The 57671-nt window shown below is 55.9% G+C and carries 54 protein-coding genes (2 of these 54 running past the window's edge); 12 read left to right on the plus strand and 42 right to left on the minus strand.

Annotated features, from left to right (window positions below; all coding sequences use genetic code 11):
• The 16 genes from G482_RS19190 to G482_RS19210 form a co-directional block, all read right to left on the minus strand.
• A protein-coding gene (locus G482_RS19190) for an SDR family NAD(P)-dependent oxidoreductase (RefSeq protein ID WP_051259117.1) crosses the window boundary here: on the minus strand, positions 1–589 show its 5' portion. 119 nt of this gene lie to the left of the window's left edge; only the first 589 of its 708 coding nucleotides appear in the window; it begins with the start codon at positions 587–589; its stop codon lies off the left edge, out of view.
• 86 nt (positions 590–675) lie between these two features.
• Positions 676–1878: an aspartate aminotransferase family protein gene (locus G482_RS0116160; protein ID WP_028450899.1), complete on the minus strand. Its 1203-nt coding sequence runs from the start codon at positions 1876–1878 to the stop codon at positions 676–678.
• Positions 1879–2185: 307 nt separating this feature from the next.
• A complete protein-coding gene (locus G482_RS19195; protein ID WP_051259118.1) occupies positions 2186–2602 on the minus strand; it encodes a hypothetical protein in 417 nt (138 codons plus the stop codon).
• Between the two features lie 25 nt (positions 2603–2627).
• Positions 2628–3272 carry a site-2 protease family protein gene (locus G482_RS0116170; RefSeq protein WP_028450900.1) on the minus strand — a complete coding sequence of 215 codons (645 nt, stop codon included), beginning with the start codon at positions 3270–3272 and terminating at the stop codon, positions 2628–2630.
• An 85-nt stretch (positions 3273–3357) separates the two neighbouring features.
• Positions 3358–3981: an L-threonylcarbamoyladenylate synthase gene (locus G482_RS0116175; RefSeq protein WP_028450901.1), complete on the minus strand. Its 624-nt coding sequence runs from the start codon at positions 3979–3981 to the stop codon at positions 3358–3360.
• A gap of 13 nt (positions 3982–3994) precedes the next feature.
• Entirely contained in the window at positions 3995–4861 is an 867-nt protein-coding gene (locus G482_RS19200; RefSeq protein ID WP_051259119.1) for a 3',5'-nucleoside bisphosphate phosphatase, read from the minus strand.
• Positions 4845–5153, minus strand: coding sequence for a SemiSWEET transporter (locus G482_RS19205; RefSeq protein ID WP_051259120.1), 309 nt, complete (start codon positions 5151–5153; stop codon positions 4845–4847). Before G482_RS19205 ends, G482_RS19200 begins: the two co-directional genes overlap by 17 nt.
• Positions 5150–6028, minus strand: a complete 879-nt coding sequence (cysM, locus tag G482_RS0116190) for a cysteine synthase CysM (protein WP_028450902.1) — start codon at positions 6026–6028, stop codon at positions 5150–5152. Before cysM ends, G482_RS19205 begins: the two co-directional genes overlap by 4 nt.
• A gap of 66 nt (positions 6029–6094) precedes the next feature.
• The gene (locus G482_RS0116195; RefSeq protein WP_028450903.1) at positions 6095–6361 is read right to left on the minus strand and encodes a hypothetical protein; all 267 of its coding nucleotides are present in this window, start codon (positions 6359–6361) and stop codon (positions 6095–6097) included.
• The gene (locus G482_RS0116200; protein ID WP_028450904.1) at positions 6354–6728 is read right to left on the minus strand and encodes a phage holin family protein; all 375 of its coding nucleotides are present in this window, start codon (positions 6726–6728) and stop codon (positions 6354–6356) included. Before G482_RS0116200 ends, G482_RS0116195 begins: the two co-directional genes overlap by 8 nt.
• Before the next feature lie 12 nt (positions 6729–6740).
• Positions 6741–7043, minus strand: coding sequence for an ElaB/YgaM/YqjD family protein (locus tag G482_RS0116205; RefSeq protein ID WP_028450905.1), 303 nt, complete (start codon positions 7041–7043; stop codon positions 6741–6743).
• 377 nt (positions 7044–7420) lie between these two features.
• Positions 7421–8296, minus strand: coding sequence for a UTP--glucose-1-phosphate uridylyltransferase GalU (galU, locus tag G482_RS0116210; protein WP_028450906.1), 876 nt, complete (start codon positions 8294–8296; stop codon positions 7421–7423).
• A gap of 287 nt (positions 8297–8583) precedes the next feature.
• Positions 8584–10671 (minus strand): NAD-dependent DNA ligase LigA, encoded by a 2088-nt coding sequence (gene ligA / locus G482_RS0116215; RefSeq protein ID WP_028450907.1) that lies wholly within the window; start codon positions 10669–10671, stop codon positions 8584–8586.
• A gap of 71 nt (positions 10672–10742) precedes the next feature.
• Entirely contained in the window at positions 10743–12110 is a 1368-nt protein-coding gene (locus tag G482_RS0116220) for a cell division protein ZipA C-terminal FtsZ-binding domain-containing protein (RefSeq protein ID WP_028450908.1), read from the minus strand.
• Between the two features lie 141 nt (positions 12111–12251).
• Positions 12252–13415, minus strand: coding sequence for an iron-sulfur cluster carrier protein ApbC (gene apbC / locus G482_RS0116225; RefSeq protein WP_084414796.1), 1164 nt, complete (start codon positions 13413–13415; stop codon positions 12252–12254).
• A gap of 71 nt (positions 13416–13486) precedes the next feature.
• Complete coding sequence (locus tag G482_RS19210) at positions 13487–15745, minus strand: patatin-like phospholipase family protein (RefSeq protein WP_051259121.1); 2259 nt, start codon at positions 15743–15745, stop codon at positions 13487–13489.
• A gap of 65 nt (positions 15746–15810) precedes the next feature.
• Between G482_RS19210 and G482_RS19895 the strand changes: the two genes are divergently transcribed.
• Positions 15811–16482 carry a glycerophosphodiester phosphodiesterase gene (locus G482_RS19895; RefSeq protein ID WP_028450910.1) on the plus strand — a complete coding sequence of 224 codons (672 nt, stop codon included), beginning with the start codon at positions 15811–15813 and terminating at the stop codon, positions 16480–16482.
• Positions 16483–16541: 59 nt separating this feature from the next.
• Here G482_RS19895 and dut read toward each other — a convergent pair whose 3' ends face one another.
• Positions 16542–16997, minus strand: a complete 456-nt coding sequence (gene dut, locus G482_RS0116240) for a dUTP diphosphatase (RefSeq protein WP_028450911.1) — start codon at positions 16995–16997, stop codon at positions 16542–16544.
• Between the two features lie 101 nt (positions 16998–17098).
• On the minus strand, positions 17099–18298 hold the full coding sequence (gene coaBC, locus G482_RS0116245; RefSeq protein WP_034619891.1) for a bifunctional phosphopantothenoylcysteine decarboxylase/phosphopantothenate--cysteine ligase CoaBC: 1200 nt from the start codon (positions 18296–18298) through the stop codon (positions 17099–17101).
• A gap of 53 nt (positions 18299–18351) precedes the next feature.
• On the opposite strand from coaBC, the gene radC reads away from it, so the two are divergent.
• The 4 genes from radC (at position 18352) to G482_RS0116265 (ending at position 23020) form a co-directional block, all read left to right on the plus strand.
• A complete protein-coding gene (radC, locus tag G482_RS0116250) occupies positions 18352–19026 on the plus strand; it encodes a RadC family protein (protein ID WP_028450913.1) in 675 nt (224 codons plus the stop codon).
• 61 nt (positions 19027–19087) lie between these two features.
• Complete coding sequence (locus G482_RS0116255) at positions 19088–20068, plus strand: SPM autocatalytic domain-containing protein (protein WP_028450914.1); 981 nt, start codon at positions 19088–19090, stop codon at positions 20066–20068.
• A 138-nt stretch (positions 20069–20206) separates the two neighbouring features.
• Complete coding sequence (locus tag G482_RS0116260) at positions 20207–21406, plus strand: branched-chain amino acid ABC transporter substrate-binding protein (RefSeq protein ID WP_028450915.1); 1200 nt, start codon at positions 20207–20209, stop codon at positions 21404–21406.
• 408 nt (positions 21407–21814) lie between these two features.
• Positions 21815–23020, plus strand: a complete 1206-nt coding sequence (locus G482_RS0116265; RefSeq protein WP_028450916.1) for a branched-chain amino acid ABC transporter substrate-binding protein — start codon at positions 21815–21817, stop codon at positions 23018–23020.
• 154 nt (positions 23021–23174) lie between these two features.
• On the opposite strand, the gene G482_RS20200 is transcribed toward G482_RS0116265, so the two are convergent.
• The 10 genes from G482_RS20200 to gyrA all read right to left on the minus strand — a co-directional run bounded on the left by G482_RS20200 (position 23175) and on the right by gyrA (position 31921).
• Complete coding sequence (locus G482_RS20200) at positions 23175–23345, minus strand: DUF3460 family protein (RefSeq protein WP_231550471.1); 171 nt, start codon at positions 23343–23345, stop codon at positions 23175–23177.
• A 132-nt stretch (positions 23346–23477) separates the two neighbouring features.
• The gene (gene hisC / locus G482_RS0116275) at positions 23478–24578 is read right to left on the minus strand and encodes a histidinol-phosphate transaminase (RefSeq protein ID WP_028450917.1); all 1101 of its coding nucleotides are present in this window, start codon (positions 24576–24578) and stop codon (positions 23478–23480) included.
• 36 nt (positions 24579–24614) lie between these two features.
• A complete protein-coding gene (locus G482_RS0116280) occupies positions 24615–25223 on the minus strand; it encodes a GNAT family N-acetyltransferase (protein WP_169721096.1) in 609 nt (202 codons plus the stop codon).
• The gene (locus G482_RS0116285; protein WP_028450919.1) at positions 25211–25792 is read right to left on the minus strand and encodes an LOG family protein; all 582 of its coding nucleotides are present in this window, start codon (positions 25790–25792) and stop codon (positions 25211–25213) included. Before G482_RS0116285 ends, G482_RS0116280 begins: the two co-directional genes overlap by 13 nt.
• Before the next feature lie 42 nt (positions 25793–25834).
• A complete protein-coding gene (gene pheA, locus G482_RS0116290; RefSeq protein ID WP_028450920.1) occupies positions 25835–26917 on the minus strand; it encodes a prephenate dehydratase in 1083 nt (360 codons plus the stop codon).
• Positions 26917–27123, minus strand: a complete 207-nt coding sequence (locus tag G482_RS0116295; protein WP_028450921.1) for a hypothetical protein — start codon at positions 27121–27123, stop codon at positions 26917–26919. Before G482_RS0116295 ends, pheA begins: the two co-directional genes overlap by 1 nt.
• A 19-nt stretch (positions 27124–27142) precedes the next feature.
• Complete coding sequence (gene serC, locus G482_RS0116300) at positions 27143–28228, minus strand: 3-phosphoserine/phosphohydroxythreonine transaminase (protein ID WP_028450922.1); 1086 nt, start codon at positions 28226–28228, stop codon at positions 27143–27145.
• 59 nt (positions 28229–28287) lie between these two features.
• Positions 28288–28689 carry a PaaI family thioesterase gene (locus G482_RS0116305; RefSeq protein ID WP_245575302.1) on the minus strand — a complete coding sequence of 134 codons (402 nt, stop codon included), beginning with the start codon at positions 28687–28689 and terminating at the stop codon, positions 28288–28290.
• 10 nt (positions 28690–28699) lie between these two features.
• Positions 28700–29158, minus strand: coding sequence for a PaaI family thioesterase (locus G482_RS0116310; protein WP_028450924.1), 459 nt, complete (start codon positions 29156–29158; stop codon positions 28700–28702).
• A gap of 42 nt (positions 29159–29200) precedes the next feature.
• A complete protein-coding gene (gene gyrA / locus G482_RS0116315) occupies positions 29201–31921 on the minus strand; it encodes a DNA gyrase subunit A (protein ID WP_028450925.1) in 2721 nt (906 codons plus the stop codon).
• Between the two features lie 427 nt (positions 31922–32348).
• Between gyrA and G482_RS0116320 the strand changes: the two genes are divergently transcribed.
• The 3 genes from G482_RS0116320 (at position 32349) to G482_RS0116330 (ending at position 35061) form a co-directional block, all read left to right on the plus strand.
• The gene (locus G482_RS0116320; RefSeq protein WP_028450926.1) at positions 32349–33047 is read left to right on the plus strand and encodes an OmpA family protein; all 699 of its coding nucleotides are present in this window, start codon (positions 32349–32351) and stop codon (positions 33045–33047) included.
• Positions 33048–33129: 82 nt separating this feature from the next.
• Entirely contained in the window at positions 33130–33738 is a 609-nt protein-coding gene (gene lolA, locus G482_RS0116325; RefSeq protein WP_028450927.1) for an outer membrane lipoprotein periplasmic chaperone LolA, read from the plus strand.
• A gap of 18 nt (positions 33739–33756) precedes the next feature.
• Positions 33757–35061, plus strand: coding sequence for a replication-associated recombination protein A (locus G482_RS0116330; RefSeq protein WP_028450928.1), 1305 nt, complete (start codon positions 33757–33759; stop codon positions 35059–35061).
• Positions 35062–35109: 48 nt separating this feature from the next.
• Here the strand turns inward: G482_RS0116330 and G482_RS0116335 are convergent, their stop codons facing one another.
• The 8 genes from G482_RS0116335 to G482_RS0116375 form a co-directional block, all read right to left on the minus strand.
• Positions 35110–37290, minus strand: a complete 2181-nt coding sequence (locus G482_RS0116335) for a primosomal protein N' (RefSeq protein WP_028450929.1) — start codon at positions 37288–37290, stop codon at positions 35110–35112.
• 402 nt (positions 37291–37692) lie between these two features.
• Entirely contained in the window at positions 37693–38757 is a 1065-nt protein-coding gene (gene hemE, locus G482_RS0116345; protein WP_028450930.1) for a uroporphyrinogen decarboxylase, read from the minus strand.
• Positions 38758–38828: 71 nt separating this feature from the next.
• Positions 38829–40553: an ABC transporter ATP-binding protein/permease gene (locus G482_RS0116350; RefSeq protein WP_051259123.1), complete on the minus strand. Its 1725-nt coding sequence runs from the start codon at positions 40551–40553 to the stop codon at positions 38829–38831.
• A gap of 21 nt (positions 40554–40574) precedes the next feature.
• Entirely contained in the window at positions 40575–40988 is a 414-nt protein-coding gene (locus tag G482_RS0116355) for a hypothetical protein (RefSeq protein WP_156905431.1), read from the minus strand.
• Between the two features lie 75 nt (positions 40989–41063).
• Positions 41064–42749: a glutamine--tRNA ligase/YqeY domain fusion protein gene (locus G482_RS0116360; protein WP_028450933.1), complete on the minus strand. Its 1686-nt coding sequence runs from the start codon at positions 42747–42749 to the stop codon at positions 41064–41066.
• 236 nt (positions 42750–42985) lie between these two features.
• Positions 42986–44218, minus strand: coding sequence for a uracil-xanthine permease family protein (locus G482_RS0116365; RefSeq protein ID WP_028450934.1), 1233 nt, complete (start codon positions 44216–44218; stop codon positions 42986–42988).
• 2 nt (positions 44219–44220) lie between these two features.
• Positions 44221–44856, minus strand: a complete 636-nt coding sequence (gene upp, locus G482_RS0116370; protein ID WP_028450935.1) for a uracil phosphoribosyltransferase — start codon at positions 44854–44856, stop codon at positions 44221–44223.
• A 407-nt stretch (positions 44857–45263) separates the two neighbouring features.
• Entirely contained in the window at positions 45264–46610 is a 1347-nt protein-coding gene (locus tag G482_RS0116375) for a hemolysin family protein (protein WP_245575303.1), read from the minus strand.
• 181 nt (positions 46611–46791) lie between these two features.
• On the opposite strand from G482_RS0116375, the gene G482_RS19220 reads away from it, so the two are divergent.
• Positions 46792–48231, plus strand: coding sequence for a hypothetical protein (locus G482_RS19220; protein WP_156905432.1), 1440 nt, complete (start codon positions 46792–46794; stop codon positions 48229–48231).
• 96 nt (positions 48232–48327) lie between these two features.
• Here the strand turns inward: G482_RS19220 and G482_RS0116385 are convergent, their stop codons facing one another.
• The 6 genes from G482_RS0116385 to G482_RS0116410 form a co-directional block, all read right to left on the minus strand.
• Positions 48328–49008, minus strand: a complete 681-nt coding sequence (locus G482_RS0116385; protein ID WP_028450938.1) for a Fe2+-dependent dioxygenase — start codon at positions 49006–49008, stop codon at positions 48328–48330.
• 146 nt (positions 49009–49154) lie between these two features.
• On the minus strand, positions 49155–51422 hold the full coding sequence (locus G482_RS0116390) for a TonB-dependent receptor (protein WP_084414777.1): 2268 nt from the start codon (positions 51420–51422) through the stop codon (positions 49155–49157).
• Between the two features lie 250 nt (positions 51423–51672).
• The gene (locus G482_RS0116395) at positions 51673–52104 is read right to left on the minus strand and encodes an ExbD/TolR family protein (protein WP_028450940.1); all 432 of its coding nucleotides are present in this window, start codon (positions 52102–52104) and stop codon (positions 51673–51675) included.
• Entirely contained in the window at positions 52091–52762 is a 672-nt protein-coding gene (locus G482_RS0116400) for a MotA/TolQ/ExbB proton channel family protein (protein WP_028450941.1), read from the minus strand. The genes G482_RS0116395 and G482_RS0116400 overlap by 14 nt, the downstream gene beginning before the upstream one ends.
• Before the next feature lie 11 nt (positions 52763–52773).
• Positions 52774–53466, minus strand: a complete 693-nt coding sequence (locus G482_RS0116405; RefSeq protein WP_084414798.1) for an energy transducer TonB — start codon at positions 53464–53466, stop codon at positions 52774–52776.
• 198 nt (positions 53467–53664) lie between these two features.
• Positions 53665–54561, minus strand: a complete 897-nt coding sequence (locus G482_RS0116410) for a LysR family transcriptional regulator ArgP (protein ID WP_028450943.1) — start codon at positions 54559–54561, stop codon at positions 53665–53667.
• A gap of 126 nt (positions 54562–54687) precedes the next feature.
• Between G482_RS0116410 and G482_RS0116415 the strand changes: the two genes are divergently transcribed.
• The 3 genes from G482_RS0116415 to G482_RS19225 all read left to right on the plus strand — a co-directional run.
• Positions 54688–55326: a LysE/ArgO family amino acid transporter gene (locus G482_RS0116415; protein WP_245575304.1), complete on the plus strand. Its 639-nt coding sequence runs from the start codon at positions 54688–54690 to the stop codon at positions 55324–55326.
• 1132 nt (positions 55327–56458) lie between these two features.
• The gene (locus G482_RS0116420) at positions 56459–56842 is read left to right on the plus strand and encodes a DUF6394 family protein (RefSeq protein ID WP_028450945.1); all 384 of its coding nucleotides are present in this window, start codon (positions 56459–56461) and stop codon (positions 56840–56842) included.
• A gap of 15 nt (positions 56843–56857) precedes the next feature.
• Positions 56858–57671 carry the 5' portion of an NAD-binding protein gene (locus G482_RS19225; protein ID WP_051259126.1) on the plus strand. Its footprint extends 959 nt past the window's final position, so only the first 814 of its 1773 coding nucleotides appear in the window; the start codon lies at positions 56858–56860; the stop codon falls past the right edge of the window.

Below are 57671 nucleotides of genomic sequence, written 5' to 3' on the forward strand. Positions count from 1 at the left end.
AACGGGGCAACTCGGTAAACTGGGCGGAATCTGCTGCGCGGATGGTGGCCTGCATCGCGGTATCCATCACGCCGGGGTCAATACTCACCACCCGAATTGGCTGCGGCTGGCTCGCCTGCTCCAGCGCCAGCACGCGCAAATAATGCTCTAACCCGGCCTTGCTAGCGCAATAGAGGCTCCAGCCGGCAATCGGCCGCAACGCTGCGCCCGATGAAATCTGCGCCACCACTTTACGCGCCGGATGGGTAGCAAATAGCCGCACAAAATGCTCGATCAGGCGAATGGCATTCACCAGATTGCAAGTTAACGCGGCCAGCAGCTCACCCTCCGCCATCTGCCCCACGCCGGCAATCGGCAAAATACTGGCCGCACTATTGATCAAGATGATTTCCTGCCACGGTTGTGTAGCCAGCTGGCTAAGCACATGGGTATAGCTCGCCAAGTCTTGCTGTGAAATATCCAGATAAACATGCCCCACCCCAGTACCTGAGCGAGAAAACTCAATCACCTGCCAGCCCGCCGCCGTATAGGCCTGCACTAAAGCCAAACCCAGCCCTTGCGAGCCACCCACAATCAAAACCAGCCGCATCCTGCTTTACCTCGCGTGTTTTATCTTTGCCAAAATCACGGCATAAAAAAACCCGCCCAAGGGCGGGTTGGATCGATTATCAGCGCTTAGCCAACCAGCTTAGCAATGGCAGCTTCAAAGCGGCTGAGTGCAGTGGCGATTTCTTCGTCGCTAATCACCAGCGAAGGCGCAAAGCGCACCACATTCGGGCCAGCCATCAATACCATCAGGCCTTCTTTCACTGCGGCATTCAAGACCTCTTTGGCGCGGTCTTTGTAGCCATCGGCCAACACGCAACCCAGCAAGAGGCCCATGCCGCGCACTTCTTTAAACAGCGGATATTTGGCGTTGATGGCTTCTACACCGGCTTTCAGCTGCTGGTGTTTGGTCTTCACGCCTTCCAGCACCGCGGGCGTATTGATTTCGGCCAACACTGCGCCCGCTACGGCGCAGGCCAGTGGGTTACCGCCATAGGTGGTGCCATGCGTGCCCGCCACCAGATGCTTGGCAATGTCGGCCGTAGTGAGCATCGCACCAATCGGGAAACCGCCACCCAAGCTCTTGGCGCTCGACAGAATATCCGGCACCACGCCGTATTCTTGATAGGCAAACAGTGAACCAGTGCGGCCCATGCCGGATTGCACTTCATCAAAAATCAGGAAGGCATTGTGCTGATTACACAGCTCGCGCACGCCTTGCAGGAAAGCCGGATCAGCCGGTAATACGCCGCCCTCGCCCTGAATCGGCTCCAAAATCACGCAAGCAGTGTCATCATCGATCAGCGCTTTGACGCTATCGAGATTGTTGTATTCAAAGTAAGCAATGCCTTCGGGTTTCGGGCCGAAACCATCGGAATACTTCGGCTGACCACCCACGGTTACGGTAAAAAACGTGCGACCGTGAAAGCTATTGAGCGCCGACAGGACTTTGTGTTTTTTCTCGCCAAAGCGCTCAATCGCCGCGCGCCGCGCCAGTTTCAGCGCCGCTTCATTGGCTTCAGCGCCCGAGTTACAGAAAAACACTTTTTCGGCAAAGGTGCTGGCCACCAATTGCTGCGCCAGCGCCAGCGCCGGCTCATTGGTGTACACGTTCGAGACGTGCCACAGCTTATTCGCCTGCTCGGTCAGCGCCTTAACCAGCACCGGATGGCAATGGCCGAGTGAATTCACCGCAATCCCGCCGGCCAGATCAAGATACTCGCGGCCAGCCTGATCCCACACGCGCGAACCCGCACCACGCACGGGCACAAATTCGGCAGGGGCGTAGTTGGGGACCATGTATTGGTCAAAATCGGAGCGGGACAGCGACATAATCAAGTTTCCTTTTCGAACGACGGTTGAACAGCATGCCGACACATGTTAACAGCATCAGGCAAAACACAAAGCGCTTTAGCAGCGCGTGGTGGTGAACTTACTGTTCACCCATAAAAACAATCATGGCGCAGATCGTGCTGCAAATGGTCGCAATCTGCGACCAGCTTACCACCCAGCCTGGCGGATAGAACGCGGAAAATGCGTGGCATTCGCGCTGTAATTCAGCTCATGAGCACCACCAATACAGCCATAGGTATATCGCCACACACAATGAATCAATTAGCTTAGCGAGCAATACCATAGCCTATTCTCGCGGCGACACATCGCGCACCTGTTGTTGGGCGGCGTCGCGTTCGGCCAAGAGCTCACGTTGTGAGCGCTGCCACGGCTTAATCCCAGCCGGGGGTATTTTATGCGAGCGGGCCAGCAACATCAGCAGGCCACACAAGATCAGCAAGAGCGGCACCTGCACATTGCGCGCCAGCTGCAAATATTGCTGCGCAAACGTGGTGACACCCCCGGCAATCAGCATCGGGCCCAGCACAATCGACGATTTATTCAGCCCTTCGAGCAACAGCACCGCCACGCCGGCGGTGATCAGACCAAGAATGATGATCCAGCTCACGCTGGGCAGCACATCCAGCCGATGCAACAACCACCCCGCGCCAATCACAATCAGCGCCAGCGGCCACAGAATACTGCCTGGTTTGCCTTGTGCCATACCCACCTCCGCCCGTAGTTGTCCGCTACATAATCCAGTGAATCAGCTTCATCACCATGCCCATAAATGGCGCCAGAATGGTGCCCAACAGGCCGGTAATCAATAAGCCGAGCAAAATGAAAAAGCCGTACGGCTCGATGCGCGCCACCATTTGCGCTTGCGCCGGCGGCAAGATCGACACCAGAATGCGTCCGCCATCCAGCGGCGGCAGCGGCAAGAGATTCAGCACCATCAGAATCACATTAATCTGAATCCCGGCTTGCGCCATCAGCACCAGCGGCAGCTGAAAGCTATTGCCCTGCAAAAACTCCAGCCCGAAGCGGTAAAGCAGCGCCCAGCCAATCGCCATGCCCAAATTGGCCAGCGGGCCAGCGGCCGCCACCCAGCGCATATCGTGCTTGGGATTGCGCAAAGCGCCGAAATTCACCGGCACCGGCTTGGCGTAGCCAAACAGAAAGCCACCGGGCAGCAATAAGCACAACAGTGGCAAAGCCACGGTACCGATCGGGTCGATGTGTTTCATGGGATTCAGCGTCATCCGCCCCATTAAAAACGCGGTCGGGTCGCCAAAGCGTTTGGCCGCGTAGGCGTGCGCGGCTTCATGTACGGTGATGGCAAACAGCACCGGCAAGGCCCAGATGGCAATATTCTGGATTAGATTAAGTTCCATACACTTCCCTTGCTTGAGGGTATATCGTTGGGCAGCCTATTTTACGGCCTGCTCAGCCTATACCCTAGGTCAGTATTTACACCGCTTACAGCCCAAACGGGCTGAGCGGGCCTTTGCCTTCGCGCAGCACATGCGGATAGTCGTCGGATAAATCTACCACCGTGGTCGGCTCTGTGCCGCAATAGCCACCCTCGATCACCAGATCAACCGCGTGCTCCAGCTGCTCGCGAATTTCCCAGGCATCGGTCAGCGGATATTCTTCGCCCGGCAACATCAGCGTGGTGGAGAGCATGGGCTCGCCCAGCTCTGCCAGCAAAGCCAGCGCAATCGGATGATCAGGTACGCGCAGGCCCACCGTTTGCTTTTTCGGATGCCAAACACGGCGCGGCACTTCTTTGGTCGCCTGCAAAATAAAGGTGTAGCTACCCGGCGTAGCGGCTTTGAGCATGCGGAAAGTACGGTTATCTACTTTGGCGTAGCTGCCCAGCTGCGATAAATCACTACAGGCCAGTGTGAAGTGATGCTTGTCATCCAGCTGGCGGATTTTACGGATGCGCTCCAGGCCGTCTTTATTATCCAGCGCACAGCCAAAGGCGTAGCACGAGTCGGTGGGATAAACGATCAGCTTGCCGGCGCGCAGCATTTCCACCGCCTGCTTAATCAGGCGTGGCTGCGGGTTTTCGGCATGAATCGAGAAAAATTGTGACATGGTTATTCCAGTTTCAGTGTGCGCGCGGCAGCGGCCCTAGCGTCGGCGCCCAGCGTGTCCACACCGGCTCGCAGCCTTCGGGCAAATCGGCATTCAAACCCGGCTCGCGCGCGCCTTCGCCCGTGGCGTGATAATCGGTGCCGCTGGAGCACAGATAGCCAAATTCCTTGGCCAGATTTTTAAAGCGATGTACATCGGCATGGCCGTGGCTGCCAGACACCACTTCCAGCGCCTCGCCGCCTTGGCGTTTAAATTCGGTCAGCAGCACGCGCATGGTTTCATTGCCCATTTCGTAGCGGCCCGGATGCGCCAGCACCGCCACTCCACCCGCACCGCGAATCCACTCCACCGCCTCATGCAGGCGCGCCCATTCATGCTCCACAAAGCCGGGTTTGCCACGCACCATAAATTGCTTAAACACCGCCTTCATGTCTTTGCAGCGGCCAATTTCAATCAGATAGCGGGCAAAATGTGAGCGGCTGATCATTTCCGGATTATCGGCATATTTGCGCGCGCCTTCCAAAATGCCGGTCAGGCCCAGTTTTTCTAGGCCCGCCGCCATCCGCTCGGCCCGCTCGACCCGCCCCGAGCGCACTTGCGCCAAGCCGGCCAGCAAGGTTGGATCATCGGCGGCAAAACCCAGTCCCACCACATGCAGCGTATGCTTACCCCAGCTGACCGAGATTTCCACACCATTGACAAAGCCCATTCCCAGCTCATCGGCAGTGGCTTTCGCCAGCGCCAAGCCGCGGGTATCGTCGTGATCGGTCAGGGCAAATAATTGGCACCCGCGCGCATGGGCGCGGCGCACTACTTCATCGGGCGGCAAGATGCCGTCCGAGATATTGGAATGACAATGCAAATCAACCGGCGTGGTCATCGGATTTGGCCTCAGTAGCTGCCGGTGGCCGGCGATCAAAAATCAGCTTCATCACCAGCACGGCGCCAGCCAGAATCAAAGTGATGGTATTGGCCAGATACACAGGCGCCGAGCCAACTAGCAGCCCATACCCCAGCCATAGCGCCACGCCGCTGACAAATATGCAGTACATCCCCAGGCTAATGTCTTTGGCCGAGCGGCTTTTCCACACTTGCCAAACCTGCGGCACAAAAGAGATGGTGGTGAGCGTACCGGCCAGTAAACCCAAACCTTCGATCAGCGCGGGGCTCATGCCGGAAACACCCCGGTCGAGAGATAACGATCACCGCGATCGCAAACAATACTGACGATCACCGCGTTTTCCACGGTGGCAGAGAGCCGCAAGGCGGCCGCCAAAGCGCCCCCTGAGGAAATCCCGGCGAAAATGCCTTCTTCGCGTGCGAGGCGGCGGGTCATGGCTTCGGCCTCGGCTTGCTCGACTTCCAGCACCTGATCAATCAGCGAAAAATCGCAGATCTTGGGTACATAGTCGGCCGGCCATTTACGGATACCCGGAATTTGCGCGCCATCGCACGGCTGTACGCCCACAATCTGGATTGCTGGGTTCTGTTCTTTCAGATAACGCCGCGTGCCCATGATGGTGCCGGTGGTGCCCATGCTGGAAACAAAATGCGTTACCGTGCCGGCGGTGTCGCGCCAGATTTCCGGGCCTGTAGTTTCGTAATGCGCCAGTGGATTATCTGGGTTGGCAAATTGATCGAGCAATAACCCTTGCCCGGCTGCCACCATGGCCTCGGCCTGATCGCGGGCGGCTTCCATTCCCTCGGTCAGGATCACCTCGGCGCCGTAGGCTTTCATGGTTTGTATCCGCTCGATGCTGGAATTTTTCGGTAACAGCAGCACCATGCGGTAGCCCATCATCGCCGCCGCCATCGCCAGCGCGATGCCGGTATTGCCGCTGGTGGCTTCGATCAGCGTGTCGCCAGGCTGAATATCGCCGCGCGCCTCGGCATGGCGGATCATCGACAGCGCGGGCCGGTCTTTCACCGAGCCGGCCGGATTATTGCCTTCTAGCTTGACCAGAATGGTATTGCTGGTATTGCCCGGCAGGCGTTTGAGTTTTACCAGCGGGGTGTTCCCGACGAAATCTTCCAGATATTTAAACATGCAAGCGTCTACTCCATAGCTGGCATGATTATACGCAAGCTAGGGGATACGCGATGATGAGGATGATTATTTATTCCGCAACAGCCGCGCCACCGCCAACACGACGCCCATCAACTTGGCCCCACGCCCCAGCGCCGACCACAGCGGGCGCTGGCGCCCCCAGTGCGCAAGGCCACGCAGTAGCAGAGACCACAGTTGGCCATTGCCTGCGGCCGAGCGCAGCAACTCAGCCGGCTGCGCTTGCGCGCGGAGCTGGGTTTGCAGCTGCAAACGATGTAACTGCGCTTGATAACACAGATGCAGTTTTTGCTGTTCGCGTAGCCTGTTACTCATCAGCGGCCTCCGCAGGCAGACGGCTAAACAGCTGCGCCAACAGCTGTTTATCTTGGGCAAACTCAGCCGTAGTTAAGGGAAACGGCTGGCTAGCCTCAGCTTGCAAACGGCGCAGCCACAGCCAAGCTACCAGCCCCAAACCCAGAAACAGCACGGCAAAGATGGCCGAGATCACGATTCGATAAGACCAAAAACCAAACAACAGCAGCAGGCCAAAGAAACACAAACCCAGCAAGAGTGCCAGGGCGGCTGCGATGGCCAGCCCCACCATCAGCGCTACCCGATCAAGCTCATCACGCAATTCCAGCCCCACAAGACTCAAGCGCGTAGATAACAGACCGGCTAGGGCTTCGCGTATCATGGCCATGCTGACTCCTACTTAGCGGCGCGCAACCAGAAAACCGATCAACAAGCCAACCGCCGCGCCAATACCCACCGCTTGCCATGGATGCGCATGCACGTATTCATCCGTTTGCTTGGCCGCTTGTTTGGCTTTATCCACCGACTGGGTTTCTAGCTCAACCAGCCGATGCTTGGCGGTGCGCAGATTGTCGGCGATTTTAGCGTACAGCTGCTTGGCCTCTTCCCCCTGCGCGTTGGCTGCTGCCTCGATCAGCTGCGCGGTTTCGCGCAGCGCGTCTTTGGTTTCATCGATTAATTGCGTTTCATGCTGAGCTGCCATGGTATTGCTCCTCTGGGCTAGACGAAAGTTGTCAGCGACTTGAAATCAAAGCGCCAAACTCATGCTAACAAAGCACTACGCCCCTGCATAGTCAATATTTGCGCCAGCAAAAACAACAGCCCACCAAGGCGGGCTCAGGCTGCTAACAACGTGGCAGAACAATTTTCTTCAAGTCTCGGCAAAGCCAAGCCTAGGAAATAAGGCTTTCAATCTGCAGCCTTGATGTTCTGTTCCCACCCCTCCCGCCCCCCTCCTTGAGGGGAGCCTCGCTTCGCGAGTGAGGTTTGCCATCAATCTGAGCCCACCATGGCGGGCTGTTGCATAACATTTCAGCCGTGGGCACCCCCCCAGCTGGCCGTCAAAGTGCGGAGCTAAGCTCAAAAGGTCTTGCAGAAGTCTTTCATATAAGCGGTAAATTCGGCGCCCACCTCGTGGTGTTTCAGGCCCAATTCTACCGTCGCTTTCAGGAAGCCAATTTTGCTACCGCAATCGTAACGCGTACCTTCCAGCTTGTGCGCCAGAATATGCTGCTCTTGCATCAGCGCAAAAATCCCGTCGGTCAGCTGGATTTCGCCACCTTTGCCTGGCTGTACGTGCTGCAAATGATGGAAAATGCGTGGTGTCAGAATATAACGACCCACTACGGCCAGATTCGATGGCGCTTCTTCTGGTTTTGGTTTTTCCACGATATTGTTGACCCGCAGGCGATTCGCGCTCGGGTTCACTTCCACAATCCCGTAGCTGCCGGTTTCTTCCGGCGCCACTTCTTCCACCCCCAGCACCGAGCAGTGGGTATCGTCGAACAAATCGACCATACGTTTCATTTCCGAAACACCATGCCCATCGATCAGGTCATCCGCCAGAATCACGGCAAACGGCTCATCACCAACAACCGGCTTGGCGCACAATACCGCATGCCCCAGACCCAGCGCTTCTGGTTGGCGGATATAAATGCAGGTTACTGATTTCGGGATAATGCCGCGCAGCACTTCCAGCAATTTGGTTTTTTGCTTGGCTTCCAGATCGGCTTCGAGCTCACCCGCCTTATCAAAGTGATCTTCGATACTGCGTTTGTGCCGGCCGGTGATGAAAATCATCTCGGTGATCCCGGCCGCGAGGGCTTCTTCCACCGCATATTGAATCAGCGGCTTATCGACCACCGACATCATTTCTTTTGGGCTGGCCTTGGTGGCGGGCAGAAAACGAGTCCCCATCCCGGCGACCGGGAATACGGCTTTACGAATCTTTTGCATGCTGCTTCCTTGCTGTGATTGAAGGTCACCCAGCAAACCCAGGCGCAGGGCCGCGCCCATCACCTGATCGGTTTGCTTGGTATTGAGTTCATCGCCCCATTGCGAGACCGCCGAACGACCGAGCCCAAGGGCTTCGGCCAAACGGATCTGACTACCAAAAAGGCGGAGGGCTTCTGTCTTTCGCATAGCTTGCATGTTCAATTAAATAAACACTCAAGTCAACCCCCTTCACAAAAGATTAATTGTTTAAAAAATTAAACAATTAATCTACCTCACTCCTGACCACTTCACTCAGTCGCTTCAACCAGCAGTGCGCGCAGCGCAGCCTCGTCCAAAATGGCCACCCCTAAGCTCTGAGCCTTTTCCAGCTTGCTGCCGGCGGCTTCCCCGGCCAGCAGGTAATCGGTTTTTTTCGACACACTGCCCGATACTTTTGCGCCAGCGGCTTCAAGCAAAGCTTTGGCTTCATCGCGACTCAAGCTGGGCAACGTGCCGGTAATCACCACGGTTTTGCCGGCCAGCGCGCCATCGGCTCGCCGCGCCTCAATCGCCGGCCAATGCAGGCCAACAGCCAGCAACTGCGCCACCACTTCGCGATTATGTGGCTCGGCAAAAAACGCCAGAATCGATTGTGTGACAATCGGGCCAATATCATTGACTGCTTGCAAGGCCTCCGCATCGGCCGCCATCAGTGCATCCAGCGAAGCAAAATGCTGAGCCAGATCTTTGGCCGTAGCTTCGCCCACATTGCGAATACCCAGCGCATAAATCAGCCGCGGCAAGGTGGTGGCTTTGCTGGCTTCAATGGACTCGAGCAAATTACGCGCCGATTTTTCGGCCATGCGCTCCAGCCCGGCCAACTGCTCAAGGGTTAGCCGATATAGATCGGCTGGGGTTTTAACCAATTCCTGCTCGACCAATTGCTCAATCAGCTTGTCACCCAAGCCTTCGATGTCCAGCATGCGCCGGCCGGCAAAGTGCTTAAGCGCTTCTTTACGCTGTGCCGAACAAAATAGCCCGCCCGTGCAGCGCACCCGCGCTTCATCTTCTTCGCGGACAGTCCTGCTGCCACACACCGGGCAACTGGGGTACAACTCTAAAATCCGATACGGCGGATGTTGCGGCTCGCGCTGTGGGCTAAATAAATCCGCTCCCGGTACGTCCTGCATCGGGCGGCGCTCCAGCACCACCGACACCACTTCCGGTATCACATCGCCAGCGCGGCGCACCACCACGGTATCGCCCACCCGCACGTCTTTACGATCGATTTCATCTTGGTTGTGCAACGTGGCATTGGTGACGGTTACCCCACCAACAAACACCGGCTGTAATCGCGCCACTGGCGTGAGCGAGCCGGTGCGCCCGACTTGAATATCAATGGCCTCCACGATGGTGAGCGCCTCTTGCGCCGGGTATTTATGCGCCACTGCCCAGCGCGGCTCGCGACTGCGAAACCCCAGCTGCGCTTGTTGCGCCAGCGAATTGACTTTGTACACCACCCCGTCGATTTCAAACGGCAAGTTATCGCGCAGCGCGGCCACGCGGGCATGAAATGCCGCCAGCCCTTCGCCACCCTGCACCACTTCACGAATCTCACACACCGGAAAACCAAATGCTTGTAGAGCATCCAATATACCGGCATGGGTATCTGGCTGCGCAGCCCAACCAACAACCTCGCCCAACCCATACCCATAGAAAGATAAAGGCCGCTGCGCGGCAATGGCCGGATCCAGCTGCCGCACTGCTCCAGCGGCGGTATTGCGCGGGTTCACAAAGGTTTTTTCACCGGCGGCCAATTGCCGCTCATTCAGGCGGGCAAAATCGTCGCGGCGCATATACACCTCGCCACGCACTTCCAATACCGCCGGCGCTTCGCCACGCAAGCGCAACGGGATCTGACCGATGGTGCGGATATTTTGCGTCACATCTTCGCCAGTGGCCCCGTCACCGCGGGTAGCGGCCTGCACCAAGAGGCCATGCTCGTAGCGCAGATTAATCGCCAGCCCATCAAATTTAAGCTCGGCGGCATAGGCAATTGCCGGCTCAAGCGGCAATAAATCCAGCTCTTTGCGCACACTGGCATCAAAGGCCAGCGCCCCGGCGGCGGTGACATCGGTTTCGGTGCGGATCGACAACATCGGCACTGCATGCGTCACCGGCGCAAATTCCGGCAAGGGCTTGCCGCCCACGCGCAAAGTGGGCGAATCGGGCGTTTGCAACTCGGGGTACGCCAGCTCTAGCGCTTGCAAGGCCTGAAACAGCCGGTCGTATTCGCTATCGGGCACGCTGGGCGCATCCAGCACATAATATTCATGCGCATATTGATTGAGCTGCGCTCGCAGTTGGGCGGCCTGTGCCTGCACTTCGGAAGTCATTTTTCTGCACCTCAAAACAGCAACGCCGCTCAAGAGCGGCGTTGATCAATTCATCTTTATCGCTAAAAAACTCAGGCAAACAGCCGCAGCGCCACCACCGAGCCCGGCGCAATGCCGCGATCATCCATGCTGGCATACAGCTCGGCCAGTTGGCGGCGGATATTGGCAAGGCTCTGTGGATTCAGCACTTTGCCATTGTCGTCCACCAGCGGCAGATTCAGCGCTTGCGACAGGCTTTGCGCAAATTCGGTCAGGTAATCAAATACCGCAATCCCGCCCGCGACGCGCGGCACATCAAATAGCAAGCTCAGGCCCATTGAAGTGGCCATCAGCGGGGTTTGATCCTGATTGGCAAGCACAAACAAGGTTTTGCCCGAATCGCTACGGTATTGGAAAGTGCCATCATTGGCGCGCACGAGGCCCGCATTTTCCGCATGAATACGCACTTTTTCCATCGGAATCGGGCGCTGCCCGGCCGGCAGATTCAGCCCGATCAACACATCAACCGACGCACAGAATTCATCCAGATCACGCGCCGCGCCCAGCTTGGCCGAGCGTTGCGGGAAAGTCACGACGGCTTCGTGCTCATCGGCAAATTGCTGCACACCCATGCAGAAGGCATTGAGCGTTTCTTGAGTAATCGGGCCTTGGCGATCGGCCATTTGCAGGCCGGCGCGCAGTTCCAGATAGCGATTACGGCTAGTGCTGGTTACTACTTCCCACTGATCCAGCTGATTTAAGCCAATCACCTGCACACGTTTATTGGCCGGAAATGGCGGCACTTCACTCGCAGCAATCGCCGTGCCGGCATGAATCTCGGCAATAAAATCCACCGCTGGATCAATCAGGCTGGTGACCAGCATGCCATCATCGGCTTCGTCCAGCGCGCTTAAGTTCAGCACCGGCGCGGCGGCGGCGGGGGCGGTGTAACTTGGGGCCACAGGGGCGCTGTAACTCGCAGCCGCGGGCTGCACCGGCTCTGGCCGGCTGGCGACTAATACCGGTTCAGGGGCGAATTGGCGGTCCTGCACCTCTTCAACCGGCTGGATAACCGGGGTATAGCCCTCAGGCTTAGCGCGGTATTGCTCTTGCTGCAGATACTGTGGGCGGTATCCGGGTGGCAGATCAGGAATGTCATCCGGCATATCGTCGTCGTAGCGCGCTTTGGCGGGCGCTTCGGTATTGAGCTCGGGCACATCGTATTCGGTGCTTGGCGGCTCAGTCACTCGCGCAGGCGTATCGAGCACCGGCTCAAGGCGCTGGCTTTCGCCCTGGCGCACGACATTTTTCGGGGTATTGATCAGGACATCATCCTGATTGCGGGCAAATGCTTTGTTGGCCTGCTTTTTGTAGCGATACTCTTGCCACTGGTTATAGGCAAATACTGCGCCAACAAATGCGCCGGCGATGATTAGCGCGCCCAATTGCGTGTCGGTCATCGTGTTATGTCTCAGCTAGCCCGTTTGGGCTTGTTCTTGTTGTATCCTGTGGCGTGATTCACAGCCATCTTGGCCATTCACGCAACAGGATACCAGACTTGCCGGCTCGCAGCCTATCGCTGCGGCTTACTTTGACCGAAATTATGTACTTTGAATGACGATTTTCGGGAATTTGCTGGAGAAATCCTGCGCCTTCGCCGCCACTTTCACCGCCACCTTGCGGGCAATCTGCTTGTAAATCGCCGCAATTTCGCCATCGGGCTGCGCCACCACCGTTGGGCGGCCTTCATCGGCATGCAGGCGAATGGATAAATCCAGCGGCAGCTTGCCAATCAGCTCGGTACCATATTCAGCGCCCATCTTCTCGCCGCCGCCTTCACCAAAAATCGGCTCAGCATGACCGCAATTACTGCAGATATGCATGCTCATATTCTCGACAATGCCCAAAATCGGCACGCCGACTTTTTCAAACATTTTCAGGCCCTTGCGCGCATCCAAGAGGGCAATGTCTTGCGGCGTGGTCACAATCACCGCGCCAGTCAGCGGCACTTTCTGGCTCAGCGTGAGCTGAATATCGCCAGTACCCGGTGGCAGGTCGATCACCAGATAATCCAGCTCGCCCCACTCGGTGTCGTGCAATAGCTGGGTGAGCGCCTGCGTGACCATCGGGCCGCGCCACACCATCGGCTGCTCCGGGTCGATCAGAAAACCGATCGACATATTGCGCACGCCGTGCTGATCAATCGGTTTGATGTGTTTATTGTCGTCCGATTCGGGATGCTGGCCGGCCACGCCCATCATTTGTGGCTGGCTCGGGCCGTAAATATCGGCATCCAGCAAGCCCACTTTGGCGCCTTCGGCCGCCAGCGCCAGCGCCAGATTGGCCGACGTGGTCGATTTACCCACCCCGCCCTTGCCCGAGGCCACGGCAATGACGTTTTTAATGCCTTTCAACAGCGGAATACCGCGCGCCACGCTGTGCGCCACAATCTGGCTGCTGACTTTGACTTCGGTTTTCACCACTCCCGGAATTGCCGCCAAGGCCGTCGCCACTTGCGCTTCGCGTGCCGCAAATTGGCTTTGCGCCGGATAACCCAGCACCAAATCCAGCGACACCACACCCGCATCGCAGCTGAGATTTTTCACATTTTTGCTGCTCAGATAATCCTTGCCTGTATCGGGATCGATCAGGGTGGCTAAAGTCTGGCGAACGCTGTCCAGCAGCGGATGAGTGGCGGTATCAGTCACGGCAGGTGTTCCTGTTTCGGCCGGGGCTTTACCCAGCCAGCGATCAAAAATAGACATAATCATTCGGTAAAACGGTAGCCCGCAATAGATCAGGGCGGGCAGCGTCATTACAAGAGGATGTCATGGGCTTAGAACTGTTTGCCCAACATAAAGTACAAGGTGGCCTGGTTATTGTCGCCATAACTCGCCCCCAGATACACCGGCCCCATAAAGCTGTCGTAGGCCAGATACGCCACCGCACTGAACATCGTATCGCCGGCAATAAAGTCAAAGGCATCAAAGTTCTTACCGAACTCCAACCCCAGCCCCCAATACGAACCGGTGAGCCAGCTCGTGGGCTGATAATACTGCCATGAGGCATACAGGAAGCGATTGGTCAGCCGCTCTTGGTAGCCATAGCTGGACATATTCAAAAAGCCACCCAGCCAGCGGATATCGGTATACAGCGGTGCATTGCCCGTGGTTTCCTGCCCGCGCAGCGTCAGCTGCCACGCGCCTTTGCCCATCGGGCGCGCCATGCGGTATTCGGCAAACAGGCGGGTATAGTCTTCAAAGCTACCTGGGCTGTCTTTTAGCGAGATATACCCCTGCAGATTGAGATACTGTCCTTCTTTCGGGAAGAAGTAATTATCCAGCTGATCGTAATGCAGGCTAAGCCGCAGACCATAATCGCGGCCTGTATCATCATCCAGCGCGCCCAGCCCGACTTGTTTGCTCAGGCGATAATCGTTGAACACCGCCCCGAGGCGCAGCTCGCCGTATTTGGTCAGCGTCGAGCCCAAATCCACGCCGAAACTATTGCGTTGCACCGAATAACTGGCAATCGGCTCGCCATCGAGCCACAAATCAATCGGCTGATCACGCAGCTGCAAATAGGGTGACAAAAACACCAGCCCATCCAGCTGCAATGGCTGATAAAACTCGCTCTGCAAGACCTGGCTCGAGCCCAGTTTCAGCAGCGTTTTCCATTCGGCGCCCAGGGAATTCATCCAGGTGCGGCGATATTGAGCGCTAAAGCTCCACGGGGTGGAATTGCGAAAATCCGAACCAAAGCCCAGCCCCAGATTCAGGTAATTGGGCCCCCAGCTTTTCTCGATGGGCAATACGGTGAGCTCATCGCCCTGCCCGGCCGGATCGCGGGTTAGCTCGTAATCCAGCTGTGAAAAGTCGCCACGTGCGTACACGCGCGAGAGATTATCTTGAAATTCGGCGATATCCAGCGGCTCGTTCAGTGGGACATCCAGCTCTTTTTTCACCACTTCCGGGTTCACGTGCACGCTGTCTTTCACCTTCACGGCCAACACCGGCTTGGATTGCAGATGTTGCCCCACCCGCTGGGCATCCCAAGCGGCGTATTCGTCGGCCGGCAAGGCATAGCGCTGTAGCTGGCTGAGCACTTTCAGCGTGGCCAGCTCACCGGCATTGATCAGCTCGGCCGATTTTTTAAAATCGCTGGATGAGAGATTGCCCAGCGCTGGCGAAATCAGCACATCATCGGCGGTCAGTGATTCAAGCTGCGGCTTCACGTTTTGAATCATCATCAGCCGCGTGTACTGATCAGCAAAGGACAGCACGCTGGTGAGCTCATCGCGGCGCAAGGGCTCAGAGCCGACATCAATTGCAATCACCACATCGGCGCAGGTTTGCCGCGCCACATCCACCGGCACATTGCGCACCAAGCCGCCATCGACCAGCAAGCGCTCGCCTTGCAATACCGGCGGAAACACCCCCGGCACCGCCATACTGGCGCGCATGGCGGTGACCAGATCGCCCTCTTTAAATACCACCATTTCACCAGTGGCCAGATCAGTGGCAATCGCCCGATATGGGATCGGCAGCGCGTCAAAATTGGGCGCGGTGCCGGCAAAAGTCAGGTCGCGCAGGAAAAACTCGATTTTCTGCGTGCTGATCGCGGCATTGGGCAGTTTGACTTGCAGATCATCGCCAATGCCCAGCTCCAGCGGAATCAGCGCCAGCGCGTCATCCTGCTTTTTGCGATAAGAGCTCACCTGCCGTGGCAGGGTGGATGACAAGAGATCATCCCAATTAGCTTTGCCAACCCGTGCGGCCATGTCGTCCGGCGTGCGGCCGGCGGCATAGGCGGCGCCCACCAGCGAGCCGATACTGGTTCCCACCACACAATCGATCGGAATGCGATTATCCTGCAGCACTTTCAGCGCCCCGATATGCGCAAAGCCGCGCGCGCCGCCGCCACCGAGCACCAGCCCGATGCGTGGGCGTTGCCCTTTGGCTGCCCAGGCCGGTGCGCTGGCATTGCTGCTGGCCTTGCCGGTGGGCTGTGGTTCTTGCGCGTGGGTCGGTGCTACACTGGCGCCGAGCGCGCAGAGCAGCGAAAGCAAAGCCATCCAAGGCCGGCGTGCCATCATTGCAGATTCCTGATCGTCATTTTTCTTCGCTGCGGCTTTTTACCGCAGCTTCGAGTGTACCCGACATGTATTTCATTGCGCATCGCGGTTGGACCCGCAGTCATCCCGACAACACATTGGCCGCTTTTGCCGCCGCCTGGGCCGCCGGGATGGCCGGCTTTGAGACGGATATCCGGGTTGATCGCGATGGGCAGGCGATTTTGTTTCATGACCGCACCGCCGCCAACGGCGCCTTGGTGAGCGAGCTCAGCCAGCAAGAACTGAGCGAGATTCAAGGCTACGCAGTGCCGAGCCTGGCTCAGGCGCTGGCGGCTTTCCCGCAGGCATTCTGGAATCTGGAACTCAAATCCGCCGATAGCCTACCGGCTACGCGCGCGGTGCTGGCAAGCTTAGCGCAGCCCTTTCATGGCCTGATCAGCTCGTTTCACCACCCGCTGATCCTGACACTGGCGCGCGAAACGCGCCTACCTTGTGCCCTGTTGCTCGCCAATGCGCCAGTGCGCACGATTGGCCTCTTTACCATGCTGGCCACCGTACCCCGCGCCGTGGGGCTGGTGTTTGATTATGAAATCGCCAACGCGGCGCAAATCAGCGAGCTGAGCCGCAATCAGGTGCCCTGCTGGCTATATGGCGTACAGCACCCAAGCGAATATGCGGCAGTGCTGAGCTGGCCGCTGGCGGGTTTGATTAGCGATCAAACCGAGCAACTACCGGGCCTGAGCCCCCGCCCCGCCTAAGTACCGCGCCGGCCTGCGTTGCTGGCCAGCTGGCGCATGGATGCAAATGGGGCACGAGTTTATTGCTTGCCGGTGCTACCAAAGCCGCCTTCGCCGCGGCTAGAGGCGCCAAATTCATCCACCAAATTAAAGCCCACCTGCACCACTGGCACGATAATCAGCTGCGCAATCCGCTCCAGCGGCTGGATGGTAAAGCTGCTGCTGCCGCGATTCCATACCGACACAAACAGCTGGCCTTGATAATCCGAATCGATCAGGCCCACCAGATTGCCCAACACGATGCCGTGCTTATGGCCTAACCCCGAGCGCGGCAAAATCATGGCCGCCAGGCTCGGGTCATCAAGGTGAATCGCCATCCCAGTCGGGATCAGCGTGGTGGCGCCGGGCGCCAGCTCCAGCGGAGCATCAAGGCAGGCGCGCAGATCGAGCCCGGCCGAGCCAGGCGTGGCATAGGCGGGCAAATTGTCATGCAGGCGTTGATCGAGAATTTTGACATCAATGACGGGTTGGCTCATTACAATACTCCAGCGAGGTATTTACCTCAAAATCAATTAATTAATAACTTAGCTGGCAATACCCCAAGGGGGAGCGCAGCATAAATGGGGTGGGCCAGCACTTAGTCGCGGCGATACTCCGGCAGCAGCCGCGCAATATGCGCCACCAGCTTGCGGGCGATTTCGATTTTGGGTGCCGAATGCAGGCGGGTTTCGCCATGATCATCCAGCAGCACCACTTCATTGGTATCCGCCCCGAAAGCGGTTTGCACCAGATTGGCCACCAGCAGCGGCAGCTTTTTACGCTGGCGCTTGGCTTCGGCATACTCCAGCAGGTTTTCCGACTCGGCGGCAAAACCGACACAGAATGGCGCCTGCTCGCGGGCGGAAACCCCCGCGAGGATATCCGGGTTTGGTGCCAATTCCAGCGTGAGAATATGGGCGTCTTTTTTGATTTTCTGCTCGGACGGGTTGAGCACGTAATAATCAGCCACCGCCGCCACGCCAATGAAAATATCTGCGCGCGCCACTTCAGCTTCCACCGCGGCCAACATTTGCTGCGCCGATTTCACATTGATGCGCCGCGCACCAATCGGCGTAGGCAGGCTGGTTTCGCCCGACACCAGCACCACTTCGGCGCCCGCCTCGTAAGCTGCGCGGGCAATCGCGTAGCCCATTTTGCCGCTGCTGACATTGGTGATCCCGCGCACGGCATCAATGCGCTCAAAGGTGGGCCCAGCGGTAATCAGCACGCGCTGGCCACTCAGGGCTTTGGGCTGCAGCGCCGCCTCGAGTAATTCAAACAGTTGCTCGGCTTCGAGCATGCGGCCATCACCCACTTCACCGCAGGCCTGCTCGCCATGCCCGGGGCCGAGAATCGTAATGCCATCGGCTTTTAATTGCGCGATATTGCGCTGATTGGGCGGGTTTTCCCACATTTGCCGATTCATCGCCGGCGCTACCAGCAGCGGGCAATCGCGCGCGGCCAGCAAAGTGGTCAGCAAATCATCGCACAAGCCATTGGCGAGCTTGGCCAGCAGATCAGCCGAGGCCGGCGCCACCAGCACCGCCGCCGCGCCGCGGGTGAGATCAATGTGCGGCATATTATTCGGCCGGCGCGGATCCCACTGATCCGTGTAGACCAGATTGCCACTCAGGGCTTGAAAGGTCACCGGGCCGACGAAGTGGGTGGCTGCTTCGGTCATCACCACATGCACATCGTAGCCGGCCTTTACGAGCAGACGGGTGAGCTCGGCCGATTTATACGCCGCCACCCCGCCGCTCACGCCCAGCACGATTTTTTTCTTTGGATTCGGGCTCACGTCCTGCGCGCCTTTTGCTAGAAAGAATCGTCTAGTTTACCGAAAAAAAGCCCATGTCGATCAGCGATTGGCCCAGCGAAAGTCGCCCGCGCGAGAAATTGTTGCAGCGCGGCGCCAGCGCCCTTAGCGATGCTGAGCTCTTGGCGATTTTTTTGCGGGTGGGCTTGCCCGGCAAATCGGCGGTGGAGCTCGCGCAAGATTTACTCAGCCATTTTGGCTCGCTGCAGGCGCTGTTTGCCGCCAGCCTGAGCGATTTTGCGCCGATAGCCGGCGTGGGCGACGCCAAATACGCGCAGCTGCAAGCGGTGCTGGAAATGAGCCGCCGTGCGCTGAGCGAAGAGCTAGCCCAGCGCGATGCCTTGCATAATCCGACCGCTGTGCGCGATTTGCTGCGTTTGCGGCTACGCGGTTTGGCGCAGGAAGAATTTCATGTCTTGCTACTCGATAGCGGCTACCGGCTGATCCGCGCCGAGGTACTCAGCAAAGGCACCCTTGCTCAAACCCATGTTTATCCGCGCGAACTCGCCCGACTGGCACTGCAATACCATGCCGCGGCAGTAATTGTGGCGCACAACCACCCCAGCGGGCAGGCCGAGCCTTCAGCCGCCGATCTGCAGCTCACCCGCCAATTACAGGCCGCGCTGCAGCTCTTGGAGATCCAGCTCCTGGATCATTTCATCGTTGCCGCTCATCAGGTGGTGTCCTTGGCCGAACGCGGCGCGCTATAACTCGCGGCCAGGCTGCCGATAGCGCTGATAGGGGCATATCGCCGCCCCAGCGGAGCCGACCATGCGTATCACCGAGAGCCAACTGCAATTGAGTGCCCAGCGCCAATTTAGCCAGCAGCGCAGTGAAAAATTATCGCTGCAATATCAACCCCCACGGCCCAGCGCCCCTGCCAGCAGCACGGTCGACATCTCCGCCCCGGCCCGCGTGCAGGAAGAATTACAAGCCGCCATCGATAACGACCCACGGCTCAAGCTGATACGCTCGCTTTTGGAAATTATGCTCGGCGAATCCATTACCCTCACCGAGTATCACCCCAAAGATCAATCCAAACCAAGCACCGAAAGCAATACCCCCACCACCTTAGATGAAGGCGGTTTTATTCTGCATTACGCCGCCGAGGAACAAGAACAGGAAAGCACCCAGTACGCCGCCAGCGGCACCATTGAAACCAGCGATGGCATGCACATCAGCTTTAGCGCCGAATTAAGCCTCAGCCGGCAATTTCAGCGCAGCGTCACGCTGGATGTCGCCACCGGCAGCGCGGCGCGGCCGAAAAAAGACCCCTTGGTGCTCAACTACGCCGCGCCGGCGGCAACGCTAAGCCCGCAAACTTTCCAGTTCGATCTGGATCAGGATGGCCGCCGCGAGACCATCAGCCTGCTTAATCATGGCAGCGCGTATCTGGCGCTCGATCGCAATCAGGATGGCAAAATCAATCATGGTGGCGAGCTATTTGGCGCGAAAAGCGGCAATGGCTTTGCTGATCTCGCCCAATTTGATCAGGACCGCAATGGCTGGATTGATGAAGGCGACGCCGTATTTGGCGAGCTGAAACTCTGGCTCAAAGACGCCAGCGGCAATGATCAATTGCAATCGCTGGCGCAGGCCCAGATTGGCGCGCTGTATCTGGGCTACGCCAAAGCCGATTTTGATCTGAATGACGGGCAAAACCGCAATCTAGGGCAGCTGCGCGCCAGTGGCATTTACCTGCGCGAAAATGGCCAGGCCGGCAGCATGCAGCAGCTTGATCTCAGCGTTTAAAACAATTTCAATCAATCACTTACAGCCATCTACAGGAATACCCCAGTATTTATTTTGCATACGTCCTCGCAAGATAAGCGCACGCAGGTGCCGTGCGTCTGCCCACACCACTGAACACGCTTGGACTCGATTCCCATCATGAAAAAAAATGCTGCCTACAGCCTGATTGCAGCCGCCATTACCGGCCTTGCTGCGTGCAAACAACAAACCCAAACACCAGCGGCCGATGCCAGCGCGCCACAAGCGGCCGCCGAAACCGCGACCGACGTGATCAAGATCGGCCATGTGGCCGCCCTGACCGGCCCCGCCGCACATTTTGGTAAAGACAATGAAAACGGCGTGAAGCTGGCGATCGACGAGATCAACGCGGCAGGCGGCGTAGATATCGGCGGCAAGAAAATGAAGCTGGAAATGCTGTCGGAAGATGATCAGGGCGATCCGAAAACCGCAACGACCGTGGCGCAGCGCTTTGTCGATCAAAAAGTGGCAGGCGTAATTGGCCACATGAATTCAGGCACGACGATTCCAGCCTCGAAAATTTACTCCGATGCCGGCATTGCGCAGATTTCACCCTCAGCCACCGCGGTGGCCTACACCGCACAAGGCTTTAAAACCGCCTTCCGCGTGATGGCCAATGATGCGCAGCAAGGTAAGGTGCTGGGCGAATATGCCGTGAAACTGGGCGCGAAAAAAATCGCTATCGTGGATGACCGTACCGCCTACGGTCAGGGCTTGGCCGATGAATTTGAAAAAGCTGCCAAAGCCGCTGGCGCGCAAATCGTTAAGCGCGAATTCACCAGCAACAACGAAACCGATTTCAATGCCCTGCTGACCGGCATTAAGGGCACGCAGCCTGATCTGATTTTCTACGGTGGCATGGATGCGCAAGCGGCGCCGCTGAAAAAACAAGCCAAAAAACTGGGCATTAACGCCCAAGTCATGGGTGGCGATGGCGCGCAAACCCCTGAATTTATCAAACTGGCCGGCGCGGATGCTGAAGGCATGCTGGCCACGAGCCCAGGCACGCCTAAAGACCAATTGGCTGGCGGCAAAGCATTCCTGGATAAATTCAAAACCAAGTTTGGCAATGAAGTGCAGCTGTATTCACCGTATTGCTATGACTCGGTGAAAATCATGGTGCAAGCCATGCAAGAAGCCGGCTCAGCTGAGCCAGCCAAATACCTGCCGAAACTCGCTGCGATCAAATATCAAGGCGTTACTGGCCCGATCAGCTTTGATGCCAAAGGCGATATCAACAATGGCGCGATCACGGTTTACAGCGTGAAAAACGGCAAGTGGGAAATCGTAGAAGTGGTTGGTGGCGCCGTGGCGAAATAACCGCCCGCAAGCATTAGCGCTAAAAAAGGGAGCCAGCTGGCTCCCTTTTTTATGGTCATTCGTCGCATTAGTGCAACATTTAGCCACTTTGGCTGTCGCGACAACACCCACCCAAAAACTTACACACGACGAAACCATCACTTGCAGTCCGGTATTCTGCAGCGCAGCTGCGATGCGCCCTTGCGGCCAGTTTTCACCTTACAGTGTTAGCGTTTAAAACTGTTATGGTTGATTTTGCACACTACTGTTGCGGTGCAACTACAGGATTATCCTTATTCAATGGGCTACATTGCTAAGGGGATATTTGTGCCTTCTAATGCATTCACGCACTCATGCGCCGCATTGGAATAAGTCGGTACACATGAATATCGCGCAACCAAACAAACACACCCTTGGGGATACTTCGACATGACAATCGCCCGTTACAGCCTGATCGCTGCCGCCATTGTGGCCATGACCGCATGCGGCAAACAAGAACCCGCCGCCGCTCCGGAAGCGGCCAGCCAGCCAGCGGCCAAAGCCGAAGCCGCCCCAGCCGGTGACATCATCAAAATCGGTCACGCCGCGCCACTAACCGGCAATATCGCCCACCTGGGTAAAGACAATGAAAATGGCGTGAAAATGGCCATTGATGAAATCAACGAAGCCGGCGGTGTGGATATCGGCGGCAAAAAAATGAAACTGGAAATGGTGTCGGAAGACGACCAGGCCGATCCGAAAACCGCTACCACCGTGGCCCAGCGTTTTGTTGATCAGAAAGTTGCCGGCGTGATCGGCCACCTGAATTCTGGTACCACCATCCCTGCTTCGAAAATTTACTCGGATGCGGGCATTGCCCAAATTTCACCATCGGCCACCGCAGTAGCCTACACCGCACAAGGCTTTAAAACCGCCTTCCGCGTGATGGCCAACGATGCACAGCAAGGTAAAGTGCTGGGCGAATACGCCGTGAAACTGGGGGCGAAAAAGGTAGCCATCATCGATGACCGTACAGCATATGGTCAGGGCTTGGCCGACGAATTTGAAAAAGCCGCCAAAGCTGCGGGCGCTGAAGTGGTGAAACGTGAATTCACCACTAATCAGGAAACCGACTTCAACGCGATCCTGACCAGCATCAAGGGTGCTAAACCTGATCTGATTTTCTACGGCGGCATGGATGCGCAAGCAGCGCCACTGAAAAAACAAGCCAAGAAACTGGGTCTGAACGCCAAAGTGATGGGCGGTGACGGCACACAAACCCCAGAATTCATCAAACTGGCTGGCGCAGATGCCGAAGGTATGATTTCTTCTTCACCAGGCATGCCAAAAGACAAACTGGCTGGCGGTCAAGCTTTCCTGGATAAATTCAAAGCCAAGTTTGGCACCGAAGTACAGCTGTACGCCCCATACTGCTACGACGCAGTCAAAGTAATGGTAGCGGCGATGCAAAAAGCGGGCTCGGCTGATCCTGCTAAGTACCTGCCAGAACTGGCCAAAACCGACTACCAAGGCGTAACCGGCTCGGTGACTTTTGATGAGAAAGGCGACATCAAAAACGGTGCGATTGCCCTTTACACCGTGAAAGGCGGCAAGTGGGAAACACTGGAAGTGGTCGGTGGTGGCGCAGCGAAATAAGTCGTGCACCGCACCCGCTAGCGGGTAATAGCAAGGGAGGCGTTTAGCCTCCCTTTTTAATTGCGCACGCAACAGTGCTCAAGTTCGCTTGAATAGCAGCAATAAAAAACGCCATCCTGCGATGGCGTTTTTTATTGGGCCGACTTAACCGCGCTTATTTGTTTACGCGCGATTCGTCGTTGCGTTTGCGCTCGTCCAGATCGATGGGCGCTTTATCCCACAGCAATGCGCGACCTTCCAGCTGGCCTTTGGCCACTTCTGGATTTTCTTGCAAAAACTGGTTCATGAATTGGGTGTATTCGGAAACATACTTGCGATCAAACATCATCAACCCCGGCAAACTGATTCTTGTGATTGGCGTCATTATAACCGAGGCAGGCAGCCGGAGCGAGATTTCTATACCCCAGCTGGTACTGCCTCGAATGCATTGATTTTAAATGGCTACAGAGTAATACCCTTAGTCAGCCATGGCCTCGCGTAGCACTTCGATAAAGCGGGCGTTTTCTTCAGGCAAACCAATCGACACCCGCAGGCTATTGGCCATCTTGTAACCGGCCAATGGCCGTACAATCACGCCGCGCTCGAGCATAAACTGATTCAGTAGCGCTGCATCGCCGCAATGGAAAGTCACAAAGTTGCCATGACTTTCGATAAACCCCAGCCCCAGCTCGCGCAAAGCAGTGGTGATTTGCTGCATACCAGCGGTGTTCACCTCAACCGAGCGGCGCAGAAACTCAACATCATCCAGCGCTGCGCAGGCGGCGGCCTGAGCGAGGCTATTGACATTAAACGGCTGGCGCACGCGATTGAGAATATCAGCCACCGCCGGATTGGCCAGCGCAAAACCCACGCGCAAGCCCGCCAAACCATAGGCCTTGCTGAAAGTGCGCACCACAATCAGATTAGGAAACTGCTTGAGCCAGCCAATCGAATCGCTACGCTTTTCGCGCGGCAGGTATTCGGTATAGGCCTCATCGAGCACCACCAAGACATTGGCTGGGCATAGCTCCAAAAATTCGATCAGATCGCCCGGGCGTGCCAAGGTGCCGGTCGGGTTGTTGGGGTTGGCAATCCACACCACTTTGGTATCCGGCCGAATGGCGGCGCGCATGGCTTCCAGATCGTGGCCATAATCCACCGCTTTCACACAGATATTGGTCGCACCAACGGCCTGTGTGGCCAGCGGGTACACGGCAAAGGCGTATTCAGAGAATACCGCCGAATCGCCGGCTTGCAAAAAGGCATGGGCGATCAGCTCCAGAATATCGTTCGAGCCATTGCCGAGCACGATTTGATCGAGATTCACCGCAAATTTGCTGGCGATTTTGGCTTTTAGCTCAAAGCCATTGCCATCTGGATAGCGGGCTAATTCGGCGAGCTCGCGCTCCACCGCGGCGCGAGCCAGTGGGCTCATGCCGAGTGGGTTTTCGTTCGAGGCGAGTTTCACAATAGCGGCCGGATCCAGCCCCATTTCACGGGCGAGCTCAGACACCGGTTTGCCCGGTTGGTAAGGCGCAATGGCGCGAACATGATCCGGAGCGAGTGCAGCGAGAGACATTGTGCGAGTTCCTTGCAAGACAAGCCGCGCAGGCGGCTAAAGCGATTTCACCAGCCGCAGGCTGGCAGGCAGATTGAATTGCGCCAGATGGCGCACGCGGGTTTCGGCCCAGATTTCAAAACCGTGGCGGGTATAAAAGCGCACGGCAGCCGGGTTGCCGCTATCGACATCGACATGCAGGCTGGCGTAGCCGGCTTCGCGGGCGGCAAACATCACTTGCTCGAGCATACGGGCACCGAGGCCGCGATCGCGATAATCGGGATGTGTGGCGATGGTGCGCAAATACCAGGCATCGGGGGGTAAGTGCGGAAACAGAAAATCCAGCTGCCGCTGGCGCGCGCGCAAAATATCGCTATCAAGTGGCAGGGTATTGACCTGCAAGCCATCAGATAGCTGCAGTTGCGCGCCATACGTGGCGGGGTAATGAAACACCAGCGCGATCAGTGCTTCTTCGCTATTGCGCAGCACCTGCGCATTACGATAGCTGTAGCTGCCCGCTTCGGCCTGCCAGAGCTGCGCTAAATTCAAGAGCGTCAGTTCGCGCGGCAGCGCAAACCAGTAATCATAAAAGGCGGCATCTGATTCATAGATCAGCTCGGCCGCCCGTTTGGCATCTTGTGGGTTGGCCAGACTTAGGTTTTCCACCACTCCCCCGCTGCTTGATTCGGCGCTGCCTGCAATAAATCCAGCAGCTCTTCGGCCTCGGCATTGCACAGCAGCTTGGCGGCATCGCGCTCGCCGACAAAACCTTCCCGCACCGCATGCGCCACCATAGCGCGCAGCGGCTCGAAATACTGATTGATATTCAAAAGCCCGACCGGTTTGTTGTGCAAACCGATTTGCGCCCAAGTCAGAATTTCGAATAATTCATCAAAAGTGCCAAAACCACCGGGCATAGCGATAAAGCCATCGGTCAGCTCAGCCATGCGCGCCTTGCGGGTGTGCATTGAATCCACCACTTCCAGCTCGGTGCAGGCGCCGTAGCCCAATTCGCGCTCGACCATGAATTCGGGGATCACCCCAATCACTTTGCCGCCAACCGCGAGGCAGCCTTCGGCCACCGCGCCCATCAGCCCCACATGGCCGCCGCCATAAATCAGGGTGATGTCACGAGCGGCCAAGCTTTGCCCCAGGTTGCGGGCAGCTTGCTGATAAACCGCGTTGTGCCCCATGCGGGCACCACAAAATACGGTTACGGCACGAAGAGTCGTCATGGTTTCTCTCTTTGAAAGGTAGGCTCTTGCAATCTAGCGCGGCTAGATGACAGCTTGAGGATAAGAGCCCAGCACCTTCACAAAGGCCGCCACGTCTTGCAATTCTTGCAACGCCGTTTGCATATTGGCGTCTTCGACAAAGCCTTCCACATCGGCAAAAAAGACGTATTCCCACAAACCGGTGCGGCTCGGGCGAGATTCAAATTTGGTCATCGACACGCCATTGCGCGCCAAAGGCTCAACCACACAATGCAGTGCCCCCGCGCGATTCGGCGCGGAAATCACCAGCGAGGTTTTGTCGCGGCCTGAGCGTGCGGCATATTGCTGGCCCAGCACCAAAAAGCGGGTGGTGTTATTGGGCTCGTCTTCGATGTTCTGCGCCAGTTTTAACAGATTATATTTCTCGGCGGCGGCGTCGCCCGCAATTGCGGCGCTGCTTGGATCAAGGCTTGCAAGCCGTGCCGCTTCAGCATTGCTGGATACCGAAATCCGTTCCACATGGCTAGGCAGGTTTTTATTCAACCATTCGTGACACTGAGCCAGGCTTTGCGCATGCGAATACACGCGCTCAATCCCCGCCAGCCCTTCGTTCACCCGCAGCAGATGATGGTGAATGCGCAGCACCACTTCACCACAGATTTTCAGGGCGCTACCCACCATCAGATCGAGCGTGCGCCCTACCGCGCCTTCGGTCGAGTTTTCTACCGGTGCCACGGCGTAATCGGCGCTACCGGCTTCGACCACCCGGAATACTTCATCAATGGAGGCGCAAGGCAAGGTATGCGCGGCATGGCCAAAATGCTTGATCGCGGCAGCTTGGGTAAAGGTGCCTTCCGGGCCAAGATAAGCAATCGTCAGTGGTTTTTCCAGCGCCAGGCAGGCCGACATAATCTCGCGAAACAAGCGTGCCACTGCCTCACCGGAGAGCGGACCTTGGTTGATTTCCTTGATGCGGGTTAACACCTGCGCTTCGCGCTCAGGACGATAAATAATGCCGCCACCTTTGATAACCCCAATCTGGTGGGCATGCTGCGCGCGCTGATTGATCAGCTGCAGAATTTGCGCATCCAGCGCATCAATTGCATCACGGTGTTCTTTTAATAAATTCAGTTGCTCATCAGACATCAGTTATTACCCGGATTAAATTTTGCCGCATCCAGAATGGACCACAGGTGCACCACCCAGCCCAGCAGAATGAACCACAAGGCGCCAGCCAGTACAAACATCAGCGCCGCTTTCAGCAAACGGCCTTGGAGCAATTGGCCCAAGCCAGGAATAAAGAAACTGCAGAGCGCAGCAATTACATTACCACCCGAGCCTTGACCAGCCATGGTTGCTCCTTGATTTGAATCAGCCGTGTTGTTGTGCGAATTCACGCATATAGTCGGCCAGCGCCTGACAACCAGCGACCGGCATCGCGTTATAGATCGAGGCACGCATGCCGCCCACCGAGCGATGGCCTTTCAGCTGCAACAAATGCCGCGCTTCGGCGCCTTGCAGGAAGGCCGCATCGAGCTGGCTATCGGCTAGCGTGAACGGGATATTCATTCGCGAGCGATCTGCCAATGCGGTTGGGCAACGATAGAAACCGGCCGAGGCATCGATCGCGGCATACACGATATTGGCCTTGGCAATGTTATGCACTTCCATCGCCGCCAAGCCACCTTGGGCCAGCACGTGCTTGTAAACCAAGCCTGCCACATAAATACCGAATGAAGGCGGGGTGTTATACATCGAGCCATTGTCGGCAAAGGTGGTGTAATTGAGCATGGTTGGGGTTTCCGGCCGGGCTTTACCCAGCAGGTCTTCGCGCACGATGCTCACCGCCACCCCGGATGGGCCCATGTTTTTTTGCGCGCCGGCGTAAATCATGCCGAACTGGCTAACATCGACTGGGCGCGACAGAATATTGGACGACATATCGCAAATCAGCGGTACGCCATTGGCTTTGGGTATGAAATTAAACTCCACGCCGCCGATGGTTTCGTTGCTGCAATAATGCAAAAACGCCGCATTCGGGCTGCGCTGCCAAGTCTCTTCAGCCGGCACATAACTAAAATTACGATCTTCGCTGCTGGCTGCGACATTCACTTGCGCGTAGCGGCTCACTTCTTTGATCGCGACTTTGGACCAATGCCCGGTATTTACAAAATCAACCGTACCGCCTGCTGGGGCAAAGTTAAATGGCAGCATCGCAAACTGCAAATGCGCCCCACCCTGCAAAAACAGCACTTTGTAATTGGCCGGGATATTCAACAAGGTGCGCAAATCGGCCTCAGCTTCGGCCAGGATTTGCCCAAATTCCGGCCCGCGGTGGCTCATTTCCATCACGCTCATCCCCGAGCCATGCCAGTCGAGCAATTCTGCCTGCACTTGGCGCAACACGTCTGCCGGTAACACAGCAGGACCCGAAGAAAAATTAAATACTTGCGTCATCGGAAATTCTCTACATCAAGGTGGGGAAACCGCCGTGGCGCCAGCCGGCGCCGCCGGCTTTAATTTAACAGAAAATGGGCCCGCGCCATCGCCACGGGTTTGCTGCGATCATCTTGCCAGGCGGTCATCAGCACATTGGCAACGCGCTTGCCCTGGCGCACGATCTCGCACTGGCCATAGAGATCCAGCGGTTTGCCAGAGCGGAGAAAATCAATCGAGAAATCCACAATCCGCGGGATACCGGCCGATTCGCGCGCCCACATTAAGTGCAGCACAGCGGCGTTTTCCAGAAAGCCGCCAATCACGCCGCCATGCAGCGCCGGCAACAGAATATTGCCGATATTGTGCTCGGCATAGGGTAGGTAAAACTGGGGCTGCCCCGCTTGCAGGCTGACTTGCACCCCCAGCAATTTGGCATAGGGTATCTGTTCCAACGCCTTTTCCAGATTATCGCAGGACACGATACCCCCCCTAGTTGTCAGTTGGCGATGAAGTACGCGCAAAGGTTGCCACACTGTGCGCCACCGGCTTGGTCGGATCATCCTGATACGCCGTAGCCCGGGTAAAAGCCACTGATTCGGTGAGGCGATAACATTCTGCCGTGCAATACAGCGGTAGATCCGGCTTGGCCGGGCGCAAATAATCGATACGCAAATCCAGTGTCGCGGCAGCTTCTGGTTGCATCAGCAAGGTATACAGAGCCACACCGCTACTGGTGTCGATTAGCGAAGTAACCACCCCACCGTGCAAGACCCGCGTTTCCGGGTTGCCGATCAGTTCAGGCTTGAAAGGCAATTTGAGCGTGACTTTGCCCTTTTCGGCAGCCACCAGCTCCAGCCCCAGGGTTTTACAATGCGGCAGCGCCATAAACCAGGGGCCGACTTGCGCAAAGAAAGCCGGATTTGCTACGGGTAACCACAAATCGTTCATCACCACCCCTTGTTAGCGCCGCCTGCGAGGCGGCCGATCAGATTATTCGCCGCTGGCTGGTGCCTCGTCAGCACCCGCAGCCGGCGCTTCGCCGTCCAGTGGCAGCTCATCGCCTTCATCATCCGGCTCGCAGACTTTTTCCAGACCCGACAATTGCTCGCCATCATCCAGATTAATCAGCCGCACACCTTGCGCCGAACGGCCGGTTTCGCGAATTTCCGCCACTTTGGTGCGGATCAGCACGCCGCCGGTAGTAATCAGCATCACGTCATCGGTTTCATCGACCAAGCTCGCCGCAACCAGTTTCAGGCCGGTTTTGTCGGTGAGATCCATCGCGATCACCCCTTGGGTGCCGCGACCAGACAGACGGAAATCGCCAACTGGCGTACGTTTGCCATAACCGCCGTTGCTGGCGGTGAGTACCATTTGCTGATCTGAATTGGCCACCAGCAGAGAAATCACTTTCTGCTCGTCACCCAGCTTCATGCCACGTACGCCTTTGGAATTACGACCCATCGGGCGTACTTTGCTCTGACTGAAGCGGACCGATTTACCCGCATCCGAGAACAGCATCACTTGATCATCGTCGATGCTCAAGCTCTCCACGCTTTCGTCTTGGCTATCGTCATCCAGTACCGCATCGTCGTCAGCGGCCTCATCATCAATGACGGCGCCACCAGCACCACGGGTGAGAGCGACACCAACCAGATAATTACCTTCTTCCAGATTGATCGCGATAATGCCGCGCTTCATTGGGCGAGAGAAATCGGCCAATGGCGTTTTCTTCACCGTACCATCCGCCGTAGCCATGAAGACGTATTTGTCTTCGCTAAAATCCTTGATTGGCAGGATGGCGTTGATTTTCTCATCGTCTTCCAGCGGCAACAGATTAATGATCGGTTTGCCGCGGCTAGTGCGACCGCCTTGCGGCAGTTCATACACCTTCAGCCAATACACGCGGCCGCGCGAGCTAAAGCACAGGATGTAGTCATGGGTATTGGCGACAAAGAGACTATCAATGAAGTCATCATCTTTGGTGGCCGCCGCCTGCTTACCGCGCCCGCCACGTTTCTGCGCCCGATACTCTTCTGCTGGCGTGGCTTTCATATAGCCACCGTGGGTTAGCGTAACCACCATGTCTTGCGGTGTAATCAGGTCTTCCAGGCACAAATCTTCACCATGAGCGATGATTTCTGATTTACGCGCATCGCCATATCCAGCTTTGATTTCGCTTAATTCGCCCTCAATGATGGCGGTGACACGCTCGGTGCGCGCCAGGATATCCAGCAAGTCGAGGATCTTATCCATGACTTCTTTATATTCACCAACGATTTTGTCTTGCTCAAGGCCAGTCAGGCGCTGCAACCGCATTTGCAGAATTTCTTGCGCCTGCACATCCGAGAGGCGATAGCCGGTGGTGGTCAAACCAAAGTCGGCACTCAAGCCATCCGGGCGTGAAGCGTTGATGTCGGTGCGCGACAGCATGTCTTCCACCAAGGCGGAACGCCATTCGCGATTCATCAAGGCGATTTTGGCTTCCGGTGGGGTTGCCGCTGCTTTGATTAGCGCGATCATTTCATCGACATTAGACAGCGCAACGGCCAAACCTTCGAGCACATGGCCACGCTCACGCGCTTTGCGCAGCTCGAATACCGTGCGACGCGTCACCACTTCACGGCGGTGCTTGAGGAAGCATTCCAGCACCTGCTTCAGATTCAGCAAGCGTGGCTGGCCATCCACCAGCGCCACCATATTGATACCGAAACTATCCTGCAGTTGAGTGTGCTTAAAGAGGTTATTGAGCACCACATCGGCAACTTCGCCGCGTTTAAGCTCAATTACGACGCGCATACCGGATTTATCCGATTCATCGCGCAGATCTGAAATCCCTTCCAGCGTTTTTTCCCGCACCAGCTCGGCAATTCGCTCGAGCAAACGGGCTTTGTTCACTTGATATGGCAGCTCATCCACGATGATGGCTTGACGGTCGCTGTTTTTACCGCAGTCTTCGATGTGCGTACGCGCGCGCATCACCACACGGCCACGGCCAGTACGATAGCCTTCGCGCACCCCCGCCACACCATAAATAATCCCAGCAGTCGGAAAATCAGGCGCCGGCACGAAATCAATCAGCTCATCAATGCTGAGCTCAGGATTAGCCAGCAAGGCCAAACTGGCATCGATCACTTCGCTGAGATTGTGCGGCGGAATATTGGTCGCCATACCTACGGCAATACCCGACGAGCCATTGACTAGCAGGTTTGGAATGCGGGTTGGCAGGACGGTAGGCTCGAGCTCTTTTTCGTCGTAGTTGGGCGTGAAATCGACCGTTTCTTTGTCGATATCAGCTAGCAACTCGCTCGATACTTTTTCAAGCCGACACTCGGTGTAACGATAGGCTGCGGCACGGTCACCATCGATCGAACCAAAGTTACCCTGGCCATCAATCAGTGTGTAGCGCAGCGAGAAATCCTGTGCCATCCGCACCAAGGCTTCGTACGCAGCGGAGTCGCCATGTGGGTGATATTTACCCAGCACATCCCCGATCACCCGAGCGCATTTAACGTAGGGGCGATTCCAGACATTGCTGCTTTCGTGCATCGCGAACAAAATCCGCCGATGAACGGGCTTCAAACCATCCCGCACATCGGGAAGTGCCCGGCCTACGATGACGCTCATCGCATAGTCGAGATAGGAATGCCGCATTTCCTCTTCGAGGCTAACCGGAATCGTTTCTTTCGCGAAGCTAAATTGTTCTGACATTCGTAAGTGGCAACTTCAATAGGTGATCAAGATAAATGGTGCAAAAGGTATGCGGGCTTACGCCCCCTGCAGCTTGACACTGCTGCAGTAAGAGCTGGCGCTGATTATTTTTTGCCAGCTGATTCTATCACAGCCCCGCGACACGACCAAAAAGGCTGTAGATGTAAGGAAATTGTGCATTTGTTTACAGAAATACCCTTGGCGTAAACAATGCGAAACCACTAAAATGACATTTATCTGAAATCAAGCAGAAACAAGCAACCTGGGATTCGGTGGCAAAGCCACACAGCCTGAAGCGTTGTGAATATTTATTTTGAATAAGTACTTCGATACTGCTAAATTTCGACGGTGTAGTCTATAACCGGCCAAAAGCCCACATAGGCCTTACTAAATTACAAATTTGAGCTTTACAAACGGAGAACCACTCATGATCAAGCAATCTATCGCTTCACTGGCCATCGTTGCTGCCTTTGCTTCATTCGGCGCTCAAGCTGCAACTGACGCTTATGTGACTAACAGCACCAACGTATCAGAAGCTAACCCAGAAGGCGTGGTAAAAAATGGCATCGGCGAATGCTGGCAAACCGGTTCTTGGACTGCTGAAAAAGCGAAAACTGTAAAAGGTTGCCCAGGCTATGTTGAGCCAACAGTTGCGGCACCAGCTCCAGCCCCAACTCCAGTTGCTCCAAAACCAGCTCCTGTTGCAGTTAAGAAACAGTTCACTCTGAAAGCTGACACCCTGTTCGCCTTCGACAAAGCAACCCTGACTCCAGCTGGTAAAGACGCGCTGGACAAACTGGTAGGCGAAGTGAAAGATCTGGATCCAAAAGATGGCTCTGCTGTAATCGTTGGTTACACTGACCGTCTGGGTTCTGACAAGTACAACCAAGCGCTGTCTGAGCGCCGTGCTGAAGCTGTGAAAGCTTATCTGGTATCAAAAGGTGCTCCAGAAGCAGCTCTGAAAGTTGAAGGCCGTGGTAAAGCTAACCCAGTGACTGGCAACGCTTGCGACGAGATCAAAAACACCAAGAAAACACGCGCTAAACTGATCGAGTGCTTGGCTAACGATCGCCGCGTTGAAATCGAAGTGAACGGTGTTACCGTTGAGACCGTACAAGCTAAATAATTTTTAGCCTGCTACGTCAAAGGCCCCGCACTGCGGGGCTTTTTTTATGTCACAACTGCTCTATCCGTTTTTTGGAGGCTCTATGCGCCTTAGTTTGCTTGCCCTCAGCGCCACTTTAATGATTCAGCCCGCCTACGCCGACAACATTAGCGATCTGCAAAAATACCTCGCGGACACGAAAACGCTTGCTGCCAGCTTTAATCAAGTGGTCCGCAATAAAAATGGCAAACAAGAACAATCCAGCGGCCAGTTTGCCCTGCAGCGCCCGGGTAAATTCAAGTGGAGTTACAGCAAGCCATACCAGCAGGACATTATCAGCAATGGTCAATCGGTGTGGCTATATGATGTCGATCTGGCGCAAGTCACCATCAAACCGATCGGCAAAGCACTGGATGCCAGCCCAGCGGCAATTCTCACCGGCAGCAATAATCTAGCCGCCAGCTATCAACTGCAAAATCTACCTAGCCGTGCCGGTGCCGAGTGGGTTGCGCTCACCCCCAAAAGCAAGGATGGCAGTTTTGCACAGATTCGGCTGGGCATGGTCAAGGGCCAACTTGAGCGGATGGAGCTGGATGATCACTTCAATCAAACCACCACTATCAGCTTGCAACAAATTCAGCGCAATGGCGGCCTCAATCCAGCGCAATTTACATTTACCCCCCCCGCGGGCACCGATATCATCCGTGAATAAGCGACAGTTCAATCGGATATGAGTGATTTATTTTCAGCGCCGCCCAGTGCGCCACTGGCCGAGCTATTACGCCCACAAAACATCAGCGAAGTGATCGGGCAAAGCCACCTGCTCGGGCCGGGCAAGCCTTTGCGACTCGCTTTTGAATCTGGCCGGCCGCATTCAATGATTCTGTGGGGGCCGCCCGGCGTAGGTAAAACCACGCTGGCGCGCTTAACCGCCACGGCCTTTGCCTGCGAATTTATTGCGCTAAGCGCGGTGTTTTCCGGGGTGAAGGACATCCGTGCTGCGATGGAACAAGCCGAGCTGAATTTGCAGCTGGGTAAGCCCACCATTTTGTTTGTTGACGAGATTCATCGCTTTAATAAATCGCAGCAAGATGCCTTGCTGCCTTATGCCGAATCCGGGCTGATTACGCTGATTGGCGCCACTACCGAAAATCCGTCTTTCGAGGTGAATTCCGCGCTGTTATCCCGCGCGCAGGTGTATGTGCTGCAAGCGCTTAGCCCGGCCGAACTGCGCCAGCTGATTGCTCGGGCGCACAGTGAAGCCCTGAGCGACTTGGATTTGGCCGAGGATGCCATCGAGCAGCTGATCACCTACGCCGATGGCGATGCGCGCCGCTTGTTGAATTTACTGCAGCAATGCCAGACCGCCGCCCAAGCGACGGGCTCCATAGCCGTCGATGGCGAGTTTATTCGCAACGCCCTCAGCAGCGCGATGCGCCGCTTTGATAAGGGCGGCGATCAGTTTTACGACCAGATTTCCGCCTTGCATAAATCAGTGCGCGGCTCGCATCCCGATGCGGCACTGTACTGGTTTTGCCGCATGCTCGATGGCGGCGTGGATGCGCGCTATCTGGCGCGGCGGATTGTGCGCATGGCGTGGGAAGACATTGGTCTGGCCGATCCGCGCGCCTTGCAAATTTCCAACGACGCCGCCACCACCTTTGAGCGCTTAGGTTCGCCCGAGGGCGAACTGGCGCTGGCGCAGGCGGTGTTGTATCTGGCAGCGGCGCCAAAGAGTAATGCCGGCTATCTGGCCTATAAACAGGCCATGGCCTTTGTGAAGCAGGATCGCAGCCGCGAGGTGCCGGTGCACCTACGTAATGCGCCCACCAAGCTGATGAAAGAGCTGGGCTATGGCCATGCCTATCGTTATGCCCACGATGAGCCGCATGCCTATGCCGCGGGTGAGCAATATTTCCCGGATGGCATTGTCGAGCCGGGTTGGTATCAACCGGTCGAGCGTGGACTGGAAAGCAAAATCGCCGAGAAGCTGGCATTTTTACGTGAGCTAGATCGCAAGGCCGGCCAGAAGTAGGGGTATATTGCGGCAGAGCTTGTGTAAAATAGGCTAGCAGACAATACCCTACACCTCTAGTGGATCGACATCCACAATCCAGCGCGCCCGCGCAGTTTTAATCGCCTCAACAAAAGGCATAGCCTGATGCAAAGCGCGCTGTAGCTGATTTTTATTTGCGGCGCTCAGCAACCACTGCGCGCGCTCCACGCCAGCCTTTTTCACCATGGTGGCCAGTACCGGCTGATTAAGAGTGAGGCCATCTAATTGCGGCGCCGACAAACCCGCAAAGCAGGCGCGAATTTGCTGCAAGAGCGCTAGTGCTTCTTCCGCTTGCGGGGCTTCGGCCCGAAACAGCACCCACGCCGCGGCCGGCGGTAAGGCTAACTCTTGCCGCTCGCGCCAGGTGCGCTCAGCAAAGGGCGCGTAATCCCGCCCGAGCAATTGGTGGTAAAACGGGTGATCGGCAAACGCGGTCTGGATCATCACCTCGCCCGGCGTTTCGCGCCGGCCAGCCCGTCCGGCCACTTGGGTGAGTAGCGCAAATAATCGCTCTTCCGCGCGAAAATCAACGCTATACAAGCCTGTATCGGCATTGAGCACCACCACCAGATTTAGCCGGGCAAAATCATGCCCTTTGGCCAACATTTGCGTGCCAATTAAAATATCGGCCTCGCCGGCATGCACTTGCGCCAACACCGCATCCAGCTCGCCTTTGCGGCGGGTACTATCGCGATCAATCCGCAAAATCCGTTTGCCTGGAAAATGCAACGCCAAGGCGTCTTCCAGCCGCTGCGTGCCCTGCCCGACTGGTTTGAGATCCTGATTGCCACAATCCGGGCAGCTGGCCTCAATCTGCGCTTCATGCCCGCAGTGATGGCAACGCAAGCGCCGATCACGCAAATGCAGCACCAAGCGCGCCGAACAATGCGGGCACGCCGCCATCCAGCCACATTCCCCGCACTGCAGCACCGGCGAATACCCACGCCGATTGATAAACACCAGCACTTGCTCATCGCGCGCCAGTGCCGCATGCATCGCGGCCAGCGCCATGCGATTTAGGCCATCGATCAAGCCGGCTTTTTTGACGGGCAACAGCGTAATTTTGGGCAAAACCGCGCCCGGCACGGCCCGCTCCGGCAGGGCCAGCGTGGTATAGCGCCCGGCGCGGGCATTGGCCCAGGTTTCGATGCTTGGGGTTGCGCTACCCAACACAATCGGCACCTGCGCCTGCCGCGCCCGAAACACCGCCACATCGCGCGCAGAATAGCGCAGACCCTCTTGCTGCTTGAATGACGGATCGTGCTCTTCATCGATCACAATCAGCCCAAGCTTGGGCATGGGGGTAAAGACCGCTAGGCGCGTACCCAGCACAATTTGCGCTTCACCCCGCAGGGCCGCCAGCCAGTTACATGCGCGCTCAGTGTCATTAAGCCCGCTATGCAGGCTGGCCATGTGCACGCCAGGAAAACGCGCCCGAAACCGCCCTTCTAGTTGTGGGGTTAGGTTGATTTCCGGAATCAGCACCAGCGCCTGTTCGCCGCGGGCCAACACGGCGGCAATGGTTTGCAGGTAGACCTCGGTTTTACCACTGCCGGTGATGCCATACAACAAAAAGGCGGCAAAGCCGCGCGCCGCGCTCAATGCCGTGACCGCGGCCTGCTGTCCGACATTCAGCGGCAAAGTGGGGCTCGCTGCGGCCAGCTGGGTAGATTCGGCGGCCATGGTAATCCAGCCTGCTTCGGCCCAGCGTTTGGCCCACACCACGCCCTGTGCGTGCACGCGCCGCAGAGCGGCGGCCGAATGCGGCTGCGCGAGGGCTTGGGCCACGCGGACTTGGGCGTGAGCCCGACTCGAAAGCTGCGCCAAGAGCCGTGGCAGATCGGCAGCAAAATACACCACCGCCGGTGCGGGAGGCTTAAACGCAGGCACCGCGCGAAACACGGTCGGCAACGCACTGGCAATGGCTGCGCCCAATGGATGATGGTAGTAATCAGCCACAAACTGACAGAGCGCCAAGGTGCTACTGGGCAAAGCCGGCAAATCATCGCGCACAGCCAGAATACTGCGTAGCTTTTGCCCATGCTGGCCGTCGTTGGCCACCAGCGCCACCACAATCCCCGATAGCTGCCGCGGGCCGAATGGCACAATCACCCGTTGCCCGACCAAGACCTGATGCTGTCCCAGGCTGTAATCAAAAACGCGGTTCAGTGGCACATCCAGCGCCACCTGGGCGAGTAGTTCAGTCATGCTGCCTTGGTTTGCGGTTTGGCACTGCAGCGCAGCAAAAGCATGCTTGGCGCGGCCTGCCCATTAGTAATATCCACGACAAAATCCGCCTAAAACGGTTATTCACATTTTCTGTGGATAATTTTGTGGACTAAGTGCTAAAAACTAGAAAAAACCCAATCGGGGCTTGATGATGTTTAGGTTGCACAAAAATTAAGCTAATACAAAATACATTTAAAATTCAACGACTTATATTTTGTCAATCTTTTGCAACTTTATTTTCCGCCCCTATTGACAAGGACAAAAACCATGCCAAAACAGTGTGCATAACTTGGCTGGCGTTCCCGCCCCATTACCTGAGAAAAACCAGCCAAGTCATTGATCTAACATCACATTACAAATCAATGATCATCTGTAAGCTTGTTAGTTTTTACCTGATAAACGATGGACGGCAGACACCAAAGCGGCTGCATGCTCAGGGTTGGTGTATTGCGATATACCATGCCCCAGATTGAAAACATGGCCGGTTTTAATCCCACTGCCATCATCGTAACAATCCAAAATGCGCTTAACCTCAGCCTCAATCGCCGCTGGCGGTGCAAACAGCGCCACCGGGTCAAAATTGCCCTGCAGTGCCACTTTATCGCCCACGCGGCGGCGCGCTTGACCGATGTCGGTGGTCCAATCCAAACCAATTGCATCGCAACCCGTTGCCGCGATGTCTTCCAGCCACTGGCCACCGCCTTTGGTAAACACAATGACTGGCACTTTGCGGCCTTCGTTTTCGCGTTTCAGGCCAGCCACGATGCGGGCCATGTATTGCAGCGAGAATTCCTGATATTTGCCAAATGGCAGCGAGCCGCCCCAGCTATCAAAAATCTGCACTGCTTGCGCGCCCGCTGCGATTTGCGCATTGAGGTAATCAATCACCGTGAGGGTATTTACCTCTAAGATACGGTGCAACAGGTCTGGACGCGCATACATCATGGTTTTGATGTTGCGGTAATCATCCGACGAACCGCCTTCGATCATGTAGCAAGCCAAGGTGTACGGGCTGCCGCTAAAACCAATCAGCGGTACGCGGTTATCCAAGCCCTTGCGAATTGAGCTTACCGCATCCATCACGTATTTCAGCTCAGTGCCCACATCCGGCACAAACAGCTTGGCCACGTCGTCGTCGGTGCGCACCGTGCGCTCAAATTTCGGGCCTTCGCCCTCGGCAAAATACAGACCCAAACCCATCGCATCAGGTACGGTCAAAATATCCGAGAACAAAATCGCCGCATCGAGCGGAAAGCGCTCCAGCGGCTGCAAAGTCACTTCAGTGGCCAAGTCTGTGTTTTTGCACAACTGCAAGAAAGAGCCTGCCTGTTTGCGCGTGGCGCAGTATTCCGGCAAATAGCGGCCGGCTTGGCGCATCATCCACACGGGGGTGTAGTCAACAGGCTCACGCAAAAGCGCGCGCAGGAAAGTATCATTTTTCAGCATAGTATTCTCGGTGGCCCGTGGTAACGGGCATTTATTTAATTAATACACTTGCTTATTCGAGTTGCGCTGACTCACAAGGGCTGCAGCGACCAGCACCCTTGGCCCAGACAATCCAGCGCCTGTTGGTGATATTCCACCAGCCCAGTACGATGGCCAACGCTAATCATCACCCCTGCCCGCATCGCTTCGCGTACCGCCTGATACAGCCGCGCTTCGCCATCGGCATCTAGCGCTGAAGTCGATTCATCGAGGAATAAATAATCTGGCTTGAGCAAAATCGCGCGCAATAGCGCAATTCTTTGCTGCTCACCCAGGCTTAACACATGCGACCAAGCATCGGTTTCATCCAGCCGCGGTAGCAAATGCGTTAAGCCAGCCAGCGCTAGCAATTGCCGGATCTGTTCTTCATCGTGCCCGACATCTTGCGGATAAAACAGCGCAGCCCGGAGGGTGCCTAATGGCATATAGGGTTTTTGCGACAGAAATAGGGCACGGGTATTGCTCGCCAGCCCAATACTACCTTGGGCATAGGGCCATATACCCGCAATAGCGCGCAAAAGCGTTGATTTGCCCGCGCCAGATTTACCGCGGATTAACAAGCTATCGCCCGGCTGCATAGTTAGCGCCAGATCATCGAGCAAGACTTCACCATCGGGCTTACTCACCCGCAGCTGCTCCAAACTTAAACCCGCAGCCTGCGCACTTGGCTGCAAACGTGGCAATTGATCGGCGGCGGCCATGCTGTACTCAAAGGTGGTTAAACGATCAATCACCGCTTTCCATTTGGCCAAGGTAGAAAAACTGCTGATGATGAACTCCAGCGAGTCATACACTTTGCCAAACGCTGAGTTAATCTGCATCAGCCCACCCAGCGGGATTTCCTTGGCAAAAAAGCGTGGCGCCGCCACGATCAGCGGGAAAATAATCGCCAGCTGCCCCCAGAAAGAGGTAAACCAGGTCAGGCGCTTATTCATGCGCATAAGCGACCAATAATTGCTCACCACCTGCACAAAACGCTGGCGCAAGCGCAGCTCTTCATCCTGCGCGCCGCGATACAAGGCCACAGATTCGGCATTTTCACGCACCCGGATCAGCCCAAAGCGAAAATCCGCTTCATAGCGCTGCTGCATAAAATTGAGCCCCACCAATGGGTAACCCAGCCACAACGTGATACCCGTACCCACTGCGGCATACACTAGCGCCACCCATACCATATAACCCGGGATGGTGAGCTGAGTGTTGCCCAGCATGAAGCTTAAGGGGCCAGAGAGCGTCCACAAGATGCCCACGAACGACACCAGCGTCACCACCGCACGCAATAAGCCCAAAGAGAGCGACAGCGAATAGGAAATAAACTGATCGACGTCTTCGGCAATCCGCTGATCCGGGTTGTCGGTGTTTTTGTCGGTCAGCTGCATGCGGTAAAAGGTGTTGTCACGCAACCAGCGCTGAGTGAAATAGGCGGTGGCCCATTTACGCCAGCGAATTTCCAGCATTTGCTGAAACCAGATCGCGTGCACGGCAATCACGATATAAGCCGCAGCCAGATAGCCAAATTTCCACAATGCTGCTTTAAACGCCGGCAGATTGTAGTCTTGCAGCGAGTTGTAAAACTCGTTGTTCCACTTATTAAACTGCACATTCATAAACACCACGCCCAGGGAGAGGCAGATGATCACCAGCAGCAGCCCCCAGGCATAGTATTTGTCTTCCGACACCCAATAGGGTTTGGCAATGCGCCAGAAATTACGGAACAAATGGCGCACGGTCGGCGCGCGTTCAACGTGGTCGGTCATGCGTAACTCCGGGTGGCGAGATTAGCGGCAGGGTTTTTGCGTCCAAGCCTTTTTATTGCCCCGGCGGCATTGCCAGTCTTGGGTCACACTATTAATCAGCCACACTCCGGCCTGCGGCTCGAAGTTAAGCACAAAGCGATAACGCTGAGTCGCCACGCTATCGTCCAGCAGGCCATCTTTGGTAAGGGTCAGATTCACCTGGTTAAACTCTTCCACGCTGGGGCTTTGCTGCTGGATATTCAAGCGCTGATATTCACCGATGCCATATTCATTGGCGACGCGATCGAGCAAATAGTCATACACTACCTGCACCGGCGCCTGGCCCTGTTTGCCTTTGGCAATGACCACGGCAGGGGTAGTGGCAGATTCAACCGCCATGGCAAGACTAGACACACATACACAAGCGGCCAACAGGGAAGCGCGTAATACGTTCATCATTACTCCTTGGTCAATGGCAAACACAGGCCGGACAGCGATACGCTGCCCGGCCTTGAGGGAAACACCAGCGGTCTACTTCGCCCAGCTGTCTTTCAGGGTTACGGTGCGATTAAATACCACTTTTTCACCCGGCTGATGATCATAGCGATCGGTCACAAAATAGCCCAAACGCTCGAACTGATAGCGGGTTTCCGGGGCCGCATCTCGCACACACTGCTCCACAAAAGCCGTAACCGTTTTCAATGATTCAGCATTAATAAACTGCTTGAAATCGACATACTGGCCGTCTTCACCGCGCACCGCATCCGGGCGTGGCTCGGTAAACAGGCGGTCATACAAGCGCACTTCAGCCTCGATGGCGTGCTCGGCCGAAATCCAGTGGATCACGCCTTTCACTTTGCGGCCTTCGGGGTTTTGGCCCAGTGTTTTGGGGTCGATCGAGCATTTGAGCTCAATTACTTCGCCGTTAGCGTCTTTCACTACTTCATCGCATTTGATCACGTAGGAGTAGCGCAGGCGCACTTCGCCGCCCAAGGTCAGGCGTTGCCAGCCTTTCGGGGGCTCTTCGGCAAAATCATCACGCTCGATCCACAGCGTCGGCGCAATCGGGATTTCGCGCTCGCCCATTGCTTCGTGATGCGGATGAAATGGCGCGCTGCGGCTACCGGTGACGCCCGGCTCGAAATTAGTCAGCGTTACTTTCAGCGGGTTCACCACCGCGATCACGCGCGGGCTTTCGCCCTCCAGCGTTTCGCGCACTGCGCCTTCCAAAATGGAAAAGTCGATGATGTTTTCACCCTTGCTAACGCCGATGCGCTGCGCGAACAGGCGAATACCCGCCGGGCTGTAGCCACGACGACGCATGCCACTGATGGTGGTCATGCGCGGGTCATCCCAGCCATTGACCAGCCCTTCGGTCACCAGCTGATTGAGTTTGCGTTTCGAGGTAATCGAATACAGCAATTCGAGGCGCGAAAACTCGATCTGTTGCGGGTGGCAGCCAATCGAAATATTGTCCAGCACCCAGTCATACAGCGGGCGATGGTCTTCAAATTCCAGCGTACACAGGCTGTGCGTAATGCCTTCCAGCGCATCGGAAATACAATGCGAATAGTCGTACATCGGGTAGATGCACCACTGATCGCCGGTTTTGATGTGCGTGGCACGTTTGATGCGGTAGAACACTGGGTCACGCAAATTCAGGTTCGGCGAGCCCATATCGATTTTCAGGCGCAGAGTTTTGCTGCCATCTTCGAATTCGCCGTTTTTCATGCGCTCAAAGAGATCGAGGTTTTCTGCAACCGAGCGGTCACGGTAAGGGCTGTTGCGACCTGGCTTTTGAAAATCGCCACGGTACTCGCGCATTTGCTCGGCATTGAGCTCGCACACATAAGCCTTGCCAGCTTTGATCAGCTCGATGGCAAAGGCATGCAATTGCGGGAAATAATCCGAGGTATGGCGCACATTGCCATGCCAGTCAAAACCCAGCCAGCGCACATCGGCTTCGATGGCTTTGGCGTATTCGTCGTTTTCTTTTTCCGGATTGGTGTCATCCATGCGCAGATTGCAGCGCCCCTGATAATCCTGCGCAATGCCAAAATTCAGGCAGATCGATTTGGCGTGACCAATGTGCAGATAGCCATTGGGCTCGGGCGGGAAACGGGTCTGGATGGCCTGATGCTTGCCACTGGCGAGATCACTATCAATGATTTGGCGAATGAAATTGCTCGGCGTCGCCGCTGCTTGTTCTTGGCTCATAGCACTCGGAAAGTCAAAAGTAGATTTAACCCGTGATTCTACCAAAGCCGCCGCTGCCCTGCCGAGCTGATCGCATCGGCGTGCACATTGGCGCGCGCGAAGCCGACGCTCCGGGCGGCTGTAGGCAAATCACACGGGCATAAAAATGGCGGGCTTGGCCCGCCACACAGATACCATACAGGGTATCAACCCCAAGCGCTTATCTAATAAGCGCCACAGGGCTATACCCAACAGATTTAGATTTCAGCTTGCGGATCTTCCGGCACTTCGGCCGGCAGCACTAAATTGAGCACCATGGCCAGAATACTCACCAAGCCCACACCGATCAGGCTGAAATTACCCACCTGCACCATCAAACCACCAATCCCGCAGGTCAGCACCACCGACACAATCACCAAATTACGTGGCGCCATCAGGTTTACTTTGGCATCGATCAGGGTTTTGAGGCCAATCGAAGCGATGGTCCCAAATAGCAGCACCATAATCCCGCCCATCACCGGCAGCGGAATCGAAGTCAGCACGGCATTAAATTTGCCAAAGAAGGCCAGAATCACCGCCAGCACCGCGGCATAGGTCATGATTACCGGATTGAAATTGCGGGTAATCATCAGCGCACCGGTCACTTCGGCATACGTGGTAATCGGTGGGCCGCCGATCAGGCCGGCAAAACACACCCCTGCGCCGTCGCCGCTGAGGGTACGATGCAAACCGGGTGATTGGGTGTAATCGGTGCCAGTGACTTTACCCAGCGCCATCACGCCGCCAATGTGCTCGATACACGGGGCAATTGCCACCGGCAGCATAAACAGCGCCGCGGCCCAATTCACCTCGGGCGAAACAAAATGCGGCATGGCAAACCATGGTGCATTGATGATCTGCTCGAAATTCACCACGCCCATGAAGCAAGCGGCGATATAACCCACTACCACACCCGACAGAATCGGCACCAGTCGCAGCATGCCACCAGCAAACACCGACACTACAATCGTCGTCGCCAGCGAAATCGCCGCCAACAGCAGTGAGGTTGCATACGGCACCAGCTGTTTACCGCCGCCCTGCCCCATCGCCATGCCCGAAGCGGCCACCGCCACGGACAAACCAATTACCATAATCACCGGGCCAATCACCACCGGCGGCAGCAATTTATGAATAAAGCCCATGCCGCGCCAGCGAATCAGCCCCGCCACCACGAAATACATAAAGCCAGCGAAAAACAGCCCGAACTGCGTCGCGCCTTGCCCCCAGGTTTGCATCGAAAAGATGATGGGGCCAATAAAGGCGAAGGAAGAACCCAAGAAAATCGGCACTTCCCGGCGGGTAAGAAATTGGAACATCAAAGTGCCAACACCGGCCCCCAGCAGGGCCATGGCAGGATTGAGGCCGGTGAGCAATGGCACCAGCACCAGCGCGCCGAAGGCCACAAACAGAATTTGCGCGCCGGAGATAAATTGTTTGAGTTGGGCGAACATGCTCAATCCTTGTTGATGGTGCCGAAGATTTTATCGCCGGCATCACCCAGCCCCGGAATAATGTAGCCTTGCTCATTCAGATGCGAATCCAGCGAGGCCGCCACAATCTGCACATCGGGGTGAGCTTCATTCACCAGCTTCACGCCTTCCGGTGCCGCCACCATCACTACCGCAATAATCTCCTTGCAGCCTTTGCGCTTAAGCATATCGATAGTCGCCACCAGCGAGCCACCTGTGGCCAGCATTGGATCGATAATCAGCGCCAAGCGATCGTCGAGGCTACCGACAAATTTTTCGAAATACGGCACGGGTTGCAGGGTTTCTTCATCACGCGCCAGACCCACCACGCTGATCTTGGCCGAAGGCACCAGATCGAGCACCCCATTGAGCATGCCCAGACCGGCCCGCAAAATCGGCACCACGGTCAGTTTTTTGCCCTTGATTTTTTTCACCTGCACGTCGCCACACCAGCCTTGAATCGTGACGTCTTCCAGCGCGAGCTCACGCGTGGCTTCATAGGCCAGCAAACGGGCCAGCTCTTCGGTCAGCAGCCGGAATTTATTGGTCGAGACATCGGCTTCCCGCAACAGGGCCAGCTTGTGCTGCACCAGCGGGTGTTTCACTACGGTGATTTGCATGATTTTTATCCTTGTTTTGATGCCGCCATTGTAAGGATTTACGGCCGGAATACTATTGAGGAAATTCCTGTCATTGCAGGGGATTTGCGCCACATCAAGCCCGCCTGCGCCACCCTGCCAACTCAGCGCGCCAACCCCCAGCTCATCTTAGCAGGCGGCTTTGGCTCTGCCTGCGCTGGCGGCCAATACCCAATAAAAACCTCCGCAAGTGGAGGTTTTTTATTGATGACCAGCCCCGCTCGCGCAGTGAGGCTCCCCGCAAGGAGGGGGCGGGAGTAGAACATCAAGGCTGCAGAGGCACAGCGATATTTCCTCGGCTCGGCTTGGCCGAGACTTGAAGAAGAATGTGCTTCCACTTTGGCTGCAGCCTGAAACCTCCGCCAGCGGAGGTTTGAAAGGCGATGAGATTAACCGTTGTGATCCAGTCGCTCGGCCAGCGGAGTTTGGCTCGCCAAGACTTTATCCACCCGATGCCCATCCATATCGACCACTTCGAGCGACCAATCGGCCCACTGCGCAATATCGCCGGTACGCGGCAAACGGCCCAAGAGCAGCATTAACATCCCGCTCAGGGTGTGGTAGCTGTTTTTGTCTTCATCCGGCACGCTGGCCAGTTGCAGGCGATCTTTCAATTCGGGCAGCGGGATCAGGCCATCGAGCAGCCATGAGCCATCGGCGCGCTGTACTGCCCACGCGTCTTCCAGATTGGCTGGGGTAAATTCGCCAGTCAGGACTTCCAGTACGTCCTGCAAGGTCACCAGCCCTTGCAATTCGCCATATTCATCCACCAGAAATACCATTTCCACGCCCGAGGAGCGCATTTGCGCCAAGAGTTCCAGGCCCGTTAGCGTTTCCGGCACGAACACGCAGGGTTTGAGCTGCGCCGATAGATCTACCGCTTCGCCATGCAGTACTTTTTTCAGGATTTCGCGGGTAGAGAGCACCCCCAGCAATTGCTCTAGCCCACCGCGGCACACCGGAAAGCGCGAGTAATCGGCTTGCGCTACTTTGGCGAGGTTGTCTTCAAGCGGGTCAGCCAGATCCAGAAACACCATATCGCCGCGCGGGATCATCAGCGACGTCACCATCCGATCATCCAGCCGCAATACATTGCGCACCATTTCATGCTCATGCGCTTCAATCACACCGGCTTGCGAGCCCTCGACCAGCACTGCATCGATTTCATCTTGGGTCACCGCTTGCCCGCCCTGCTGATCAGCCCCGAGGATTTTCAACACACTGGTAGTAGAGAAAGACAGCAGCCGTACAAACGGCCGGGTAATCAGGGCCAAACCGCGCAGTGGGCGCGACACCAAGCAGGCGATGGCTTCGGGGTTGAGCTGGCCCAAGCGCTTGGGCACCAGTTCGCCCAAGATAATCGAGAAATACGTCACCGAGACCACCACGCAGATGGTGGCGCTGTTGTCGGCCAAATGCTCCGGCACGCCAAAGGTCATCAGCCAATCGGCAAACGGTGCCGCCAGGACCGATTCACCGACAATACCACTCAGGACGCCAATCGAAGTAATGCCGATCTGCACGGTGGACATGAATTTGGTGGGGTCTGCGCCCAACTCGAGCGCGACTGCTGCGCCGCGATTGCCCCCTTCTGCCATTTTGCTCAACCGCGCCTTGCGCGCGGTGACCAGCGCGATTTCGGACATCGCAAACAGGCCATTCAGGACAATCAGGCCCAGCAGAATAAAGATTTCCATACTGATTTTCAGAAAACAAATATGATTCAGCAGAACCATACAAGTTCCCATAGAAAAGTCAACATCAATGACCTAAAAGCTCATCACACATTTGCTATGGAAATAGTAGATTACTCTCATATACCACCAATCCGCCGAAACATAAAATTCACCAATTTGCAACCAGAAGATTAGTTAACGAAAATTAAGATTGCAGCTCCTCTATCACTCGGAGCAAAAAATGAAGGCCATCCAAACTTCAACCGTAATGACAGCCGCAGCGCTCACATCAATCCTTGCGGCATGCGGTGGATCATCATCACCAAGTACTCCTTTAGCGACACCAGTTGCAAGCACTAAAGGCACAGTAGTGGGCAGCTACTTCAAAAACGTCATCGTATGCGAAGATGTGAATTCAAATTTAATTTGCGACGCGAACGAACCCAAGTCAAAAACTAATGAAAAAGGCGAATTTACTCTACCAAAAACACGGTCACAACTAGTTGCAGAAATTGGCCCAGAAAGCAGCCGAATCAACCCAGAAACAGGTGAGGAGGCAAAAATTCAAAGTAAAATTATTCTAAGAACGCCGCCTGACGCCCCCGAAGTCATTAGCACCTTTTCTACGCTAATTGCTTCAACAATGGAAAACAATAGCATCCCCTTCAAAGAAGCAAAGAGCAAGATCGCTAAAGAACTGAGCATCAGCGAATCCTCTTTACTAATAGACTACAACAAACTAACCGACCCGACGGAAAAAAACAAAATAAAATCACTCGGAAACCAGATAATTGAGAAAATACAACTAGCTCTATCCGAAAGCAAATCCAGTGAAGATTTCAAATTAGCATTAAAAAAAGCCACATCAGACGAAAATCTGTCAAAATTTAAATCTGCAGAGCCACAATTAATATTAGCTGCGCCTACCGCGATAGAAACTTGTGTTGCAGAACTACCGCGCTACAATAAGCAATTTTCTGACTCAGCAAAGATAAAGAAAGTTATTTTTATTGAAAGAACAATGGCCTTACTACCAAATAACTCTTGGGGTTTACCACGCTCAGAACAAAGAACTATCGAGTACGCTGTAAGTACAGCAGATACAACTGCAGAATATGCCGGCTATAAAAACCTGACTCGTTCAAAAACAAAATCACTTTTCAATCCAAACATCACCACCATTTCATATGAAGGATGGCTAGGAGATGGTATTGGCTGGAGAGAGGTCGGCGAAGAGCAAGTTGATGAAACAGGAAAGAGAATTAATTATTATGAGCAGTTTGATTTTACGAAAAATAGCGGTTCTCTTAGCATAGGCGACGTACAATCACAAAGCTCAAAATTCAGAGCCGACTTTGTGCTTGAGGGGAGTGGAGTACCTGCACAACAAAAGACTTATTACAAAGGGACATACACGCTCAACCTGCCCACCTTTGGAGATATTAAAGCATGTGGGGCAGAAATCACATCGAACATAGGTCCCTACACAGATAAAAGCACTGCAAAAACAATGCGGATTGAGCATAGGATTTTAGAACTTTACAACCCATGGGTAATTAACTACTCAACCAGTGAAACCCGCTGGTACGAAATCGGTAATAATACGCCGGTCAAAGGTGAGCGAATCATTCGAGAGTTGGTTGGCTATGAAATGACGGACGGCACCAAAGTACTTCCATAGAACAACACAGCAAGAACGGTGCTGAATTTTAATTATTGATCCACGAGTACTTGATTGCATTGGAGATCTCTAGACCTCCAATGCATTTCAAGGCGCCTAGATCTCACCCCATTTGCGCAACAGATTGTGATACACGCCCGTAAGGCCGATGGCGGTGGCGTTATCCCCCTGCTCCAGCCGTAATTGCCGGATGTGGGTATCGAGCTCAAACAGCAAGCCGCGCTCGCCCTGATCGCGGATCATGCTTTGCATCCACATAAATGAGGCCACCCGCTGGCCGCGCGTAATCGGCTCCACCCGGTGCAAGCTGCTGGATGGATACAACACCATATCGCCGGCGGCCAGTTTCACTTCGTGCAGACCATAGGTGTCTTCAATCACCAGCTCGCCGCCATCGTATTCTTCCGGCTCGCTAAAAAACAGCGTGGCCGATAAATCCGAGCGCACCCATTCACCGGTGAGCGTCATACGGCGCATGGCGTTATCCACGTGCATGCCAAAACTCATGCCCTCGCCATAGCGGTTAAACAGCGGTGGGAAAATCCGCTTGGGCAAGGCGGCCGAGAAAAAGAGCTCGTTTTTTTCCAGCGCCGCCAGAATAATCGCCCGCACGGCCTCGGCGGCCGGCTCGTCATTAGGCAATTGTTCATTGTTTTTTACCTTGGCCGACTGGCTACCGGCCGTGATGCGGCCATCCAGCCAGGCGGCGTTGTCCAGCAACTGGCGACAATGGCGCACCTGCTCGGCGGTAAGGACTTGCGGAATATGCAGCAACATGATGTTTCTCCAATTTTTAAACTGTTTTTCTCAAGGCCCGCACACGGCAAACATTCAGAAAAACAGACCGGGAATGCACGCATTCCCGGCTGTGATTCAAACATACCTAGGCATGTATACCTAGGTAACGCTTGATTTATATAGGCTTAGAACTTATACCCAACAGTCACACGCGCTGAGCGACCGGTACCTGGTACGGCAAAGCCTTGATATAGACCTTCATAGTGGTCGGTATCAAACAGGTTGTACACGTTCAGCTGCACGCTCAGATCACGGTTAGACCATTCAGCCATCGCATCCCAACGTACGTAGCTTGGCAGGTAAACGGTGTTATCCAGATTGGCATAGCGTTTGCCCATGGCATTAAAACCGCCACCCAGTTTCCAGTTGCCATCGATTTGATAAGTCGTCCAAACATTACCGGTATAACGTGGCGCATTATCCGGCAAATTGCCTTCACGTGACTTCGGCGACGCACCGGCCACTTTATCAATCACTGGATCCATCAGTGCCACACCGGCAAAGACTTGCCATTTATCCGTCAGGCGACCCGCAGCTTCGAGCTCAACCCCGTCGGTATGGCGTTTGCCAGACAGCAGGAAAGGCTTGGCCACGCCCACTTCGATGTCGGTTTGCCGTTCGTTGGTTTTCACCGTGCGGAACAGCGCAGCGCGCAGAGCCAAATCGCCATCAAACAGATTCCATTTCCCGCCCAACTCGTAGTTGGCGTTCTTTTCTGGATCAGTTTTCTCGCCGCGTGGATCGGTCGAGTAGGCTTCAGCCGATGGGTTGAACGAAGTGCCATAAGACAGGTAGTACGATTGTTGCTGATCTGGCTGGTAGATCAGGCCTGTACGCCAGCTCCATACATTGTCGGTACGGCCCAGACGGCTGGTTTGCACGCCGTTCGCATCGCGATTTTCGGTATGGGCTTTGAAATTGTCAAAACGTGCACCCAGCAGGATCTTCCATTTGGTATCCAGATCAATCATGTCCTGGAAATAGAAGGCCACGGTGTCGGCGGTGGATTCAGCTTCACCGGTTTTCACTGGCGCAGCGCAATTGGGTACGCCACCGGTCACCGGGTTACCCACCGTGGTGCTTGGCAGGGTGCAGTTGGAGGTAGAGCCATTCATAAGTTGGGCACGACCTGTGCTCAGCAGAGTTTCGCGGGTGAACTCAACACCGGCCAGTACATTGTGGCGAATGGTGCCGGTTTCAAAATCCCACAGCAGATCCGTTACGTTGGAGAGGATTTCCTGCTCACGCTGACGCAGCTTGCGACCACGAGTGATTTTGGTGCTATCGCTGAGGGCTTCATTAGGAGTTGCAAACGAGAGGCCTGGCGCGCTCGCCCGCAGATCGAGATCATACTGGCCGTAGCGTGTGCTGTTTTTCAGCACCATATTCGGTGCCAGCTGATGCTGCACAATCGAGCTCAGCACATCGGTACGGGTTTTCTCGCTATCAAAATCTTTCAGACCATAGAAAGTATCAACGCGATCGATTGGCTTGTTCGTACCATGCAATGACTCACTTGGCACGGCCTGCTGTACTGGCTTGCCATTCTTATCGAGTACGGTGCGAACGCCCGGTCCTTGTCGATAGTACGGCACGCCGTAGTCTGGCACGTTGTCTTCTTGATAGTGCAGGTAAGAGAGCGTGATTTCGGTTGGCTCACCGATGCCAATTTTCACCGAAGGCGCGAAACCCCAGCGATTCATCTCGGCGCCTTCGCGGAAGCTACCCGCTTTCTGGCCCATGACCGTCAGACGCGCGGCAGAGCTTTCACCGATAGCGCGGTTAAAGTCGCCTTCGGCACGATAGAAGCTATCAGTACCAATGGTCGTGCTCAGCTGATTCAGATCGCCACGGAATGGCGCTTTGCTGACTTGATTAACAATCCCGCCGGTTGAGCCACGGCCATACAGCATTGAAGCGGGGCCACGCAGTACTTCCAACGTATCGGTGTTAAAAGTATCGCGGTTGTATTGCGCTGAATCGCGGAAGTTATCCAGATACAGATCATTGGAAGCACCAAAGCCGCGGATACGGATACCATCGCCGCTGGCGCCGCCTTCGGCCGCATTAAAAGTCACACCCACGGCATTGCGCAGCGCTTCTTTCAGGGTGTTGGCATCCTGATCGTGCATCACCTGATTCGTTACACTGGTCACCGACTGCGGTACATCGCGGGCTTCTTGCTTGGTGCGGCCCACGCTTACGGTTGGCGCCACATAGGTATCGGCAGTGCCATTTTGGCTGGCTTGGGTGGCTTTAACTTCAACCGTTTTCAGCTCAACCTCAGCAGCATGTGCAGTACCGGCAACAACGCCAAACAGGGCCGCAGCGGCCGGATATTTGGCCAGATGGCGGATACCCGCCGGTTTTTTCTTCGTGTCTTTCATGGTCATTTTGAGTTGTAGTTAGAGTGAATAAAACGGAAGCAGAGAGCACTTCCGGGTGATGGAAAAAACTGCAGCGCTAGAAACGACAATGGCGGGATGAACCCGCCATGTCAGTGGTCTATCGCTGAGATTTACGGCGTAGCCGCCCCCTACTCGCCCGGCCGATCGACCGGGATAGCAAAGTCAAACTCAGCGCATAGCCAGCCCCGACAGGCAGATTCACCGCGGTTCAAGCGCTTTGAACAGGAGCGCATGGCTATTTACCGCTGGCGGCCGTAGGCTCACCACTGGTCATCAGGCCGATGCGGGTCAGACCGGCGCGTTGCGCGGCGGCCATGGTTTGGGCAATCCGCTCGTATTGCACCGTTTTGTCGGCATATAAATGCACTTCGGTCAGCGGGTCGGCGGCAAAGGCAGCCGCAAAACGTGCATCGAGGCTGGCCGGATCCACCAACTGCTGTTCATCCAGCAGGCCGCCATTCGCCTGCAGCGTCAGCCGGATCGGTTGCTTGTTTTGCTCAACCACCGCTGCAGTGGCTTTGGGCAATTCCACCCGCACTGCATGCGTCATGACGGGCGCCGTAACAATAAACACCACCAACAGCACCAGCATCACATCCACCAGCGGCGTGGTATTGATTTCGGCCATCGGCGCGGCGTCTTGCTGATTAAAACTACCGAACGCCATGACCACCCTCCGTCAGCAACTGGGCATGCAGATCATGGGTAAAGCCATCCAGCTCTTGGCCAAAGCGGCGGTTGCTGCGCACGAAAGCGTTGTAGGCAATCACCGCCGGAATCGCGACAGCCAGACCGGCTGCCGTGGCCACCAGAGCTTCACCGATTGGCGCTGCCACCGTCGACAATGACGCATTGCCCGCGGTGGCGATACCCACTAAGGCGTGATAAATGCCCCACACCGTGCCAAACAAGCCAATAAACGGCGCCACCGAGCCGGTCGTTGCCAGCCAAGTCAGGCCGCGCTCCAGCGTGGCGGTTTCCTGCCCCAGTCGGGTGCGCAGTTTGCGCACCAGATAATCATCCAGCGACACCGCCTTGCCCAGGCCACCTTCCTGATGGGCACGATAGTGGCGCAGGCCATCGGCGCCGGCCCAAGCCAGTTTGGCCGCTGGCGCTGGATGTTTGCTGGCCAGATTTAAAGCTTCCTGCCAGTCTTTGGCTTCCCAGAAAGACTGCATAAATTGCGTTTGGTGGCGCTTAATTACCCACAGCTGCCGCGCGCGGGCCACGATCACCACCCAGCTCACAACCGACATCAAAATCAGTAGACCAAACACCGACTGCAAAATCGGGTCGCCTGAGTGCAATACCAGCGATAAATCCATTGCTTCAATCCTTACGACTTCTCAAGTGAAAAATTCATCGGCACGATCACGGTGCCTACCACCGCTTCATCGCCCCGTTTGGCCGGCACAAACCGCCATTTTTTGACCGTAGCTTCGGCCACCGCATCCAGACGCTGGAAACCACTGCTCTTATCGACTTCCACTTTGCTAGGCAGCCCGTCTGGGTTAACTACCACTTTCAAGCGCACCAGGCCTTGCTCTCCCAGCGCCCGCGAGGCCGGCGGATATGGCGGCTTGGGGTTATTGAGGTAATTGGCGTGAAAACTTGGGGCGCTCAACACCGGCTCGGCATCGCGGGCTTTGCCTTCACGCCCCGCACTGGCTACCCCGGTATTGGCTTGCTCACTCGGCGCTGGCGCCGGCAGCTCTTTTAGCTCTTTCGTGCCCTCTTTCGCGGCGGCAACTTCAAGGGTGGCGGCTCGCTCAGGCGTGGCGGCCATGACTTGCTTCACTACCGGCTTGGTGGGCTTGGCGATTTTTTCCTGCACTTTTTGCCGCACCTGCTGGATTTTTTCTTTCAGCTTGGGCAAAGGTGCCGGGGGCTTAGGTTCGGTTGGTGCGGCTTCCTGCCCCATCGGCAGAGGCACCGCCTGCAAAAACACCGGCTGCGGCTCGGCCTGTGGGCGTTGCCAGTGGGCGGCGCCATACAACAAAACCCCGTGGGCCGCTAGTACGGCCAGCATTGTTTTTGAGTTATCGAGAATCATTCCCAAATATTACCGAGTTTGATTCTCATCTGCAACAGTTTTTGAGAATTATTACCATTAGCAAATAAAGACATAGCCATGCAAGCATACCGTCAGCATATGCTGGGTATTGCCCGCCATCGCTCTGTGATATTAGCCTGGAAGCTTATACCCGGTGGGGGCACGCTAGGCTGATTAATGCGCTTGCAGCAACACCTGCTGCGCCACTTCCACCAGGCGCCGCGTGAGCCGTTCCAGCCGCGGGGATTGCACTTTCCAGTGATGCCAATGCAGCATCACATCGGTAGGCTGATCGGGCGCCAAATCAATCAGCTCACCCCGCGCGATCAGTGGATCAGCCTGCAGATGCGGCACCATCCCGCAGCCTAGCCCCAGCAAAATCGCCTGCAGATACGGCTCGCTCGCCGGCACATGATGCTCAGGGTAAGCTCCGGGGCGCAGGCCAAAGCGCTGCAGCAGAAAATCCGCTTGCAGCGCATCCTTGCGGTTAAACACCATCACCGGCGCCAGCCGCGCCGCTTCGCGGCTGTAGCCGCCGGCAAACCAGCGGGCATGAAACTGCGGCGAGGCCAACATGCGATAGCGCAAAATGCCCAGCGGATGCACCAAGCAGCCTTGCATCGGTTGCGGCTCGGAGGCCACGCAGGCCAGGGCCTGCCCTTCCTGCATTAGGGCATGGGTGTGATCCTGATCGTCCACCGTAAGGCTGAGCAACACATTCTCGCTGATCAGAAAATCACTGATCGCGGGCAATAACCACGTACTGAGCGTATCGGCATTCACCGCCAGCGGCACACTCAAGGTCGCCGAGGCTGCCCCAGAAAACCCGGCCAGAAAGTCTTGCTCCAGCAAGCGGGCGCGGCGCAAATATTGCACCAGCTGTTGCCCGGCCAAGGTGGCCCGACAGGGCCGCGAGCGCACCAGCAAGGGCGTCCCCAGCGCAGTTTCCAGCTGACGCACCCGCTGCGAAACTGCCGACGGGGTGAGATGCAGCTTGGCGGCGGCCTGCTCAAAGCTGCCGCTATCCATCACTGCCAGCAAGGCTTCGGTCTGTTTATGATCAAACTGCATAGCGGCTCCGGCTGGGCTTAATATTTAAATATTTTAATGGTAAACAAAGAAATTTAAATATTCTTCATCTTTGGCCCGCCCTTGCGCACAATCATGCCAATTGGATCAAACAAACCATGTGTGTAGATGATGAATAGCAGTGTGTTTTTTCAAGGCATGGGCCTGTGCGCCAGCCTGATCATGGCCATCGGCGCCCAGAATGCCTTTGTGCTGCGCCAGGGCATTACCCGGCAATATATTTTCGTGGCCGCCATCACCTGCGTGCTGTGTGATTTCGTACTGATGGCCGCGGGTATGTTGGGCATGGGCAAAATGCTGCAAATGCTGCCGGGCTTGCAAGCGTGGATGGCGCTGGGTGGCGCGCTATTTGTGTGGTGGTTTGGCTGGGGCGCCCTGCAAAAAGCCTTTCGCCCCACAGCGATGCAGCTAGATACCCAAACCGAGCAACAGCAAACCACCAAGAGCGTGATTTTGGCCGCGCTGGGCTTTTCACTGCTGAACCCGCATGCGATTCTCGACACAGTGGTGCTGGTCGGCGGCATTGGCGCGCAGCAAGCGCCGGCCAATCAGCCGATGTTTCTACTGGGCGCGGTGAGCTTTTCCTGCCTGTGGTTTTTCTCATTGGCCTTTGGCGCCAGCAAGCTCGCCCCCCTGTTCGCTCGGCCGCTGGCCTGGCGCATTCTGGATGGCCTGATTGCGCTGATGATGGGCGCGATCGGCTTGTCGCTACTGCGTTTAAGCGGCTTCTTCCCCTTCCTCGCCTAAGCCCTCGCGACTGAACCCGCACGACCAACCCACAGCCCGCTGACCAAAATTTAGGCAGCGGGCTTTTTTTATGTCCAAACAAAGGTTTAAACGGCTTACCCACAGTTTGCCCACGCGGGCATACCCGCTTTTTGTGTACGGCGGGGATAAACTCCCCTCATTGCCACCGCCCTTGAACAAGGGCATATGCTATGCACTACTCTCCGACCGCCTAAAGTCCGGGCCAAACCACCTAACCTGGCCACTTTCAGCACTAAAACGCGCCGACCACACTCAGCGCCTAAAGTTTAGGCAAGATCAAGATCCGCTGCCGCATCAGCCACTTACCGCATTGCTCCACAGCTTATGCCCGCAGCTGTGCCCGCTAGGCGGGGATAAAGTGCGGGGCTTGGTGTTAAACCCCCTGATGCCGAGCCAGACTCACTGCAGCCGGAGTCGGCTTGGTGCGGCATCACGCACACTGATTAAAAAATAGGCGCAACAACTAAACTTTAAGCAATCAATTACTTAGCCCAACTACCCACAGCTTGCCCACCTGGCTGTGCCCGGCCGGCGTGGATGAATTGCCACTGGCAGATTTCATTGCCTATTTTTTAGTCAGGCGCATTTTATGCCATCAGAACAAGCCATTAGCTGCATCATCCACAGCTTATGCCCGCGTCTACCCCCGCCTGACGGGGATGAATTGCGTAGCAAGCTGGGCGCGGCTTAGTGAGATGCGGGGATAAAGTCACCAGCGCGGCCGGTGGATGATCGGAATGAACATGACTGCATCCTCAATCTAGCCCAATTGCTTATTTTTTAATCACCCAACTTTTTCATTCTGGATTCAGCGCCTTAGCCTAGTTGCCCACAGCTTACCCCATGCGCTATGCCCGCTGCGGGTGAGTAAATCACGGCGTACTGCCCGATTTTGCACCAATCTAGCACTTTGCCGGCAGATCAAGGGCTTAGCGATACTATCCACAAGCGCGGGCGCGCTTTATCCACGCGAGGGGTGGATAATTCACGATTTTGGCGACCAAGGTTGAACTCCTGTCAGGGCTCGGCCACAATGCCTACCAACAGCAGTATCGGGCGCTAAGCCCGCTAATCCGCCATTTCACAGCCATACCCCCGCGCGAGCCTTGCCATGAATATTGAAAAAGTCATTTTCGGTTTTTTTATCCTGCTGGCCTGCACGTTAAATTTCGGCTTTGTGCTCGGGCAGATCGATGTGCCGCACCAGCATGATGTGTTTGAGCTATTTGCCGCGATTGTGGTTAATTTCATCGCCACTGCGCTCAAGTTTGGGGACCGCACTCAGGTCGGCGCCTTGCATCTGGCCACCAGCCTAGTTGCCGATCTGCAGCTGGTGACGGCCGCGCTGGTGTGGGGCCATGCCGAATATGTCAGCGGCACCGGCATGACGCCGGGAGTCACCTCAATGGTGGTGTCGCTGGCTGCTGGTGCCCTGGCCGCCAATGTGGTGTCGGTGGTGCTGCTGATCGGCGAAACGCTGCAACATCGCCGTTAAGCGGGTTAGTCCGGCATGGATGGCATTTTCTTTTTAATGCTGCGGCGCTTGCGTGCGCCCATCGTGATGCTGATCGCGATTTACGGCATTGCCGTGCTGGGGCTGGTTTTGATCCCCGGCGTGGATGATCAGGGCCGGCCCTATCACATCGATTTTTTCCACGCTTTTTACTTTATTAGCTACACCGCCACCTCGATTGGTTTTGGCGAGATCCCCTACCCGTTTACCTATCAGCAGCGCTTGTGGGTGTTGTGCTGCATTTATCTGGCCGTAACCGGCTGGGCCTACGCGATTGGCTCGATTTTTGGGCTAATGCGCGATGAAACGCTGCGCAAAGCGATTGCCCAGGCGCGCTTTCGCCGCAAAGTGCGGCAGTTGGCCGAGCCGTTTTACCTGATCTGCGGCTACGGCCAGACTGCCCGCCTGCTGTGCAAGGTACTGGATGATCTGGATATCCGCTTTGTGATCATCGAGCAGCGCGAAGAGCGGGTGAACGAAATTGCACTGGCGGACTTTCGCTTTGATACCCCCTGCTACGCCGGCGATGCCGCCAACCCGGAAATATTAAAAATCGCCGGCATTGAGCACCCGCAGTGCATCGGCATCTTGGCCATTACCGGCAACGAAGAGGCCAATCTGGCGATCGCGATTGGCGCTTATGTATTACGACCGAAATTGCTGTCGATATGCCGCAGCCGTAATCAATCGGTGGCGGACAATATGGCCTCGTTTGGCGCCAACAAGGTGATCAATCTGTTTCAAACCGTGGGGCGCAAATTCAGCCGCCGTCTGCAGCAGCCGCAAGTGACGCGGGTATGCGATATTCTGG

Origin of the sequence: Chitinibacter tainanensis DSM 15459, assembly GCF_000429785.1 — a bacterium.
In the GTDB taxonomy this organism is placed as follows: Bacteria; Pseudomonadota; Gammaproteobacteria; order Burkholderiales; family Chitinibacteraceae; genus Chitinibacter; species Chitinibacter tainanensis.

Excerpts from the sequence above, each read along its gene's own strand:
- G482_RS0116160 (WP_028450899.1), bottom strand. The coding sequence starts at position 1,878 with ATGTCGCTGTCCCGCTCCGATTTTGACCAATACATGGTCCCCAACTAC.
- G482_RS19195 (WP_051259118.1), bottom strand. The coding sequence starts at position 2,602 with ATGGCACAAGGCAAACCAGGCAGTATTCTGTGGCCGCTGGCGCTGATT.
- G482_RS0116170 (WP_028450900.1), bottom strand. The coding sequence starts at position 3,272 with ATGGAACTTAATCTAATCCAGAATATTGCCATCTGGGCCTTGCCGGTG.
- G482_RS0116175 (WP_028450901.1), bottom strand. The coding sequence starts at position 3,981 with ATGTCACAATTTTTCTCGATTCATGCCGAAAACCCGCAGCCACGCCTG.
- G482_RS19200 (WP_051259119.1), bottom strand. The coding sequence starts at position 4,861 with ATGACCACGCCGGTTGATTTGCATTGTCATTCCAATATCTCGGACGGC.
- G482_RS19205 (WP_051259120.1), bottom strand. The coding sequence starts at position 5,153 with ATGAGCCCCGCGCTGATCGAAGGTTTGGGTTTACTGGCCGGTACGCTC.
- cysM (WP_028450902.1), bottom strand. The coding sequence starts at position 6,028 with ATGTTTAAATATCTGGAAGATTTCGTCGGGAACACCCCGCTGGTAAAA.
- G482_RS0116195 (WP_028450903.1), bottom strand. The coding sequence starts at position 6,361 with ATGAGTAACAGGCTACGCGAACAGCAAAAACTGCATCTGTGTTATCAA.
- G482_RS0116200 (WP_028450904.1), bottom strand. The coding sequence starts at position 6,728 with ATGGCCATGATACGCGAAGCCCTAGCCGGTCTGTTATCTACGCGCTTG.
- G482_RS0116205 (WP_028450905.1), bottom strand. The coding sequence starts at position 7,043 with ATGGCAGCTCAGCATGAAACGCAATTAATCGATGAAACCAAAGACGCG.
- galU (WP_028450906.1), bottom strand. The coding sequence starts at position 8,296 with ATGCAAAAGATTCGTAAAGCCGTATTCCCGGTCGCCGGGATGGGGACT.
- ligA (WP_028450907.1), bottom strand. The coding sequence starts at position 10,671 with ATGACTTCCGAAGTGCAGGCACAGGCCGCCCAACTGCGAGCGCAGCTC.
- G482_RS0116220 (WP_028450908.1), bottom strand. The coding sequence starts at position 12,110 with ATGACCGACACGCAATTGGGCGCGCTAATCATCGCCGGCGCATTTGTT.
- apbC (WP_084414796.1), bottom strand. The coding sequence starts at position 13,415 with ATGTCTATTTTTGATCGCTGGCTGGGTAAAGCCCCGGCCGAAACAGGA.
- G482_RS19210 (WP_051259121.1), bottom strand. The coding sequence starts at position 15,745 with ATGATGGCACGCCGGCCTTGGATGGCTTTGCTTTCGCTGCTCTGCGCG.
- G482_RS19895 (WP_028450910.1), top strand. The coding sequence starts at position 15,811 with ATGTATTTCATTGCGCATCGCGGTTGGACCCGCAGTCATCCCGACAAC.
- dut (WP_028450911.1), bottom strand. The coding sequence starts at position 16,997 with ATGAGCCAACCCGTCATTGATGTCAAAATTCTCGATCAACGCCTGCAT.
- radC (WP_028450913.1), top strand. The coding sequence starts at position 18,352 with ATGTCGATCAGCGATTGGCCCAGCGAAAGTCGCCCGCGCGAGAAATTG.
- G482_RS0116255 (WP_028450914.1), top strand. The coding sequence starts at position 19,088 with ATGCGTATCACCGAGAGCCAACTGCAATTGAGTGCCCAGCGCCAATTT.
- G482_RS0116260 (WP_028450915.1), top strand. The coding sequence starts at position 20,207 with ATGAAAAAAAATGCTGCCTACAGCCTGATTGCAGCCGCCATTACCGGC.
- G482_RS0116265 (WP_028450916.1), top strand. The coding sequence starts at position 21,815 with ATGACAATCGCCCGTTACAGCCTGATCGCTGCCGCCATTGTGGCCATG.
- G482_RS20200 (WP_231550471.1), bottom strand. The coding sequence starts at position 23,345 with ATGTTTGATCGCAAGTATGTTTCCGAATACACCCAATTCATGAACCAG.
- hisC (WP_028450917.1), bottom strand. The coding sequence starts at position 24,578 with ATGTCTCTCGCTGCACTCGCTCCGGATCATGTTCGCGCCATTGCGCCT.
- G482_RS0116285 (WP_028450919.1), bottom strand. The coding sequence starts at position 25,792 with ATGACGACTCTTCGTGCCGTAACCGTATTTTGTGGTGCCCGCATGGGG.
- pheA (WP_028450920.1), bottom strand. The coding sequence starts at position 26,917 with ATGTCTGATGAGCAACTGAATTTATTAAAAGAACACCGTGATGCAATT.
- G482_RS0116295 (WP_028450921.1), bottom strand. The coding sequence starts at position 27,123 with ATGGCTGGTCAAGGCTCGGGTGGTAATGTAATTGCTGCGCTCTGCAGT.
- serC (WP_028450922.1), bottom strand. The coding sequence starts at position 28,228 with ATGACGCAAGTATTTAATTTTTCTTCGGGTCCTGCTGTGTTACCGGCA.
- G482_RS0116310 (WP_028450924.1), bottom strand. The coding sequence starts at position 29,158 with ATGAACGATTTGTGGTTACCCGTAGCAAATCCGGCTTTCTTTGCGCAA.
- gyrA (WP_028450925.1), bottom strand. The coding sequence starts at position 31,921 with ATGTCAGAACAATTTAGCTTCGCGAAAGAAACGATTCCGGTTAGCCTC.
- G482_RS0116320 (WP_028450926.1), top strand. The coding sequence starts at position 32,349 with ATGATCAAGCAATCTATCGCTTCACTGGCCATCGTTGCTGCCTTTGCT.
- lolA (WP_028450927.1), top strand. The coding sequence starts at position 33,130 with ATGCGCCTTAGTTTGCTTGCCCTCAGCGCCACTTTAATGATTCAGCCC.
- G482_RS0116330 (WP_028450928.1), top strand. The coding sequence starts at position 33,757 with ATGAGTGATTTATTTTCAGCGCCGCCCAGTGCGCCACTGGCCGAGCTA.
- G482_RS0116335 (WP_028450929.1), bottom strand. The coding sequence starts at position 37,290 with ATGACTGAACTACTCGCCCAGGTGGCGCTGGATGTGCCACTGAACCGC.
- hemE (WP_028450930.1), bottom strand. The coding sequence starts at position 38,757 with ATGCTGAAAAATGATACTTTCCTGCGCGCGCTTTTGCGTGAGCCTGTT.
- G482_RS0116350 (WP_051259123.1), bottom strand. The coding sequence starts at position 40,553 with ATGACCGACCACGTTGAACGCGCGCCGACCGTGCGCCATTTGTTCCGT.
- G482_RS0116355 (WP_156905431.1), bottom strand. The coding sequence starts at position 40,988 with ATGAACGTATTACGCGCTTCCCTGTTGGCCGCTTGTGTATGTGTGTCT.
- G482_RS0116360 (WP_028450933.1), bottom strand. The coding sequence starts at position 42,749 with ATGAGCCAAGAACAAGCAGCGGCGACGCCGAGCAATTTCATTCGCCAA.
- G482_RS0116365 (WP_028450934.1), bottom strand. The coding sequence starts at position 44,218 with ATGTTCGCCCAACTCAAACAATTTATCTCCGGCGCGCAAATTCTGTTT.
- upp (WP_028450935.1), bottom strand. The coding sequence starts at position 44,856 with ATGCAAATCACCGTAGTGAAACACCCGCTGGTGCAGCACAAGCTGGCC.
- G482_RS0116375 (WP_245575303.1), bottom strand. The coding sequence starts at position 46,610 with ATGGTTCTGCTGAATCATATTTGTTTTCTGAAAATCAGTATGGAAATC.
- G482_RS19220 (WP_156905432.1), top strand. The coding sequence starts at position 46,792 with ATGAAGGCCATCCAAACTTCAACCGTAATGACAGCCGCAGCGCTCACA.
- G482_RS0116385 (WP_028450938.1), bottom strand. The coding sequence starts at position 49,008 with ATGTTGCTGCATATTCCGCAAGTCCTTACCGCCGAGCAGGTGCGCCAT.
- G482_RS0116390 (WP_084414777.1), bottom strand. The coding sequence starts at position 51,422 with ATGACCATGAAAGACACGAAGAAAAAACCGGCGGGTATCCGCCATCTG.
- G482_RS0116395 (WP_028450940.1), bottom strand. The coding sequence starts at position 52,104 with ATGGCGTTCGGTAGTTTTAATCAGCAAGACGCCGCGCCGATGGCCGAA.
- G482_RS0116400 (WP_028450941.1), bottom strand. The coding sequence starts at position 52,762 with ATGGATTTATCGCTGGTATTGCACTCAGGCGACCCGATTTTGCAGTCG.
- G482_RS0116405 (WP_084414798.1), bottom strand. The coding sequence starts at position 53,466 with ATGCTGGCCGTACTAGCGGCCCACGGGGTTTTGTTGTATGGCGCCGCC.
- G482_RS0116410 (WP_028450943.1), bottom strand. The coding sequence starts at position 54,561 with ATGCAGTTTGATCATAAACAGACCGAAGCCTTGCTGGCAGTGATGGAT.
- G482_RS0116415 (WP_245575304.1), top strand. The coding sequence starts at position 54,688 with ATGATGAATAGCAGTGTGTTTTTTCAAGGCATGGGCCTGTGCGCCAGC.
- G482_RS0116420 (WP_028450945.1), top strand. The coding sequence starts at position 56,459 with ATGAATATTGAAAAAGTCATTTTCGGTTTTTTTATCCTGCTGGCCTGC.